Here is a 57,671-nt window from a genome sequence, read left to right on the forward strand (position 1 = left end):
TGGGCCTGCGTCCCGACCGCGGCTATGTGAAGTGCGCCCGCGTCGTCGGCGAGGTGATGGGCAAGCTGCACCCTCACGGCGACGCGTCGATCTACGACGCGCTTGTCCGCATGGCGCAGCCGTTCTCGATGCGCCTGCCGCTGGTCGACGGCCACGGCAACTTCGGCTCGCTGGGCAACGACGACCCGCCGGCCGCCATGCGGTACACCGAGTGCAAGATGGCCGACGCCACCTCGCTGATGACGGAATCGATCGACGAGGACACGGTCGACTTCACATCGAACTACGACGGCCAGGAGCGGGAGCCGGTCTCCCTCCCGGCCGCCTATCCGAACCTGCTGGTCAACGGCTCGTCCGGGATCGCGGTCGGTATGGCGACCAATATGCCGCCGCACAACCTGGGCGAGGTCATCGCCGCCGCCCGCCATCTGATCAGGCACCCGGAGGCGGATCTTGAGGCGCTGATGCGCTTCGTGCCGGGTCCCGACCTGCCGACCGGCGGCCGGATCGTGGGCCTGGGGGGGATCAAGGACGCGTACGGGTCGGGTCGCGGCACGTTCAAGATCCGCGCCACGGTGGCCGTGGAGAACGTGACGGCCCGCCGCAAGGGCCTGGTCGTGACCGAACTGCCCTTCACCGTCGGCCCGGAGAAGGTGATCTCCAAGATCAAGGACCTGGTCGGCTCGAAGAAGCTCCAGGGCATCGCCGATGTGAAGGACCTGACCGACCGTTCGCACGGGCTGCGGCTTGTCATCGAGGTCAAGAACGGCTTCGTGCCCGAGGCGGTCCTGGAGCAGCTCTACAAGCTGACGCCGATGGAGGAGTCCTTCGGCATCAACAATGTGGCGCTTGTGGACGGGCAGCCGCTCACCCTGGGCCTCAAGGAGCTGCTAGAGGTCTACCTCGACCACCGCTTCGACGTCGTACGGCGCCGCAGCGAGTTCCGCCGCACCAAGCGCCGGGACCGGCTGCACCTGGTGGAGGGCCTGCTCGTCGCGCTGGTCGACATCGACGAGGTCATCCGGATCATCCGGTCGAGTGACAACTCGGCGCAGGCGAAGGAGCGGCTCATCGAGCGCTTCTCGCTGAGCGAGATCCAGACGCAGTACATCCTGGACACCCCGCTGCGCCGGCTCACCAAGTTCGACCGGATCGAGCTGGAGAGCGAGCGCGACCGGCTGAACGGCGAGATCGACGAGCTGACCGGGATCCTGGACTCGGACAGCGAGCTGCGCAAGCTGGTCTCGGCCGAACTGGCCGCGGTGGCCAAGAAGTTCAGCACCGACCGGCGCACGGTCCTGCTCGAATCGGCGGGCGCCCCGGTGGCCGCCGTGGCCCTGGAGGTCGCGGACGACCCGTGCCGGGTGCTGCTCTCCTCGACGGGTCTGCTCGCGCGCACGGCGGGCGCCGAGGAGTTCACCGCCGGTGAGGACGACAAGCGCGCCAAGCACGACGTGATCGTCTCGGCCGTGCCCGCGACACAGCGCGGCGACGTGGGCGCCGTGACGTCCAGCGGGCGGCTGCTGCGCCTGGCGGTGATCGACCTGCCGCAGCTTCCGGACACGGCGGCCGCGCCGAACCTGTCGGGCGGGGCCCCGATCTCGGAGTTCCTGTCGTCCCTGGAGCCGGACGAGACGGTGGTCTGCCTGACCACCCTGGACGAGTCGTCGCCGGGTCTGGCGATCGGCACCGAGCAGGGCGTCGTCAAGCGCGTGGTGCCCGACTACCCGGCGAACAAGGACGAGTTGGAGGTCATCACCCTCAAGGACGGTGACCGGATCGTGGGCGCGGCCGAGCTGCGCACCGGCGAGGAGGACCTGGTCTTCATCACCGACGACGCCCAGCTCCTGCGCTACCAGGCGAGCCAGGTGCGCCCCCAGGGGCGGCCCGCGGGCGGTATGGCGGGCATCAAGCTGGCCGAGGGCGCCAAGGTCATCTCGTTCACGGCGGTCGATCCGGCCGGGGACGCGGCGGTGTTCTCGGTGGCCGGGTCGGGAGGCACCCTGCTCGGCGACACCGCGGTCTCCGCGAAGCTGACGCCGTTCGACCAGTACCCGCGCAAGGGCCGGGCCACCGGCGGGGTGCGCTGCCAGCGCTTCCTGAAGGGCGAGGACAAGCTGCTGCTCGCCTGGGCGGGCCCGGCCCCGGCCCGCGCGGCCCAGGCCAACGGCGCCCCGGCCCAGCTCCCCGAGCCCGATCCGCGCCGTGACGGCTCGGGCACCCCGCTCGCCTCGCCGGTCGCGGTGCTCGCGGGCCCGGCCTCGTAGCTACCGGCCGAGCCTCAACTAGCCGACGGTTCCGGGGAGTTCATCGAACTCCCCGGAGCGGTCCGGCTCCTGCGGCTGCTCGGGTACGTAGCGCAGCACGCCCCACATGGCGCGCTCGTCCGGGGTCTCCCCCGGGTCGGCCGCCACGCATGCGGCGAGCCGCTGGTGCAGCGCGTCCGCGTCGATGCCCGAGCCGATGAGGACGAGCTGGGTGAGGCGTTCCTGCTCGCGCGCCCAGGGCTCTGGGTAGAAGCGCAGGAACCGGCCGACGGCATGCACGGTGTATCTGTTGCGGGCGTCGGCGGCGCCGAAGTCGACAAACCCCTTGATGCGGTAGAGGCCTTCGGGCCGGGTGTCGAGGAAGGCCATGAGGCGGCGCGGGTCCATGGGCACGGCCGAGGTGAAGGCGACGGACTCGTACCCGGCGTGCGGATGGGCGGCGGGCCCGTGTCCCGTGCAGCGGCCGTGGTCGTGGCCGTCCTCGGCGCAGCCCCCGTCTTCGGGGAGGTCGTCCAGGAGGTCGTCGAAGGCGAGCTGTCCCACCCGTTCGGTGACGGGCCTGCGTTCGAAGAAGAGCTCCGGGTCGACCCGGCCGTACGCGGCCTCGACCACCGCGGCCGCTCCCCCGAGCGCGGTGCGCAGCCGGGCCAGGTCCGCCGCGCCCACCCGGTCCGTCTTGTTGAGCACCACCAGGTCGGCGACGGTCAGATGCCGTTCGATCTCGGGGTGCTTCTCGCGCGTGGTGTCGTACTCCGCCGCGTCGACCACCTCGACCAGGCCCCCGTACACGATCCGCGGGTTCTCACTGGCGAGCAGCATCTTCACGAGTTCCTGGGGTTCGGCCAGGCCGCTCGCCTCGATGACGATGACGTCGAGGCGGGCGGCGGGCCTGGTGAGCCGCTCCAGGTAGAGGTCGAGTTCGCTGGCGTCGACGGCGCAGCACAGGCAGCCGTTGCCCAGCGAGACGGTCGAGTCGCCGAGCTGGCCCGCCACCGTCATCGCGTCGATCTCGATGGAGCCGAAGTCGTTGACGATGGCCCCGATCCGGGTACCGCGGCCGGCTCGGAGCAGATGGTTGAGCAAGGTGGTCTTGCCCGATCCGAGGAAGCCCGCGAGGACGATGACGGGGATCTGCTGGCTCGGGCTGTTCACCTGGGGCCTTTCTCGGAGTCCGGGTCCGGTCCGGCGGACGGGATGCGGACCAAGGCTCTCAGACGGCGGGTACGGGCTGCGGCGGGGGCGGTCCCACATAGCGGGCCGCCGGGCGAATGATCTTCGAGTCCGCCGACTGCTCCAGGATATTGGCGCTCCAGCCGACCACCCGGGCCGCGCAGAACGTCGGGGTGAACATCTCGCGGGGCAGCCCGCACAGCTCCATGACGACCCCGGCGTAGAACTCCACGTTGGTGTGCAGCTCGCGGCCCGGCTTCAGCTCGGCCAGGATCTCCTCGACCTGGCGCTCCACCTCGACGGCGAATTCCACAAGGGGCCCGCCGAAGCCCTCCGCGATCCCGCGCAGCATGCGCGAGCGGGGGTCCTCGGTGCGGTAGACGGGGTGCCCGAAGCCCATGATCCGGTCGCCGGCCAGCACGCGTTCACGGATCCAGCCGTCGATGCGGTCGGGTGTGCCGATGGCGTCGAGGGTGTCCAGGGCGCGGCTGGGGGCGCCGCCGTGCAGCGGCCCGGAGAGCGCGCCGACCGCCGCGACCAGGCTGGCCGCGACATCGGCCCCGGTGGAGGCGACCACGCGGGCGGTGAAGGTGGAGGCGTTGAAGCCGTGGTCGATGGTGGAGATGAGGTACTGCTCGACGGCCCGTACGCGCTCGGGCTCGGGCTCCGAACCGCTCAGCATGTAGAGGTAGTTGGCGGCGTACGGCAGATCGTCGCGGGGCTCGACCGGTTCCAGTCCCTGGCCGAGCCGGTGCAGCGCGGTCAGCAGGGTGGGCACGGCGGCGCAGGCGGCCAGCGCGTCCTCGGCGCGCCGCTCGGCGTCCAGGTCGTACACCGGCCGGAAGCCCTTGGCCGCGCCGAGCAGGGAGAGGGCGGTACGGAGTCCGGCGAGCGGTCCCGACAGGGCGCCGGTGCGGGCGATGCCGGGCAGTGCCTCGCGTACGCCCCGGGGCAGGTGGCGCAGGGCGGCGGTGCGGGCGGTGAAGGCGGCGCGGGCCGCCGCGTCGGGCAGCTCGCCGTGGAACATCAGATGCCAGACGTCCTCGAAACCGCGGCTCTGCGCGAGCTCGACGGCCGAGTACTGGCGGTAGTGGTAGAAGCCCTCGCGGCCGCGGACGTCCCCGAGTTCGGTGTCCGTCACGACGACGCCCGCGAGCCCGCGGGGTACCGCGGCCGGGGCGGTGGTGGTGCTGGCCATGTTGCTGCCTCCTTCAGTCCTCCATGTTGACTTGACTGTCCATGATTGACTCAATGCTGTCAATGTTGATTTAATCAATATGTGTACGGTGCATACGGTACGCAATATGGATACGGTGACCCCCATGACTGATCAGGCACGGCTCACCACGCGCGAGGCGGCGGAGCGGCTCGGCGTGAAACCCGAAACGGTCTACGCGTACGTCAGCCGCGGGCAGCTGAGCAGTGAGCGGGCGCCCGGCGGGCGGGGCTCCACCTTCGACGCCAAGGAGGTCGAGGCGCTGGCCCGGCGCAGCGGCCGGCGGGAGGCGGTGTCCGCCGCCGCGGGCGGCGAGCTGACGTTCCGCACCGCCCTCACACTGATCGACAAGGACCACTACTACTTCCGCGGGGTCGACGCGGTGGAGCTGGCGTCAGCGTACGGCTTCGAGGAGGTCGCCGAGTGGGTGTGGACCGGGGAGCTGCCGCACGGCCCGCGGTTCACCGCACCCCAGCCGTTCCTCGACGCGGCCCGGCTCGCGGTCGACGCGCTGCCCGTGCACAGCAGCACGATGGACCGGCTGCGGGTCGCGGCGGTCGCGGTCTCGGCGGCCGACCCGCTGCGCTTCGACCTGGACCCCACGGCGGTGCTCGGCTGCGCCCGCATGCTGATCCCCACCCTGGTCGGCGCCCTGCCGACGGCGGGCAAGCGGCACCGGGGCGAAGGCCGGACGGCCTGGCAGCTGTGGCAGCGCCTCACCCCGCAGCGGCCTGACGAGCAGTCGATCGACCTGCTGGACACGGCACTTGCGCTGCTCATCGACCACGATCTGGCCGCCTCCACGCTCGCCGCCCGCGTCGCGGCCTCCGCGCGGGCCCATCCGTACGCCGTGGTCTCGGCGGGCCTCGGCGCGCTTGAGGGGCCGCTGCACGGCGCCGCGAGCGGCCTGGCCCACCGCACCCTGGCCGAGGTGCTCGAACGCGGCAGCGCGGCGCCGGTCGTCGCCGACCATCTGCGCTCCGGCCGGCGCGTGCCCGGTCTCGGCCACCGGCTGTATGCGGGCGAAGACCCGCGCGCCCGCGCCCTGTTCGCGCTGCTCGACGCGATCCCGCAGGCCTCCGACGCGCTCGCCGCGGCGCGCGATGTGGTCGATACGACGGCCCGGCACACCGATCTGCACGCCAATGTCGATCTGGCGCTCGCGGTGATGACCGTCGCCTTCGGCATGCCAGCCGAGGCCGGCGAGACGGTGTTCGCGGTGGCCCGCACGGCCGGCTGGATCGCGCACGCGCTGGAGGAGTACGCGGAACGGCCGCTCCGGATGCGCCCGAGCGGCCACTACATCGGCCCGCGGCCACCGCGCCCACTGCCCGTCTGACGGCTCCGGTCCTGAACTGGGTTGATTCCCGGGCGACTTGGCCGGTCTCTGGGCGATCCGGCGCGCGCACGCCATCGCCGAGGCGACCGCCGCCCAGCCTCGGATCTCCGGCGACCTGGTGGCCTCCCGCCCTTCCGCCGACGGCCTTGTGCAGGTGGCGGCCGAGCTGATCCGGCGGGCAACCGGCACCGAGTACGTGGTGATCACGGACACACGCGGGGTGCGCCGGTGGCACACCCACACCGGGCGGATCGGCCGGGTCGTTTCCACCGACCCGAGCGACGTCCTCGCGCACCGAGAAGTCTCGTCCTGCCCGACGCACTGAGCGAGGCGCTGGACCAGGAGACGGGTGTGAGCGGGGCGCTGGATCCGGAAAGAGGTGGCTACACCGCTCCCGCCCCCGTCAGCGCCCGGACCTCCGCCTCCGCGTGCTTCACGTGGTCCGGAGCTTCGTGTGAGGTCACGGTGCCGAGCCAGCCCGCGAGGAAACCGAGCGGGATGGAGATCAACCCCGGGTTCTGCAGCGGGAAGAACTGGAAGTCCACCCCGGGGAACAGCGATTCGGGGCTGCCGGAGACCACGGGCGAGACCAGCACCAGGAACAGCGCCGGGACCAGCCCCCCGTACACCGACCACACCGCACCCCGTGTCGTGAAGTTCCGCCAGAACAGCGAGTAGAGGAGCACCGGAAGGTTCGCGGAGGCGGCCACCGCGAAGGCCAGGCCGACCAGGAACGCCACGTTGAGGTCGCGCGCCAGCAGCCCCAGGGCGATGGCCACCGCGCCGATCCCCACCGCGGCGACCCTCGCGACCGCCACCTCGCTGCGCTGCTTGGCGTGCCGCCGCCTGAGCGAGGCGTACAGATCGTGGGCCACGGACGCCGAGGACGCGAGGGTGATGCCCGCGACGACCGCGAGGATCGTGGCGAAGGCGATGGCGGCGACCACCGCGAAGAGAACCGTTCCGCCTGTGGAGCCCGCGCCGCCTCCCAGGTTGTAGGCGAGCAGCGCGACGGCCGTGTTCCCGGCGGGATTCGACGCCTTCACCTCGTCCGAGCCGACCACGGCGGCCGCGCCGAAGCCGAGCACGATCGTCATCAGGTAGAAGCCGCCGATGAGACCGATGGACCAGACGACCGAGCGGCGCGCGGCCCGCGCTGTCGGCACGGTGTAGAACCGCGAGAGGATGTGCGGCAGTCCGGCCGTGCCGAGGACCAGGGCAAGCCCCAGGCTGATGAAGTCGAGCCGCGCCGTCCAGTCCCCGCCGTACTTGAGGCCGGGTGCGAGGAACTCCTTTCCGTGGCCGCTGTGTTCGGCCGCAGTGTTGAGCAGCAGGTTGATGTCGCCGTGGAAGCGCAGCAGCACCAGCACGACGAGGGCGATCGTTCCGGCCATGAGCAGGACGGCCTTCACGATCTGGATCCAGGTGGTGGCCCGCATCCCGCCGAGCGACACATAGACCACCATCAGGGCGCCGACCCCGATGACCGTCCAGTTCCGCGCGGCCTCGCTGGTGCCGCCGAGCAGCAGCGCGACCAGGCTGCCCGCGCCGACCATCTGCGCCACCAGATAGAGAACGGACACGGTGACCGAAGAAGTTCCCGCCGCGATCCGCACCGGGCGCTCGCTCATCCGGGCGGCGACCACATCGGCCAGCGTGAACTTCCCGCAATTGCGGACCAGTTCGGCGACGAGCAGCAGCACCACCAGCCAGGCGACGAGGAAGCCGACGGAGTACAGCATTCCGTCGTAGCCGAAGAGCGCGATCAGTCCGGAGATGCCGAGGAAGGAGGCGGCCGACATGTAGTCGCCCGCGATGGCAAAACCATTCTCCAGGGGCGAGAACAGCCGCCCGCCCGCATAGAACTCCTCGGCCGAACCGTGCCGGTCGCGGCTCACCCAGGTGGTGATGGCGAGCGTCGCCGCCACGAACGCGCTGAACAGCAGCAGCGCCAGAGTCTGATGGTCCCCGCCGACGATCACCTGGTGGTCCCCCGTGTCGTTCCCTGCCCGTTGATGCGGGGGCGTCGGCGGCTCTGCCCGGTCTGCCTGCTGTGCTGGCTCCGCCGGCTCTGTTCGTGCCGACTCTGTTGGCTCTGCTCGTGCTGCCGGCTCTGCTGGTTCTGCTCGAACACGACCCAGCGCAGTTCCAGCGCGGCGCGGTCCCGCCGCAGCCGCGCATGGCGCGCGTAGGCCCAGGTCAGCAGGAACGTGGAGAGGAACTGGGCGAGTCCGGCGGCCATCGCCACGTTCACCGCGCCCGCCACCGGGCGGGCCATGAGGCCGGGGGCGGTGACCGCAGTGATCACATAGCAGAGGTACCAGGCGAAGAAGGCGAGAGCGGCCGGGACGACGAAGCGGCGGTAGCGGCGGCGCACCTCCTGGAAGGCGGCACTGCGGTGCACTTCGAGATAGATCTCGGCCGCGCTGAGACGTCTGTCCTCGTCGGCGGAATGCTGGGCGGACACGGTCGCGGACACCGTCTCGCCGTCCAGCTCGCCCCACCCGGAGGCGAGGGCGTCGTACCAGGGGTCGTCGATCCGCGCCGCCGCGGGATCACGCCCTTCCTGCTTCTCCACCGAACAGTTCTCCTTGTCCACGACCCCGTTCGACCGCGTGCCCAAGGATGGGCAGAGGGGACTGGCGGCGGACTCTCCTCTGCCCGCGCTTCACCCCATTAGGTGATGGAGCTGCCCGGTGGCTGAGCCAGTCCGTGGCGATAGGCGTACCGCATGGCCTGGACCCGGTCACGCACCCCGGTTTTGCCGAAGATGTTGTTGATGTGGGTCTTCACGGTGGCGGTGGAAATGTGCAGGGCCCGCGAGATCTCGGGGTTGGACATCCCCTCGGCGACCAGAGCGAGCACTTCGCCCTCGCGCGCGGTGAGCCCGTCCGGGAGCTCGGCCGGTGCGGTGGCGGGCGGCGGCGCGGTGACCCGCTCCAGAAGCCGACGCTGCACCGAGGGTGCGAGACCGGCCTGCCCGGCCAGCACGTCGTGTATCGCCTTCATGATCTCTTCGCCGCCGGCGTCCTTGGTGAGGTAGCCGCGGGCCCCGGCCCTCAACGCCGGGAAGAGCGAGTCGTCGTCCGCGTACGTCGTGAGGATCACCACCTCGGTACCGGGATGCCCGGCCCGGATACGACGGGTGGCTTCGACGCCGTCGCACCGCGGCATCCGCAGGTCCATCAGCACGATGTCCGGAGCCAGTTCGGCCGTGAGGGCGACGGCCTCCTCGCCGTCCCGCGCGGAGCCGACGACCTCGATGCCCGGCAGCAGCCCGAGCAGCATCACGATTCCCTCGCGCACCACGGACTGGTCGTCGGCCACGACCACTGTGACGCTCCCCCGTGCCCCGGGTCCGTCCCCCGTCATGCGGGCACCCTCAGTCTCACCACGAAGCCCTCCTCGTCCGGCCCGGCCTCAAGGGTCCCGCCGAGCAGTTCGGCGCGTTCCCTCATCCCCAGCAAACCGTATCCGGAGCCACTGACAGCGAGCTCCGCCGCGCTGCTCCGGCCGCCCGAGTCCCGTACTTCCAGGGCCACTTCATGGGGCAGGTACTCCAGTCGTACGGCCACGACCGCCCCCGGCGCGTGCTTGCGCACGTTCGTCAGCGCCTCCTGCGCCACCCTTCGCACGGTCTGCGAGGCCTCCGCGGGCAGCGCCCTGGGCTCTCCCTCCACCTGGACCCGGGTACCGGGGGCCGACCCGCCCCCGCCGCCCGGTCCCTCGACGAGGGTGTGCAGGAAGTCCTCGACCGGGGTCAGCTCGCCGCGCAGCGCGGAGAGCGCCTGTCGGGTCTCGGCGAGCCCGTCCCGTGCCATGCCCCGGGCGGCCACCACCCGTTCCAGGACCCGGTCGCGGAACTCCCCGGGCGGCTCCCTCTCGATCAGCAGCCGGGCCGCTTCCAGGTGCACCAACTGCGCCGAGAGGCTGTGCGCCAGTACGTCGTGGATCTCGCGCGCGATCCTGGCCCGTTCGCCCAGCGCGGCCGACTGCGCCTCGGCGGCCCGCGCCGCCCGCTCCTGGGTGAGGAGCCGCACGGCCGTGCCGCGCGCCTCCGCATCGAGCCGCAGCACATATCCGGCGAGTCCGAGCCCGGCCGTGGTCACCCCCGTGGTCAGCCAGTTGTCATTGTTGACCAGGGCGTACGCGCCCAGGGCCGCGACCGTGCACGGAACGGCGACCGCCAGCGGAAGCCGTTCGAGCGCCGTCACCGCGCAACCGCACCACAGGATCAGCGCGAGCACTTCCCACCCCGTCTGCCTGGCCCCGGCCGCCGCGCCCATCACCAGCAGGAGCGAGAGGAGCGACGGCAAGAGCCGGTGGTCGAGGGTGAAGCGGAAGAACGCGCGGGCCAGCAGGGCGCAGGTCACCACGACGGCCACTCCGGCCGCCACGATCCAACTCCCGGCACCCGCCCGGCTGGTGAAGGTGGACCAGAGGAGCGCGCCGAGCACCAGCGCCCTGATGGTCCGGGCGAGATTGCGTTTGGCACGGGTCTGGTCCGCTCGCGAGAGTGCTTCCCGCGAGGGCCAGCTGAGCCAGGTCTCCAGGGTCACACGCGGTCCTTCCACACCTGCCGGGGGGAGCCTTCCGCAGCAACACCGTACGACGTGAGGGCCGGACGGGCCCGCCACATCAGGACGCCGCCGCGGACGAGGAGGGACGCGGCCAGGGCGAGCAGGACGGCGCCGGTGCCCATGTGGATGCCGGCCACGGCACCGAGGCCCGCGAGCCCCACGCGAAGGACGATGCCCGCGACCCAGACCCCGGCGGTGGCCTTGGTCCCCCGGCTCCACACCGTGCCGTCGGACTCGGTCCATATCTTCGTGGTCCAGGCCCAGCCGACACCCATGAGCACGCCGATCACCAGCTCCGCGCCGAGCAGCGTGACGGACGCGGCGTGGTGGTGCGGATCGATCAGCCCGCCGTCCTTCACCGCCAGGAACCCCAGCACGGCGGGGACGACCCACCAGCGGGAGCCGCTCAGCTGCTGCGGCTTGAACTGGCGGACCAGGATCAGCGCCACCACCGCGATGGCGATCAACACGTTGAAAAGCGCGGACATCGGTGCCTCCGGACGACGGGATCGAGGTGTCTGTACGTCTTCGAAGGTACGGAAACGACCTGGTCAGAGGCATCGGAGCAGGGGTGGACCGCAGGTGGAGGTTTGGGCTCCACCCGTGGGTGGAGATGACGAACGCCGGTCCGCGGGAGTCCGCGAACCGGCGTTCGTCAATCCGGGGTCAGGCGTCGATGCGCGACCGGTCCAGTGTTGCCGCGGAGCTCGTGATGAACTCCTTGCGCGGCGCCACCTCGTTGCCCATCAGCAGGTCGAAGACCTGCTCGGAGGCCTCCAGATCGCCGATGTTGATCCGGCGCAGGGTGCGGTGGCGCGGGTCCATGGTGGTCTCCGCCAGCTGGTCGGCGTCCATCTCGCCGAGGCCCTTGTAGCGCTGGATGGCGTCCTTGTAGCGGACGCCCTTGCGCTGGAACTCCAGCAGCGTCTGGCGCAGTTCGCTGTCCGAGTACGTGTAGACGTACTTGTCCTGGCCCTTCTTGGGCTGGACCAGCTCGATCCGGTGCAGCGGCGGGACGGCCGCGAAGACCCGGCCCGCCTCGACCATCGGGCGCATGTAGCGCTGGAAGAGGGTCAGCAGCAGGATGCGGATGTGCGCGCCGTCGACATCGGCGTCGACGAGCAGCACGATCTTGCCGTACCGCGCCGCGTCGATGTCGAAGGTGCGCCCGGAGCCCGCCCCTATGACCTGGATGATCGCGCCGCACTCGGCGTTCTTCAGCATGTCGGAGACCGACGCCTTCTGAACGTTGAGGATCTTGCCGCGGATCGGCAGGAGTGCCTGGAACTCGGAGTTCCGAGCCAGTTTCGCGGTGCCGAGCGCGGAGTCCCCCTCAACGATGAAGAGCTCGCTGCGCTCCACGTCGTCGCTGCGGCAGTCGGCCAGCTTGGCCGGCAGCGAGGAGGACTCCAGGGCCGTCTTGCGGCGCTGCGCCTCCTTGTGCTGGCGGGCCGCGATGCGCGTGCGGGCGGCCGCGACGATCTTGTCGAGGACGGACCTGGCCTGCGCCTTGGCATCGCGCTTGGTGGAGGTCAGGAACTCCTTGAGCTCCTTGGCGACCACATTGGCGACGATCCGGTTGGCCGCGGAGGTGCCGAGGACCTCCTTGGTCTGGCCCTCGAACTGCGGCTCGGCGAGCCGGACGGTGACGACCGCGGTCAGCCCCTCCAGGGCGTCGTCCTTGACGACATCGTCCTCGGCGACCCGCAGCAGCTTGGCGGAGCGGAGCACCTCGTTGACGGTCTTGGTGACCGAGCGCTCGAAGCCGGTGACGTGGGTGCCGCCCTTGGGGGTGGCGATGATGTTCACGAACGACTTGAGGTTGGTGTCGTAGCCGGTGCCCCAGCGCAGCGCGATGTCCACGCCCAGTTCCCGGGTGACCTCGGTGGGCGTCATGTGGCCGCGGTCGTCGAGGACCGGGACGGTCTCCTTGAACATGCCCTGGCCGGTGAGGCGCAGCACGTCGCTGACGCCCTTGTCCTGCGCCAGGTACTCGCAGAACTCGCTGATCCCGCCGTCGAAGCGGAACGTCTCCTCGGTCTTGCCCTCGCCGTCCAGACCGCGCTCGTCGCGCACGACGATGGTCAGCCCCGGCACCAGGAAGGCCGTCTGACGGGCGCGCTGGTAGAGCGTCTCCAGGGAGAGCTTGGCGTCCTTCAGGAAGATCTGGCGATCGGCCCAGTAGCGCACCCGCGTACCCGTGCGGTTCTTGGGCACGCGCTTGCCCTTGAGCAGCCCGTTGCCCGGGTCGAACGGCGAGTCGGGGCCCTGCTCGGTGAAGATGCCGGGCACACCGCGGCGGAAGCTGATCGAGTGCGTCGCGCTGTTGCGGTCGACCTCGACGTCGAGGCGGGCCGAGAGCGCGTTCACCACGGAGGCGCCCACGCCGTGCAGGCCGCCGGACGCGGCGTAGGAGCCGCCGCCGAACTTTCCGCCGGCGTGCAGTTTGGTCATGACGACCTCGACGCCCGAGAGGCCGGTCTTGGGCTCGACGTCGACCGGGATGCCCCGTCCGTTGTCACGGACCTCGACGGAGGCATCGTCGTGCAGGATCACTTCGATGTGGTCGCAGTAGCCGCCCAGGGCCTCGTCGACGGAGTTGTCGATGATTTCCCAGAGGCAGTGCAGCAGGCCGCGGCTGTCCGTGGACCCGATGTACATGCCGGGTCGCTTGCGGACCGCTTCGAGGCCTTCGAGTACGAGCAGATGCCGAGCGGTGTAGTTGGAGCCGTCGCGGTCTGCCCCGCTCAGCAGCGCAGTGGACGGAACGGACGTCTCGGCGGTCACGCAGTTCGCTCCTCGCTGAATTTCAATTGCGCCCCTGATGGGTAAGGGGTCGGCGTCGGTCGCCGGTCAGAGGGTACCGAGGCCTGGTAGAGCCGTTGTAACGCCACCCTCGCGAATCCTCATGCTAGTCCAGCATCGCAAACATGTTCGATCCCTCGTTGGGGTGATGCGGATATCACGTTCCCATCCGGGCATGAACCATTTAGGCTCCGGGCACGTCCTCATGAACAACCGGCAACCCCGCCGGGAGGGCCAACCAAGACAAGCAACGCGAAACCCGTAAAGCGAAGCAATACGGCTCATTCGCCGCCAACCGGCAGCAGACAGCCACCTTGACCAAGAAGTTTCGAGGAAAAGCCACGAGCGGGAACGTTTTCGGCCTGGTTGGATGTTGACCCTGGTACGACAGCTCGTCGAGCTAGAGAAGAGGCGACGTGACTACTGTTCTGACCCCCGCGAGCCCCCTGACGGCCGCCGACCGTTGCGACCGTTGCGGCGCACAGGCCTACCTTCGCGTAGTCCTGACCAGCGGCGGCGAGTTGCTCTTCTGTGCTCACCACGGACGTAAGTTCGAGCCGGAGCTGAAGAAGATCGCCGCCGACATACAGGACGAGACGGACCGCCTCACGGCGGTGCCCGAGTCCGCAGGCGACGAGGATCGCTGACACCTCGCATCACGACGAGCCAGGGCCGGTCCAGGACCGGCGACGGGCGGCCACTCCCCGTGCAGGGGGAGTGGCCGCCCGTTCTCATGCCCTGGCAACCCCCCGGTCAGCCGGTCCCGCCCGTCGGCCAGGGCACGGCGGACACCCGGGTGTAGACCCCGGGGCTGTCGGCCAGGCCACAGCCGTTCCCCCAGGACACCAGGCCGATGAGCCGGCCACCGGCCACCAGCGGTCCGCCGCTGTCGCCCTGACAGGCGTCGTGGCCGCCCGCAGGATCGCCCGCGCACACCATGGTGGACCGGAGGTACGTTCCGTCCGAGTTCGGCGGGTAGGCGCGCTCACAGGCCCCGTCCTCCAGTACGGAGACGTGGGCCGCGCGCAGCGCCGTCGGGTAGCTGCCGCGGCCCGACGTGTCGCCCCAGCCGTAGACCATGGCCCGGGTACCCGCCTGGTACCCGGGGTCGGCCGCTCCCGCCGTCGCGATCACGGAGGAGGCGGGCAGCGGACTGGCCAGCGTCAGCACCGCCAAGTCGCCCGCGTTGCTGCCCGGGTCGTAGCCCGGATTGATCCAGGCGGAGCTCACCACGATCTCCTGGCCCGCCGCCGAACGCAGATCCGTGCGGCCCGCGATCACCTTGAGATCCCGTACCTGTGACACGTCCCCCCCCAGCACGTCGCGGCGCAGACAGTGCGCGGCCGTCAGCACCTTGGTGGGCGAGACCACCGCTCCCCCGCAGAACTGGCCCCCGCGCGTACCTCCGAACCGGTCACGGCTGGAGATCGCCACGACCCAGGGGCTGTCGGCAATCTTCACTGGTTGCCCGCCGATGACGACGCTGTCAGCGGTCGCGGGCAGGGGTGTCCCCAGGGCTGCGGCCGCAAGGACGGCCGCTCCGGTGACGGCTCGGGCGATGGGGCGGCGCATACGGTCTCCTGACTCTCGGTGACACAGGCACACCCAGCGTCAGCCAGCCCGCCACGCACCGCACCCGCGCGCCCACGCACGAGGGCCCGGCCTCCCTGCGGAGACCGGGCCCTCGACGACGTACGACCGCGACCTAGTCGAGGTAGTCGCGCAGCACCTGCGAACGCGACGGGTGGCGCAGCTTCGACATGGTCTTCGACTCGATCTGGCGGATCCGCTCGCGGGTCACGCCGTAGACCTTGCCGATCTCGTCCAGGGTCTTCGGCTGGCCGTCGGTGAGGCCGAAGCGCATGGAGACCACGCCCGCCTCGCGCTCGGACAGGGTGTCGAGCACCGAGTGCAGCTGCTCCTGGAGGAGCGTGAAGCTCACCGCGTCGGCCGGCACGACCGCCTCGGAGTCCTCGATGAGGTCACCGAACTCGCTGTCGCCGTCCTCGCCCAGAGGGGTGTGCAGCGAGATCGGCTCACGGCCGTACTTCTGGACCTCGATGACCTTCTCAGGGGTCATGTCGAGCTCCTTGGCCAGCTCCTCCGGGGTGGGCTCGCGGCCCAGGTCCTGGAGCATCTGGCGCTGGACGCGCGCGAGCTTGTTGATGACCTCGACCATGTGCACCGGGATACGGATGGTGCGGGCCTGGTCGGCCATGGCGCGGGTGATCGCCTGACGGATCCACCAGGTGGCGTACGTGGAGAACTTGTAGCCCTTGGTGTAGTCGAACTTCTCGACCGCGCGGATCAGACCGAGGTTGCCCTCCTGGATGAGGTCCAGGAAGAGCATGCCGCGGCCGGTGTAACGCTTGGCCAGCGAGACCACCAGACGGAGGTTGGCCTCCAGGAGGTGGTTCTTGGCGCGGCGGCCGTCCTCGGCGATGATCTCCAGCTCGCGCTTGAGCTTCGGCGCCAGCTTGTCGGCGTTCGCCAGCTTGTCCTCGGCGAACAGGCCGGCCTCGATGCGCTTGGCGAGCTCGACCTCCTGCTCGGCGTTGAGGAGCGGGACCTTGCCGATCTGCTTCAGGTAGTCCTTGACCGGGTCGGCGGTGGCACCGGCGACGGCGACCTGCTGGGCCGGAGCGTCGTCCTCGTCCTCGTCGGACAGGACGAAGCCCTTGCTCTCGCCCTCGGGCTCCTCGTCGTCACCCTTGCCGGGCGCGGCGTCCTCGAGGAGCTCGTCGCCCTCGACGACTTCCTCGTCGTCGCCCTTCTTGGCGGCGGTCTTCTTCGCCGCGGTCTTCTTGGCCACCGTCTTCTTGGCGACGGCCTTCTTGGCCACCGTCTTCTTGGCGACGGCCTTCTTGGGGGCGTCCCCGGCCTCGTCGGCCGGCACGTCCACGGTCTCGGCCGGGGCCGCGGAGGCGGCGACGGTCCTGGTGGTGGTCACGGCCGTCTTGGCCGCGACCGTCTTGGTGGCGGTGCGCTTCGCCGGGCTCTTCGCTGCGACGCTCTTGCGTGTGCGCTTCGGTGATTCCGCGGCACTGACCATCAGCGTCACACCCTCTTCCTCGAGGATCTGGTTGAGGCTGCGCAGAACATTCTTCCACTGGGTCGGCGGAATCTGGTCGGCTTCGAAGGCCCGACGCACGTCATCGCCGGCGATCTGTCCATCAGCCTTTCCCCGCTCGATGAGCGCCATCACAGACTCGGACTCGGCGATCTCCGGCGGGAGCGTACGGGATGTGCTGGCCGACACGAACAACCTCTCGAAACGATGGAAAACGGCTTCCGGCCCCGCCCATGATCGGGCCGGAGCCGACGACCACCGGCTGGGGATGTGCCGGGGGCGCGGGCTGAACCTCGGAGCTGCACAGCGCCACGCATGGCCGCTGTATTCCCTCCTCGGCTGTTACCTCTTAAGTCATCGCATGGTTCCGAGGAGTGTTACGCGCAATCTTCGTGGCCCGAGTCACACCCCAAAGGAGACTTAGCGGCCACAAGGGGCAGATACCCCGCAATCGAGTGCGCCGGACCCCCTCGGGGGATCCGGCGGCTCAGCCTGTCCGGCGGGCTGCGGTCAGTGCTCGCGCGGCGCGGGAACGACCCGGTCCACCTCCGGGTGGACGGTGAGCAGTTGACGCATGGCCGCCTCGGCCGCCATGGCGTCGCCGGTGGCGAGGGCGTCCACGATGCGTCCGTGGTGGGCGAGGGAGCCATCGGTGGGGCGGTCACAACCGGTGACCGGGCTGCCGGAGACCTGGAGCGCCGAGGAGACGATGCCCGAGAGGTGCTCCAGCATCCGGTTCCCGGCGAGCTGGATCAGCAGGGAGTGGAACTCGGCATCGGCCCGCGAGAAGGTGATCGAGTCCGCCTGGGTGAGCGCATGGCCCATGATCTCCACCATGTCGCCGAGGCGCTGCTGGACGTCCTCGCGGCCGTGGCCCGCGGCCAGCCGGGCGGCGAGCGGCTCGATGGTCCAGCGCAGCTCGGCCAGCTCGCGGCGCTGGTCGTCGCGCTGCGGACCGAAGGCCCGCCACTCGATGATGTCCGGGTCCAGCAGGTTCCAGTCGCTGACCGGACGGACCCGGGTGCCGACGTTGGGCCGGGCACTGACCAGGCCCTTGGCCTCCAGCACGCGCAGGGACTCGCGGACGACCGTACGGGAGACCTCGAACCGCTGGCCGATCTCCTCGGGGACGAGCGGGCGGTCCGCGCCGAGGTCGCCGGAAACGATCATCTGGCCGAGTTGCTGGACGAGTTGGCCGTGCAGGCCCCGGCCACGGCTGCCCGCCGCGCGTCGGCCCATCCGGCCGAGATCTGCGTCACCGCCGTCCCAGGAGGGGGCGCCGACCCGGTCGGACGGGCGCGTCTCCGCGTAGGGGTAGCGGTCGAGTTCGCCCGGGGCCGCGAGGCCGGCGTCGACGGTGCGGGCGGTCATCATGGTGTGCGCAAGGGTGCTCATGCACCCTTTGTCGGCGGGACTCCCGTGGCCCTTGAGGTCTTTGGTGAAAAGCACACGAAAGGGTGATCACCGCCGTCCCCGCAATTGACGCTTTATCGGAAAGAAGCGGGCATCCCCAAGGGAGTTGTGGGCAGATCCTCGCTCTCAGGTCCGAGGAGATCACCAACGGGCCCTGGCACGGAGGCCGGTGAGCAGATAGGCGCAGACCAGGACGGACAGCGACAGCGCGAGTGCGGCGCCGACCGGTTCGGCGACCAGATGCAGAACGCCGATGAGCCAGTGGTCCAGGCCGTGCGGCCACCGCACCCAGGCCAGGTCGCGCAGCCGGTCGGGGAGCCCGGCGACGGACCGCGCCGACGGCCCGTCCAGGGCCTTCTTCAGGAGCGGTACGACGAGGACGGGCACGGCCAGCACCGCGGCGAGGCCCGCGGTGGTGGCTCGGAAGATCCCCGCCGCGAGCAGCCCGGCCCAGGCACAGCCGACGGCGAGACCGGCCCAACTGGCGCTCAGTGCGGGCCATCCCCGCGGCAGCCCCGCCAGGTCTCCTCCGTACACGAGGCGCAGCATCTGCTGGTCCACGGCGACCGCGAGGGCGGCCAGCAGGAGCGCCGCCGCGGCGGTCACCACGAGCTTGGCGCAGAGCAGGCCGAGCCGGCGCGGGACGGTTCCCCGGTCGGCGGCGAGCGCCGGGTAACGGTATTCGTCGCCGAAGGCGAGTGCGCCGAACAGTCCGGCGCCGAGCGCGGCGGGCGGCAGCGGAAGCAGGCCCGGCCAAGCGGCGAGGAGCCTGGGCAGCGGCTCGTGCCCCCCTCTGGCGAGCACGACGGCCAGGACCGCCGACAGAGCCAGAACGCCCGCCGCCAGCACGAAGGTTGTCCGTACGCCGAGGAGCCTGCGCAGTTCGTAGCGCAGGGGGCGCAGCGGGGTGCGGGCCGGTCGCGGGGCGATGGGCAGCGGATGGGAACTCCTGGGCGGGGCGGGCCGTTCCTGGAGTGGGACGGAGACGCTTGGGCCGGTGTCGCCGATCTCGTCGGCAAGTCGATGAAGCAGCACGCCGTTGCGGAAGGCCGTCTCCCCGACCTCCGCGCAGCTGCTGCCGTACACGGACAGGTGCCTTCCGTCCTCGGCGACCACCTCGACGGAGCGCTGGGCGGCGCGCGCCTCGCGGCTGACCAGGTCGCCGAGGCGGGCGGCGTGCGGGGTGGCGACGGCGACCCGGGGGCGCAGCCGGGTTCGGGCGAACTCGGTGGCGTCCTGGTCGGCGACGAGCCGACCGCCGTCGATGGTGACGACCCGGTCGGCGACCCGGGCCGCTTCCTTCGGGTCGGCGAAGGTGCACAGGACGGTGCCGCCGTGGTCGGCGTGGCCGCGCAGCAGTCCGTACAGCCAGGCGTTCTCGCGGGGCGACAGTCCCTCCGCGGGCTCGTCGAGGAGAAGGGTGTGCGGGTCGGCGAGCAGGGCGGCGGCCAGGCCGAGCCGACGGTCCATGCCGAGCGAGAGGGCGCCGAGGCGGTGCTCGGCGAGGCCGGAGAGACCGACGACCTCAAGCATCTCGTCGGCGCGCGAGACCGGGACTCCGGCGACGGTGCACATCAGCTTGAGCTGGCCTCTGGTCGTGCGGGCCGGGTGGCCGGGCACATCGCCGAGGAGGGTGCCGACTTCACGGGCGGGGTGGGCGAGTTCGTGCAAGGGGCGGCCGCGGAAGTAGGTGACGCCCCGGCCGGGTTCGAGTTCGAGCATCAGGCGCAGGGCCGTTGTCCGGCCCGAGCCGGGCGCGCCGAGAAGGGCGGTGAGCTGCCCGGGTCTCGCCTCGAAGGTGAGGTCGTCCACGACGGACGGGAGGTCTCGGCGGGGGGCGCTGGTAAGTCCGATTGCCTGGAGCATCGCTTCTCTCGCGGTAGGTGAGACGGCTCGGGGGCAGGCCGGGGTACCGCAGCAAGATAACGCGACATTTTGGACTTTTGGCGCAAGATTGAGGCAGTACGGCTCCGGGTGTCAGGCCTTTGGGCGCGTCCCGGGCAGGGCTGCCCCCAGCGCGAGGCCTCGCTGTCAGACCTCGGGCCGCAGCATCGGGGGGTTGAGCAGCGTGGCACCGCCGGCCCGGAACAGCTGGGCAGGGCGGCCGCCCTGCCGCGTCGTGGTGCCGCCGGCCGGGACCAGGAAGCCGGGCGTACCGGTCACCTTGCGGTGGAAGTTGCGCGGATCCAGAGCGACGCCCCACACCGCCTCATAGACCCGCCGCAGCTCGCCGACGGTGAACTCGGCCGGGCAGAAGGCGGTGGCCAGCGAGGAGTACTCGATCTTCGACCGGGCGCGTTCCACCCCGTCCGCCAGGATCTGGGCGTGATCGAAGGCGAGCGGCGCCGGCTGTTCGCCGTCGCGGCCGAATCCGCCGTCCTGGCTGAGCAGGTCCTCGACGGGGGCCCAGCGGGCGCTGTGCGCGTCACCGCCCGCGCGCGGCGCCGGCAGATCGGGGGCGAGGGCGAGGTGGGCCACACTGACGACGCGCATCCGGGGGTCGCGCTTGGGATCGCCGTAGGTGGCGAGCTGCTCCAGATGCGCGCCGTTGGCAGGAGCCGGGGCCGACGGGTCCGAGGCGCACAGCCCCGTCTCCTCACCGAGCTCCCTGGCCGCCGCCGCGGAGAGGTCCTCGTCGCCGCGGACGAATCCGCCGGGCAGCGCCCAGCGCCCCTGGAACGGTGGCTCCCCGCGGCGCACCACGAGCGCGCAGAGCGCATGGCGGCGCACGGTCAGCACGACCAGGTCGACGGTCACGGCGAAGGGCGGGAAGGCCGACGGGTCGTAGGGCGACATGCGGCGATCATAGTCGTCTGCCTGACGATAAACACTCCCCTCGACACCCCCTGCCGCGTCTTCTCCCGCCTCCGCTCCCATGGCGCTCACACCTCTCAGCCTCCCAACTGGAGCCATGCGGCGGCCTGCTCGACCATGCCCACGCCGAGTCTGCTGATCCGTACGGTGAACGGCTCGCCCGCGACGCTCAGCCCCGCGAGCCGGATCGCGCCGAGCGGGGCCGACCGTACCGGCGCGAGCGCGACCGATCCGGCCAGGGCGTCCGGGCGGATCCCGGCGAGGGTGGCGAGCAGGTGGATGCCCGCGGCCGCGGCCACCGCGGCGGGCCGGCAGGCGGCCGGATGCGGCACAGGCACGCTGTCCCCGGTGCGCTGCTCCCCCGAGTACATCTCGGGCAGCCGGTGACCGAACATCTCCGCGGCGTCCAGGACCCCCCGCAGCAGGGCGCCGGCCTCCTTCTCGAATCCCGCCGCCGCGAGCCCCGCGACGGCGACGGCGCTCTCGTGGACCCGCACCGCGCCGGCCCGGTGGCCGAACGGGTTGTACCCCGGCTCCTTGACGGCGAGGCCGCGCAGCCCCCACCCCGAGTCCATCGCGGGGCTGCCGAGCAGCCGGGCCAGCTGTTCGGTCTGCACCTTGTCGAGCAGCCCGGGTGCCGGCCGGCCGCCGCCGAGCAGCCCCGTGTCCAGCAGGTGGGCGGCGCCCGCGCCGAGCAGCGGAACCGGACGACCGTCGGCGGCGCGGGCGGCCGCGGGGCGGCCACCGCCGAGATCGTCGACCCAGAACTCCGCCCGGAACCGGCCCCGCAGAACCCCGGCACGTTCAAGCCACGCATCGGCACCCGGACGCCCGCACTCGCGGAGCAGCTCCGCGCCGAGCAGCGCGGCCCGGTGAAGGTGCGCCTGGGTCTCGGCGCGGACGAACCCGCCTGACCCGGGACCGGTGTCTGCGAGGTAGCCGTCGTCCCCGACGGCGGCGGCCAGCCAGTGCAGACAGCGCTCCGCCGCGGGCAGCAGCTCGGTCACCTCCGGCTCGGGCAGGCCCCAGCGGCGCGCCTCCGCGAGCACCACCGGAAAAGCGAGAGTCGCCTCCACTCCCGTACAGCCGGGCGGCAGATACGGTCCCGCATCCCTGAACGGACCCGGAATACGCCCCAACTCCGGCCCAGGACCCGTCAGTTGGGTCCTGGCCAGCGCGCGCAGGGTGGCCGCCGCGAGCCGGGTGGAGAGCGGTAGCGCCATGCGGGCCGCCCAGAGCGCCTCGGCAGGTGCCGACCCGCACCGCCAGGGGACACCGGCCGCGGCATACAGATCGGCCGGGCGCGCCGGATCGCGAATCAGCAGGGCCCCGAGATCGTCGACACTGCGGTGCAGCAGCGCTCCGACGCGCGGATCGTCCCCCTCGGCCCTCGTGTCCTGGGCCGAGGGCAGCGGGCTCGCGATCCGTCCGGGCGGCCGCACGGGCCGGTCGGTCCTGATGGTCAGCTGGATCGTGTACGAGCCGCCCGGCGGCAGTTCCACGGTCCAGCGCAGCACCCCCGCGGAGGCGAGCGCGTCGGTCGGCGGCGGCTGGGCGCTCACCGTGGAGCGGGCGGCGTCCGAGGTCCAGCGCATCCCCGAGTCGTAGACGCTGGCGGGCAGTTCGGGCCCGGGGCGGCCCGCGGCGACCGCGCCCAGGTCCGCCAGGTCGGTCCCGAGGGCGACTTCCACCGGGAGCCGCAATGGCCGGGCCGAGGAACTGCGCAGGGTGATCCGTTCGGTGCCGTCCGCCCGGCGGAGCCGCTCGACGGTGATCTCGGGGTCGGGGCCGGTGTCCGCCGCCGTGCGGACCACGGCGAGGAACCTCGCGCGATCGGCCGATATCGCTCTGCCCTGAACGGCGATCGGCTCCCGGTCCGCCACCCTCAACTGGCAGCGGGAGAGCAGCCGTCGGCCGTGCTGGTAGAAGCCTTCGAGCCCGCGTCCGGTCAGCTGGCCGTGCTCCGGCGACACCGCGAGGCCGGGCAGGGCCACGCAGATGACGGCGGCGTGCACCGCCGGAAGCTCACCGAGCGGCCCGGCGACCTTCGACGGAACCGGGCCGGGCGGGCTCGCGATGGCGGGGCCGGTGCCGGGGCCTGTACCGGTGCCGGGGCCTGTACCGGTGCTGGGGCCAGGAACTGTGGCGACGCCGGGGCTGGTGCCGGTGCCAGGACCGGTGCCGGTTCGGGGAGGGTAGGTGGATGCCATGCGTACCCTTCTGCGCGTTGCGGACCGCGAAGGCGGACCGGGCGGATCCGCTCGCCCGTGCGGCGCGCGACCCGGTGCCGCACTGCCACCACGGTGAACGCCGCGAGAACCCACCGGGTCACGGACAGGCAGCCCCGGGCCCCGCCCTCCAGGACCGCACGAGCCACCCGCCCTCGGCCACTCCCCGCGCCGCCACCCCGGTGACATTGCAAGACACAACCGAGTCCGGACAGACCGCCCCCGGCCCCGCCCTCCAAGACCCCACTGTCTACGCACCCTCTGTCACACCTCCCTCCTCCATTCGCTCCCCGCCGCCCCGACGCCGCGTGCGCTCGCGGACCTTCATCGGCTTGGGGCGCCCTGGTTCAGGACGCATCGAACTCCCCTTCTGCGGACGGCTGTTGGGGCGCGCCCCGGACGACGGACCAAACGTGCGGCCCGGCCTGGCGCGAGGCACCCTGCGCACGCTCGGCTCGGTCGGCTCAGGCGACGCGGCGGGCTCCAGCGGCTCGGTCGTATCCAGCAGCTCGATGGGCTCACGCTGGTCGGTCGGCTCAAGCACCTCGATCGGCTCGGGCAGGGCCGTCGGCTCTGAAGACTCCGCCGCGCTCTCGGGCGCAGGAGCGATCGCCTCGTTCGCCTCAGGAGGGCCGGCCAGCCGCGCCGCGCGCTCCTCCCGTAGGCAGATGCGGAGCTCCTCGGGGTCGAGGCCCTGGTTGCAGGCCCGGTGGAGCAGACCGGCGAAGCGGTAGTCGGGGTCCGCGCGCATCGCCATACCGAGAGCGACCCTGGCGTTCGGATCGTCACCGGTCGACCAGGAGACCCAACCCGCCAGGGTGAGCGGCGCGGCGGCATGGTCGCCGTACGGCCCGACGCAGCGGCGGGCCAGCGCCCGCCACAGGCGCAGCGCGGGCTGAGCGTCGGGCCCCTCCATCCACTCGGCGGCCCAGTCGCGGGTCGTGCGGTCCTGGAGGCCGAGGATCACGGCCGCGGCCTCGTCGTGGGCGATGAGGCCGTCGTCCAGGTCGTCCGTCGCGTTCCTGCCGAGGAGCAGGGTGTCACCGCCCCGGTCGACCGCCGGGAAGGCACCCGTGCAGTGGGCAGGCTGCGACGGCGCTTCGGCGATCCGTCGCATGAGCCGCGCCGCCAGGTCGAGCGTCTCGTCGGCCACACCGCGCCGTCCGCCCTCGCTCAGGATGCGGGGGAACAACTCAGCGGCCGCCGCGTCCAGTGCCCGTTCCTGATCTGCCGCCGCCTCGGTGCGCCACGGCGTGAGATGTTCCTCCATCTCCCGCAGAGAACCGCGTACTTGGATACCGGCATAGGTCGCCGCGGCCGCCATGACGGAGGTGCCGGGCAGGGCCAGCACGTTTCCCTCCGGTGGACAGCAGCGGGTGTCCGGGCAGCAGTACGACCAGTAACGGCCGTCGGAAATGCAGAGCGCTTCGAGAACAGGAACGTCCAGGCCTCCGCAGGCAGTTCGCAGCCGCTGGGCCAACGGCCGTAGCCGTTCCATGACTTCATGTCCGGTGCCGTCCACCGAAGGGTCCTGACAGAGGAAGACGACGATTCCGTCGGGCCGGGGTCCGCGCCGCTCGCTGCCCGTGACCAGACAGTCGGCGAGTTGGTCGGCGATGTCGGGCCACTCCTGCGGCGAGGTGGGCAGCCCCACCCTGACCCGGCCGCCGAACCGACCGCTCTCGCCGTGCAGCGCGACCAGCACGGCCGAGTCGGTCGGGTGGAAGCCGAGCAAGTACGGCAGGGCGTCGGCGAGTTCGGCCGGGCCGCGCAGGGTGATGCGGGGCTCGCCCGACGGGTCGTGGGATTCGGATTCGTGGTGTTCGCTCGTGTCTCGCATGCCTCGACGGTCCCGCGATCACGGCTCTCCCACCACCCCTGTGGATAACCTTGTCCACAGGGCATCGGCCCTGGTCATACAAGTCGCGACGGCCGAGCGACGCAGGCCGCGAGCAGGGCGCCCATCGCGAGGGCCGCCGCGGCCACCGAGAGGGCGGCCTTGGTTCCGCTGTCGCCGGGCGATGCCTGGAGGACGGAACCGAGTACGGCGACGCCCACGACGGCGCCGGTCTGGCGGGCCGAGTTGAGCGCGCCGGACGCGATGCCCGCCTGCTCCTTGGGCACCGCCGACACCAGCGTGGTGACCAGGGACGGGACGGCGAAGGAGACGCCGAAACCGAACACCAGCAGGCCGACGGCGGTCAGCGCGTACTGCCCGGCTCCCTGGCCACCCACGAAGAGCAGTTGGACGAGCGCGCCCAGCGTCATCAGTGAGAAGCCGAGGATCGAAGGGACGCGCGGGCCCTTCCTGGCCACCAGGCGCCCGGTGTAGATCGGGTTGAAGGCGGTGGGCAGGGTCAGCGGAAGGAAGGCGAGGCCGGCGGCCATGGCGGTGTAGCCGAGCCCCTGCTGGAGGTGGAGCGACATGACGAACAGGACGCCGGAGAGACCGAAGTTGACGAGCAGACCGTTGAGCAGGCCGACCGAGAAGACGGTGTTGCGGAACAGGTGGAGCGGCAGCATCGGGCCGTGTACCCCGGGCTCGCGGCGCTCCACGGCGATGAAGCCGATCGCGGCGGCCACGGCGACAGCCAGCGCGATCAGCACCGGCGCCGAGGCCCAGCCCTCCGGCTCGCTCTGGATGACGCCGAACGTCAGGCCCGCCAGGGCGAGTACGGCGAGCAGCTGACCCGGCAGGTCGATGGCACGGTCCGGGTTGCGGGGCACCTGCGGCGCGAAGGCACGGGTGATGAACACACTGAGCAGGGCGACCGGCACATTGATGACGAAGATGAAGCGCCAGCCGAGGGTGTCGGTGAGGACACCGCCGACGACCGGGCCCGCGGCGAGCGCGACACCGGTGACGGCCGCCCAGGAGCCGAGCGCGCGGGCGCGCTGGGCGGCGTCGGTGTAGGCGGTGGCGATGACGGCCATCGAGGCCGGCAGCAGGGCGGCGCCCGCGACGCCGAGGACACCGCGCATGCCGATCAGCACGCCCAAGTCCGGTGCGGCGGCGGTGAGTCCGGAAGCGATCAGGAAGGCCCAGCTGCCGATGAGGAAGACCCGGCGGGCGCCGAAGCGGTCGGCCAGCGCGCCCATCGTGAGCAGCAGCGCGGCGAAGGTGAGGGTGTATCCGTTGACCACCCACTGGAGCCCGGACAGGCCGCCGCCGATATCATCGCGGATGGCGGGCAGTGCCACGTTCACCACGCTGGTGTCGAGCAGCACCATGAAGTAGCCGAGCGAAAGACCCAGCAGCAGAAGCCCTTTGCGCCGGATCCCGGCCTCGGGCTTGACACCCGCCGCAATGCTCCCTTCTTGTGCGGTCGTCACCGCCGATGACTGCGCGGACATAGTTGTTCCCTTCTCCCTTACCGATGCGGAAAGACGGACTTACTGATTCGGAAAAGCGGATTCGAGGCGGCCGGGTCGTGAACCTGCGGCCTGTTACAGCCTGGTGGGAGCCCGGGCGAAGGGGAAACGGGAAGTTCCGATGGCACGATCGGAAACGCCGATGGTTCGGGGGAAGCCGATGCAGCTCCGTCAGTTGAATACGTTCCGTACCGTTGCCGAAACACTCAACATCACACGGGCGGCCGAGCGGCTGAACTATGCCCAGTCGAGTGTCACCGAGCAGATCCAGTCACTCGAAGCGGATCTGGGGGTGGCCGTGTTCGACCGTTCCGGGCGTCGGCTGCGGCTCACCGCGGCGGGAAATCGCCTGGTCGAATACGCCGAGCGGATGCTCCAGCTCGCCGAGGAGGCGAGGGCGGCGGTGGCGGGCGTGGCGGACCCGGCCGGCGAACTCACCATCGGTGCACCGGAAACGCTCTGTGTGTACCGGCTGCCTTCCCTGCTGACCCGGTTCCGCGAGACCCATCCCAACGTCCGGGTCGTGCTGCGGCCGGGCAACCGGTCGCAGTCCCGCGGCGGCGTGCGCGAGGGAACCCTGGACCTCTGCTTCACGTTCGGACCGCCGCCCGCGGAGCCGGAGTTCGAGAGCATGGCGCTGGCTCCCGAGCCCGTCGTCGTGGTGGCGCCCCCCGGGCATCCGCTGACCAGGATGAAGGAAGTGAGCACGGCCGAACTGGCGGGCGCGGACTTCCTGGTGACCGAGCCCGGATGCAGCTACCGCCGGATGTACGACGAGACACTCGGCAGCGTCCAGGGACCGCGGCCGACCCTGGTGGCCGAGCTCACCAGCATCGGGGCGCTGCGCAGTTGCGTCGCCGAGGGGATGGGCTGCGCGCTGCTGCCGCGGATCGCGGTGGCGGCGGATCTGGCACGGGGCGCGCTGGAGACAGTCCCGTGGACCAACGCTCGCAGCGAGACACCGTTGCATGTCTCCTGGCGCGCCCAGGGCACCCCTTCGCCGGGTCTCCGCCCCTTCCTGGACACCGCGCGCGAACTGCTCTGCAGCCCGGCGCTGTAGGAGTACCGGCCGTTCCCCGGCCAACCGGCTGCCCGTGCGCAGACACCCCTGACCAGCGGAGATGGCTGATCAGGAGCGGTTCGTTCCGCGATTGTCGGACCCGTCCTGTTGTATGGGGGCATGGAGCACACGAGCAACGCGGATCTGCGCACCGAGGCCGACACGGTCCTCGCCCGCCTCGTCGGGGACCCCACCGGCACCGCGCGGCTGCGCGAGGACCAGTGGCGGGCCATCGAGGCGCTGGTCGCCGACAAGCGGCGGGCGCTCGTCGTGCAGCGCACCGGCTGGGGCAAGTCCGCGGTGTACTTCGTGGCGACCGCCCTGCTGCGAGCCGCCGGAGCGGGCCCTACCGTGATCGTCTCCCCGCTGCTCGCGCTGATGCGCAACCAGGTCGAGGCGGCGGCCCGGGCGGGCATCAGCGCCCGGACGATCAACTCCGCCAATCCGGAGGAATGGGACACCATCCAGGCCGAGGTCGCGGCGGGCGCCGTGGACGTGCTGCTCGTATCGCCGGAGCGCCTCAACAACCCGGACTTCCGGGACAACGTGCTGCCCAAGCTGTCCGCCGCCACGGGTCTGCTCGTGGTGGACGAGGCGCACTGCATCTCCGACTGGGGCCACGACTTCCGCCCCGACTACCGCCGGCTGCGCACCATGCTGGTCGAACTTCCGCCGGGCGTACCGGTGTTGGCCACCACCGCCACCGCGAACGCGCGGGTGACGGCGGACGTGGCCGAGCAGCTGGGCACCGGCAGCGGCTCGGACGCGCTGGTGCTGCGCGGCCCCCTCGACCGCGAGAGCCTGAGCCTGAATGTGCTCTCGCTGCCGGACGCCGCCCACCGGCTCGCCTGGCTCGCCGACCACCTCGCCGACCTGCCGGGCTCCGGGATCATCTACACGCTGACGGTCGCCGCGGCCGAGGAGATCACCGCGTATCTGCGCCAGCGCGGGCACACCGTCGCCTCGTACACCGGCAAGACGGAGAACGCGGACCGCCAGCAGGCGGAGGACGATCTGCTCGCCAACCGGGTCAAGGCCCTGGTCGCGACGTCCGCGCTCGGCATGGGCTTCGACAAGCCGGACCTGGGCTTCGTCGTGCACCTGGGCTCGCCCTCCTCCCCGATCGCCTACTACCAGCAGGTGGGCCGCGCGGGCCGAGGCGTGGCCCATGCGGAGGTGCTGCTGCTGCCGGGCCGCGAGGACGAGGCGATCTGGAAGTACTTCGCTTCGGTGGCCTTCCCGCCCGAGGAGCAGGTGCGGCGCACCCTGGACGTGCTGGCGCAGACGGACCGGCCGCTGTCGCTGCCCGCTCTGGAACCGCTGGTGGAGCTGCGGCGCACCCGCCTGGAGACGATGCTGAAGGTGCTCGACGTGGACGGCGCGGTGCGCCGCGTCAAGGGCGGCTGGACCACCACGGGCCGGCCCTGGGTGTACGACACCGAGCGGTACGCCTGGGTTGCCCGGCAGCGCTCGGCCGAGCAGCAGGCCATGCGCGACTACGCCTCGGCCACGGGCTGCCGGATGGAGTTCCTGCGACGCCAGCTGGACGACGAGCAGGCCGCGCCGTGCGGGCGCTGCGACAACTGCGCGGGCGCGCGGTTCACGGCGGACGTGTCCGGTACGGCCCTGGACGCCGCGCGCGGCGAACTGACCAGGCCCGGTGTGGAGGTGGAGCCCCGCAAGATGTGGCCCACGGGTCTCGCCGCGATCGGCATCGACCTCAAGGGACGCATTCCGGCGGGCGAACTGGCCTTCTCCGGAAGGGCTTTGGGTCGGCTTTCGGACATCGGCTGGGGCAACCGGCTGCGCCCGATGCTCGCGCCGGGCGCCCCGGACGGGCCGGTGCCGGACGATGTGGTGCAGGCGGTGGTGAGCGTGCTGGCCGACTGGGCCAAGAGCCCGGGCGGCTGGGCCTCGGGCGAGGCGGGCGCACCGGCCCGGCCCGCCGGGGTGGTGACCGTGCCCTCGCGCACCCGGCCCGCCCTGGTCGAGTCCCTGGGTGCGCGGATCGCCGAGATCGGCCGGATGCCGCTGCTCGGCCGGCTCGCCTATGCGGAGGGCCCGGCGGGTGAGCGGGTCCCGCAGTCCAACAGCGCCCAGCGGGTGCGAGCGCTGCACCACGCGTTCACGGTCCCGGACGCGCTCGCGGCCGCGCTGGCCGAAACGGGGGGTCCGGTGCTCCTGGTCGACGACGCCTGCGACACGGGCTGGACGCTGGCGGTGGCGGCCAGGCTGCTGCGCCGCTCTGGAGCCGAGGGGGTGTTCCCGCTGGTCCTGGCTGCCCAGTCGTAAGGCAGGGGTGATCCCGCTCGAGGCTGGGCAGGGATATGAGTGCCATACCCGTCGATTCAGGTCAGCGGCGTCAATTGCTCGTTGCCGCCCGACCGTACGGCAGCGAGAATTGGACCGCCCCCGCACGGTCCCCCTGTGGTCCGAAAGGGCTGTGCCGTGGTGCGCCCTCACCCGACCCTGCCCGCACCGTGGGCGCGTATCCGGAAGGGAGGACCATGACTTTCGGATTCGCTCCGTCCGCAGCCTCGGCAGCAGTGTCCACCCCCATAGCGGCCGACTCCGCGAACCGTTTCGGCAGGATCCTGGAGCCCGCCGAATGGGCCGCGGCCGGGATCCCGCTGCTCCGCAATCCGCGCGAGGTCGTCAGCGGACTGCACGCCCGGCACCTGCCGACACCGACGACCGCCGTCATCGCGGTGCTCGACCACGAGGAACGGCTCGCCGCCAGCGCGTCGTTCCGCCGCCGCGCCGCACCGGCCGACGGCTGGGAGTTCCGCAACGCCCTGCTCGCGCATCTGCGCCGGGTGATCCCGCACGACCTGCGCCGCCGGACCCCGGTACGCACCGCGGTGCTGCTCTACTGCCGGGACGGCGACGAGCGCTGGACGGAGGAGGACGGCGCCTGGATGTGGGGCCTGCGGGACGCCTGCACCCTGCACGGGCTGCGCTGCGGTGCGTACATCACGCTCACGCGGGCCGGCTGGCAGGTGCTCGGCGAGGGCCGGGGCGGCCGCCGCCCCAGCTCCACGGCCGGGCCCGGCTCCCTGGCGGACGCCGAGAGCGAACTCGCCGAGCCGCTGCCGCTGCGCTCGGGAACGGGCACCGTGGAAATGCTGCGGCGGACCGCGGCGCGCTGAACCGTTCCGGCAAGGCCTGGCGACATGTCGGCCGGGCGCCGTGTCGGGCGGACCCCACGCCAACCGGCCGCAGGCCCGGCCGGACAGCACTGGTGGCTGCTCCGGGGCATGCGCGCGCTGAGCCATATCCGCTCGCCCTGTGCCGAACCCCCCGCCGGACGGCGGTAGGGCACGGCGCAGGGCGCGGCGGCACGACCTTTCGCGCACACCGGGTTCCGGAACGCTCGCTCCGGATTCCGTCCTGACCCGCGAGGACCCGCAGGCGCGGGCAATTCCGCGCTCGGGGCCCGGAGTTCAGACTCCGGCGCCGAGCGCCGCGTTGATGCGCTGCGGGTCGCCGCAGACGATGAGCAGCGCCTCGGCGCGGCCCAGTGCGAGCGGCAGCGCGGCAGCGGCCGAGTCGTCGTCGGAGTTGACGGCGACGACCACGACCGGCCGGGCCGAGGCCCGTCCCGCGGCGGTGGCACCGGCGTAGAAGACGTCGTCACGGGCATCGTGCTGGGCCCAGTACGCATCCTCTCCGAAGGACAGCTCGTGCGCCGCCCACGGGTGGAGCTCACCGGTGGTGAGGACCAGGATGTCGCCCGGCACGCGGCCGGAGTCGAGCAGCAGGTCCACCGCCTCGCCCGCGGCGTCGAGCGCGCCGTCGGACGGGGCCGGGATCAGCTGGATCTGCGGCCCGGTGGACTGGTCCGGCCGGGTCGCCGGGGTCGGCGCGGCGGGGCTGTGCGTCCGCTGCGCGGGGGGCGCGGGCCGGGCCGGGCCGGGGCCCGGACGTCCGGGACGCGGTGCGGCCGCGGGACGCGGACCGGGTACGGGGCGAGGGGTCTGCGCGGTGCGGCCGGCGGCCGGGGTGACGCGGGGACCCTGGGCACTCTCGTGAATCTGAGGCTCCTCGGGGATGAGAGGCATGAGTGGATGTCTATCAAATGCCGGTGAAGGCGTCACCGGCGGGTGGGCACAAAGGTGCGATCGGGGCGGAGTCTCCCCGCAACTGGGCGGGAAAGTCCAGGGATTTCGGGCCGTGGCACCGGACTTCCGGACGTCCGCGAAGCGGATCGGAAGGCTCCGGGAACCGGGCCCCACGGCGGGGGAAACGGACCGAAAACCTCCGGACTCGTCCGGAATCCGGGTCAGAAGTCGAAGCCGAGCTGTCCCCCGCTTTCGAGTGCGGCCGCCTCCGCGGAGAGCCGCGTCTTCTTCAGGTGCCGCCACTGGGGCAGCGCGTCCAGATACGACCACGACAGCCGGTGGTAGGGGGTGGGGCCCCATTCCTCCAGCGCCACCTTGTGCACGGGCGAGGGGTAACCGGCGTTCTCGGCGAAGCCGAATCCCGCGTACTCCCCCTGCGCGTCCCCCAGTTCGGCCATCATCGCGTCCCTGCGCACCTTGGCGATCACCGAGGCGGCCGCCACCGCGATGCAGGACTGGTCGCCCTTGATCACCGTGCGGACCCGCCAGGGCAGTCCGAGGTAGTCGTGCTTTCCGTCGAGGATCACCGCGTCGGGCCGCACCGGCAGCGCCTCCAGGGCGCGCACGGCGGCCAGTCGCAGGGCCGCGGTCATGCCCAGCTCGTCGATCTCCTCCGGCGAGGAGTCGCCGAGCGCGTACGCGGTGACCCAGCCTTCCAGTACCGCGGCGAGCTCGGTGCGGCGTTTGGGGCTGATCAGCTTGGAGTCGGTGAGCCCGGCCGGCGGGCGTCGCAGTCCGGTGACGGCGGCACACACCGTGACGGGACCGGCCCACGCCCCGCGTCCGACTTCGTCGACACCGGCGACGATCTTGGCTCCGGTGATGGCGCGAATCGAGCGCTCGACGGTGTGGGTGGGTGGTTCGTAAGGCATGGCGCCTGCAAGGTTACGCCGCCAAGGGCCGCCCGCGACACCCAGGTCGCCGAGGAACGCGCCCGGGCCCGCGCGGAGGCGGCACCGCAGCCGCTCGCAGGGCGCCGGGGTCGCATTCAGCCGGTGTGAGGACGCAGCAGTGGCACCATCACCTGGTCGATCATCGCGGCGATGTCATCGTCGCTCCATTCGCTTCCGCACACCTTCGAGCGGAACATCATCAGCCCCGGGATCACATCGAAGACCAAGTCACCGGTGGCGTCCGGGCGCACGTCACCGCGCTCGATCCCCCGCCGCACCACCTCGCGGAACAGCCGGTTGGCGGGCTCGATCACTCGGCGCAGGATCAGCGAGTGGAAGCGGTCAGCCGCCGTGTGGTCGCATTCGTAAAGTACTGAACGCAGCGCGTAGCCGGATCGCGAGAACATCGTCCCGCGAATCCGCCGGCACAGCTGGTAGAGGTCCTCCCGTACGGAACCGTGGTCCGCCGCCTCGTCGAGGCTGGGGAATCCGGACTGCAGCGCGTCCGCGACCAGGTCCTCCTTGGAAGGCCAGCGGCGGTAGACCGCGGCCTTCCCGGTCTGCGCGCCGGCAGCCACGCCCTCCATGGTGAGGCCGCTCCAGCCGACCGTGCTCAGCTGCTCCAGCGCGGCGTCGAGGATCGCCCGTTCCAGAACGGGGCCCCGGCGGCGCAGCGAGACGGGCTGCGCTCCGGTGGCGGCAGCGCGCGAAGTAGCCATCTTCTTCTCTCCGTTGGGGACTCTCCGCGGGGACGGATACCCCCTGTTGGGGACGGGTGCCCCCAACCATCGGGGACGGGGGCGGCAACCGTTGGGGACGGGGGGTGCAGCGTACGTGCGCGGTGGCACTCCGTGTTCCATGGTGGCCCCGCGTCACCCCGATGTTCCAGATGTCGCCCGGCCCCAATGACGCCCAACTCACAAGGAAAAGCCTTGTGTTCATTCCCGACGACTCACTATGGTCACCCATTAGTGAACGGAAGCGTTCACTACGGCTTTCATGGGGGACCCAGTGACGCCCAATCAGATCGGCACGGACCAGCCAACCGACGCCCGCCCCGGCCCCAAGGACCGGTCGGCCCGACCCGGCATAGCCCTGACCGTCATCGCGGCATGCCAGCTGATGGTGGTGCTCGACGCGACAATCGTGAACATCGCTCTGCCCCACATCCAGACCGCCCTCGGCTTCTCCACCAACGACCTCACCTGGGTCATCAACGCCTACGCGCTCACCTTCGGCGGGCTGCTGCTGCTCGGTGGCCGGGCCGGTGACCTGCTCGGCCGGCGCCGGATGTTCATCACCGGCATCCTGGTCTTCACGCTCGCCTCGCTACTCGGCGGATTCGCCCAGGAGCCATGGCAGTTGCTCGCGGCCCGGGCCCTGCAGGGCATCGGCGGAGCGATCGCCTCACCGACCTCGCTGGCCCTGATCGCGACGACGTTCCCCGAGGGCCCGGAACGAAACCGCGCATTCGGAGTGTTCGCCGCCGTCTCGGCCGGTGGCGGCGCCATCGGTCTGCTCGCGGGCGGCATGCTCACCGACTGGCTGAACTGGCGCTGGGTACTGTTCGTCAACGTGCCCATCGGTGTGTTCATCGCCTTCCTCGCACCCCGCTTCATCAAGGAGTCGGAACGCCATCCGGGCCGCTTCGACCTCACCGGCGCGCTGGCCTCCACGCTGGGCATGGCGGCATTGGTCTACGGATTCATCCGGGCCTCGTCGGACGGCTGGAGCGACTCGCTCACGCTCGCCTCGTTCGGCGCCGCCGTGGTACTGCTGCTCGCGTTCATCGCCGTGGAGCGCCGATCGGCCCAACCCATCACGCCCTTGCGGATGTTCGCCGACCGCAACCGTTCCGGTACGTACGTGATGATGCTCAGCCTGGCCGCGGCGATGTTCGGCATGTTCTTCTTCATCGTGCTGTTCGTGCAGAACGTCCTGCACTACAGCCCGATCAAGGCGGGCCTGGCCTTCCTTCCGGTGACCGTCGCGATCGTCACGGGCGCCGGGCTCTCCTCCAACCTTCTGCCGAAGCTCGGCCCCAAACCCTTCATGGTGACCGGAACCGCCCTCACGGGCCTCGGCATGGCCTGGCTGACCCAGATCGACCCCGGCAGCTCGTACGCCGGGGGGATCCTCGGCCCGATGCTGTTGTTCGGCTTCGGCATGGGCCTCAACTTCGTCACCCTCACCCTGACTGCCGTCTCCGGCGTCGCCGACCGGGAATCCGGAGCTGCCTCCGGCCTGTTGAACGCCACCCAGCAGGTAGGCGGCGCGCTCGGCCTGTCCATCCTGACCACCGTGTTCGGTACCGCGAGCCGCCACGAGGCCACCACCCAGGCCAAGGACTTCCTGGCGAACGGCTCGGCCGAGCAGAAGGCGGCCTTCGTCAAGTCCCGCCAGCTGCCCGCCCCTTGGAGCGACGCGGTCCTCGCCCACGGCATCGGCACCGCGTTCATCGCCGCCGTCGCCCTGGTCGCCCTGGCAATCCTCACCGCGGTCTTCGTCATCCAGGTCCGCAAGAGCGACCTGGAGGCCCTGAGCGGCACGCCCGGGAGCGCCGCTCTCTAGACACGTGCCCTGGGGGTACGTTTTTGGGCCCGCCCGGTCCGCACCGAGCGGGCGGGGCGGGCCAGGTCGTCGTGGCAGGCAGGCCGAGGGGTCAGCCGGCCGGGGCGGCCGGGACCCAGTCCGGCAGGTTCTCCGTGCGGTCCAGCCAGGCGGCGGGGGGCGCCCCGGTCCGGTCGGCCGCGACCACCCCGCCCACGATCGCGCAGGTCGTGTCGACGTCGCCGCCCACCTGCGCGGTCGCCCAGAACGCCCGCTCGTACGCCCCGAGCCCGCGCGCCGCCGACCACAGCGCGAACGGAACCGTGTCGTGTGCACTGGTGCGCCGGCCGGAGCCGAGCACCGCGGCCACCGTCCCCGCATCGTCGTAGTCGAGCATGTCCCGCGCGCGCCGCAGCCCGGCACCGACGGCGCTGCGCGGCACCAGCGCGATCACTCCGTCGAGCAGCTCGCCCGGGCCCGGCGGTCCCGCCGGGGCGGCGACGAGTGCCGCGGCCGCCGCGACGGCCATAGCCCCCACCACCGCCTCCCGGTGCTGGTGCGTCGTGTACGACGAGATCTCCGCCTGGTGCGTGGCCTGTTCCGGATCGTCCGCGTACCAGGCGCCGAGCGGCGCGATCCGCATGGCGGAGCCATTGCCCCAGGAGCCCTGCCCCTTGAACAGCGCGGAGGCCAGCTCCCGCCAGTCCGCGCCCTCCCTGATCAGCCGGAGCATCCGGTTGACGGCGGGGCCGTAGCCCCGGTCGAAGTCGTGGTGCTCGGCGAAGGACCGCGCGAGCGCGTCCTGATCGATCCGGCCGTACGAGGCCAGCACGCCGAGCACCGAACACGCCATCTCGGTGTCGTCGGTCCACTGCCACAGCCCGTCGGGCAGTTCCCGGTTCTTCAGGCGGGGATAGTTGGCGGGCACGAAGAACTGGGAACCCAGCGCGTCGCCAACAGACAGCCCGCGCAGGCTGCCCAGCGCGCGCTCGAAGCGCGGGTCGAGTGATTCGGTCGAGGAGTCAGCGGTCATCGCACAGCCACTCTATCCGGTGATTCCGTACGGTTCCGGGGCGCGCCACCGCTCGAACGGCCGGTCCAGCGAGTACCGACCGTCGGCCCCGAGCAGCAGCGTCCTGGTCTCGGCGTTGCCCGGATTGGACAGCGACTCGAAGTCCGCCACGCTCCAGTGGAACCACCGCATGCAGAACAGCCTCATGGTCAGCCCGTGCGTGACCAGCAGCACGTTGGGCGGGTGGTCCGGCGCCTCGAAACTGCGGTAGAGGCTCTCCAGGAACGCCCCCACCCGGTCGTACACATCGGCCCCCGACTCACCCTGCGCGAACCGGTAGAAGAAGTGCCCGTACGCGTCCCGGTACGCCTTCTGCAATTTCACGTCGTCCCGGTCCTGCCAGTTCCCCCAGTCCTGCTCGCGGAGCCGCGGCTCCTCCCTGATCCGCACCTGCTCGGGGTCGAGGCCGAACGCCCGGAAGGTCTCATGGGTCCGCCGGTAGGGCGAGACATAGACGCTGACCCGTTCGTCCCCGAACATCGAGCGCAGCCTCTCCCCGGTCGCCTCGGCCTGTCGCCGACCGGACTCGGTGAGCTTCAGCGCATGGTCGGGCTCGCGTTCGTACACGGTGTCGTCGGCATTGCCCTCCGACTCGCCATGCCGGACGAGGACGATGCGCCGCGGTCTTGCCATGCCCAAACCCTAGATCGCCCGCGCGTCGGTCGAGCACTTGTCCGGCATCCATCCGGCGTATCCACCCGTCGAAGCGCTGCCGCAGTCTCCGGTCGTGGGACACGACCGCGACCGCTCCGTCCCATCCCGCCAAAGCGTCCTCCAATTCTTCGGCCGGCCGAGCACCGGGTGATTGGCGGGCTCGTCCAGCGTCAGCAGATCCGCCGGCCGGGCCAGCAGCCGTGCGAGCGCGAGCCGGGAGTTGCGGGGTCTGGGCCAGCAGCCCCGCACCTCCGTCGGCGACCGTCACAGCCTCGCCCTCGTCGGGCTGTTCGAGCTCAGCGAGCAAATGGAGCAGGGTGGACTTCCCTGCGCCGTTCTCCCCGACGATCCTTATCCGTTCACCGGGGCGAACCGTCAGCGAATCCTCTTCGAGCAGCGCCCTGTCTCCGCGAGCCTTGGTCACGTCGCGCAGAGAGATCTGAGTGGGCAAGGGCACCTCCCCGGCGTTCGGCAGCGGGACACAGTTAGACGTCGTAACGCTACAACCGTCGCGTTACGATGAGTGTGACATACGCGGACCATCTAATGCAACAGGAGTAGCAATTGAATATTCCACCCACCCCTCAGCCCCTCAGCGCCGCCTCCCCCGAAGAACCGACCGACGCCGCTACCCCGGCCACTCCGCCGGCTACGCCCACACCCCCGGCCCCTGGCAGCCGACGTCCGGGCGGCCGTACCGCGCGCACTCGCGCCGCCGTGCGGAACGCCGTGCTCACCGGGCTGTGTGAGCACGGCTACCCAGGACTCACTGTCGAGTACGTGGCCGAGCATTCGGGCGTGCACAAGACGACCCTGTACCGGCGCTGGGGCGGGCTCGAAGGTCTGGTCGCCGACGCGCTGGACCTGGCGGGCGAGGATGCCTGGACCCCGCCGGACACCGGCAGCCTGGAGGGTGATCTGCGCGCCCTGGCCCGCGAGGTGACGGGCTCGTTCACCGATGCGGCCGCTGCCGCCGCCCCCACCGCGTTCATCGCCGCAGCCTTCCAGGCACCGCGCGCGGCGGACGCGCTGCGCACCTTCTACACCGAGCGGTTCGGGCGGTGCGAAGCGGTCGTCCGGCGCGCGGTCGAGCGGGGCGAGGTGCCCGCTGACACGGAGCCCGGCGCCCTGGTGCGGGCGGTCTCGGCGCCCCTCTTCCTGCGCCTGTTCATCACTCGCGAGCCGATCGACACGCGTCTCGCGGACCAGTCGGCTGCGGCCGCGTTCGCCGCGGCCCAGGCAGGAGCCTTCATCAACTCACCTACTGATGATGGGAGTTGATTCAGACCGTCCAGTCCCTGTCGAGTTGGACGACATCACCCGTCAGCGCCGCCACATCGGTCTCGGTCTGCGCCCGCAGCGAGAGCCGTTCGACCCGCTCGGCCCGGTACTTGCCGTGCTCAGCCGCCGACTGCCACATCGACAGCACCAGGAATTCATGGCCGGGCGCCTCGGCGAACACCCCACGCAGCATGCCCGGTGACCCGGCCATCGCGGGGTTCCAGACCTTCTCCTGCATCAGCGCGAAGTGTTCGACCCGTTCCTCGTGCACTCTGCAGTGTGCAACACGGACGACGTCCGCGTCGGTGAAGCGCGGTTCGAAGCCGGTCTTCACGTCGAAGCGGTGGTCGAAGAGCTTCACTTCGATGTCTTTGTACGTGCCGGACTGCGCGGCAGCGAGCCGGTCGTGCGCCCGCGCCATGAAGGAGTCGTAGAACGCCCGGCTCTCCCAGAAACCGAAGACATGGGCCACATCCGGCCGCCTCCGACTCCAGCCGCCGCCCTGCCCCCGGAATCCGGGCTCGCCCAGCAACCCCGCCCATTTCCGCTGCCCCCGCTCAAAACCGCGGCGGTCCACCACGGTGCAGCGAATCCACTTGACCAGCACCGCGCCATCGTACGGCGGGAATCGATGCCCCGGTCATGCTCCGGCGGACTACTTCCGCAGCAATATGCGACGCCGCCCGAAATCCAGTTCAATGCCGAACACGGGGTCGAGAATCCCGCTCATCCAACCCACCCACCAATGCGCCCAGTTGTACGAGGTCCTGCTGCTCCACGACGATAGCGAAGACCTCTGACAACACCCGCCCGAGCCCGTCCGCGGGCACCCTGCGAAACGGGACTGGGGGTGCGAGGAGCTGTAGTGGTTCATCACTGTGAAGTCGGCGGGCCCCCACCCCGCACAGTGATCACCGCGTCCGGCGGCGCACACCAACCCCATTCCTCGAACAGCTTCAGAGCTGCGGGCGCGTACCCCCGACCGCTCCAACACCGTCGACGGCTCCCTCAAGTAAGCCGCGTGACAGAGGAGTTGCACGAGGCGTTACGCCATCGGCCGGCCGCCGGATTGCTCCTTGAGCGTGACAGCATGGGAAGCACGCGGGAGCGGCAGGGCGGAATCTGGGAGGGGTTTGGATGAGCGGCATCAGCAAAGGGCTCGGAATGGTCGAGGTGGCACTCCGATGGGATCCCAGCCCGCTCGGCTCGCCCGCCCACGACCTCGATGTGGTCGCCGGGGTCTATCCGACCCTCGCCCCGTACGGACCGCCCGACTACGTGGTGTCCTTCGGCAGCCGCTCTCCCGACGGCACCATCGACCTCAATCGGGACAGCCAGACCGGTCAGGGCCTCGGCTACGACGAGGTCATGACCCTGGACCTCGCCCGCGTACCGGCGGAGCACACGCGTGTGGTGGTCGGCGTGGTCATCCAACAGCGGGCGGGGCGCCGCGTCTTCGGCGATGTGGCCAACCCGGGGGTCCGTATCCGCGACGGATACCTCGAACTGTCGAACCACGACTTCCGCGAGGTCGCCGGCGCCAGGGCCGCAACGGTGGCGGAGTTCATCCGCGGCGAGTCCGGCGCGTGGGATTTCCGGGAGAGCATCCACGGATTCGACCTTGACCCGGATGCCTTCATCGCCACTATGGGGTCCGCGATCGCTTGACGTCACGGGCGGCCCTGCTCATGGCGTCTTGGCGCGTCACGGGCACGACCTAAAGGGATCGGCGGTTGCCGATCCCCTTGGTGCACTGCTGCTCAGCCAAACACGCGAGTTGCGCCGGACTATCCGGCCCACAGCGATTCCGTCAGGCGCGGCAGCGCAGCATCTCCAGCGGGGGGTTGGCGTGGAAGTCCGTCCAGAAGTCCTCACCGAACTTGCGCGCGCCGGCGTCGGACACCTCCAGCGAAACCCAGGTCACTTCGCTGAATCCGGCCGCCCGCAGACACTTTTCGTAGACCTCGCGGCGCGGGCGGTTGGCGACGAACGAGACCGGCTGCTGGTCGAGCAGCGCCGTGATCCGGACTTGCGGTCCTGTCTCGGCCTCCTCGCCGGTCAGCTCGCAGCGGAAGCCGTACTTGTCCAGGGGCGGCCCGTCGAAGCGGTAGTCGGGTGACTGGTTGAGCACGAAGAACTCGCCGCCGGGCTTCAGGCTCTGGTGCACGTTACGGCACATCCGCTCCATGACGGCGGCGTCCTCCGCGTAGTTGAGCAGCTGGACTGCCGCGGCGACGTCGAAGTACTGCTCGAGGGGCCGCAGTTCGGACACATCACCCACCTCGTAGCGCACCCCCAGCGGACTGCGCTCCTCCAACTCCTGGGCCACGGCGACCATGACACCGGAGATGTCGATGCCGAGCACCTCCGCGGCGCCGCGCCGCTTGAACTCCCTGCTGTAGAAGCCGGTGCCGGAAGCCAGATCAAGGACCGACTTGCCGCGCACGTCCCCGACCATGGCCAGGAAGCCGGGCACCACCGCGTACTGCTCCAGCGGCAGCGCCTTGAAGCCCTCGAACGCCTCACCGATCTCGTCATACTGCTGCGTGCTCACCGTGCTGTCCTCCCCTGTGGTTCGTCACGTCCTCGGCCTCGGCCCCCCGCCACCGGGGCACGCCGCAGCCTCTGACGGGCAGTCTTCCCGCCCCCGGCAGACCGTCGTACTGGCAGAAGCCACGAAGATGCGGACATCGTCCCGGTCTCCTGCACAGACGGGCGTACGGCCGATTGGCCGGCGGGTGCGCACGCGGGAGGGTCCGCCCGCAGCGGCAGCACTCCCGGGTCAGCCCGGGCAGGCACGACGAAGGGGACCGGCGCTCGGCCGGTCCCCTTCGTGAACTGCTGGTCAGCTACCTGTGCGGGCTACGCCGGAAAGTGCATCCGGCGCGATACCACCCAGTTTCAGCTGCAACCGCTGGTGGAGCCGCAGCCCTCGCAGATGTAGCAGGAGCCGGCCCGCTGCATCTTCGTACCGCAGGAGAAGCAGAGCGGCGCGTCGGCGCTGATGCCGAGCTGCATCTCCACGAGCTCCGCCGAGGTGTGCGCGACCTTGGGGGCCTCGACCGGGACCGGCTTCGGGGCGGCGACGGCCTTCAGGGGCTCCGTCTGGCGCGGCGCGGACTGGGCCAGGCCCTCGACGTCCATCTCGTCGTCCTCAAGGGTCGGCTCGTACGAACCGGTCTCCAGGTGACGCTGACGCTCCTCGGCGGAGTGGATGCCGAGTGCCGAGCGGGTCTCGAACGGCAGGAAGTCCAGCGCCAGGCGGCGGAAGATGTAGTCGACGATCGACTGCGCCATCCGCACGTCAGGGTCGTCCGTCATGCCGGCCGGCTCGAAGCGCATGTTGGTGAACTTCGAGACGTACGTCTCCAGCGGCACGCCGTACTGGAGGCCGACGGAGACGGCGATGGAGAAGGCGTCCATCATGCCCGCGAGGGTCGAGCCCTGCTTGGACATCTTCAGGAAGACCTCGCCCAGACCGTCGTCCGGGTAGGAGTTGGCGGTCATGTAGCCCTCGGCGCCACCGACCGTGAAGGAGGTGGTGATCCCCGGGCGGCCCTTCGGGAGGCGCTTGCGGACCGGGCGGTACTCGACGACCTTCTCGACCGCGGTGCGGATGGTGTCCTCGGCCTTGGCCGTGACCGCCGCCTTCTCCTTCTCCTTGGTCTTGGCGGAGAGGGGCTGGCCGACCTTGCAGTTGTCGCGGTAGATGGCGAGCGCCTTGACGCCCATCTTCCACGCCTCGAAGTAGACCTCTTCGACGTCCTCGACCGTGGCGGTCTCGGGCAGGTTGACCGTCTTGGAGAGCGCGCCCGAGATCCACGGCTGGATGGCCGCCATCATGCGGACGTGGCCCATCGCGGAGATGGAACGCTCACCCATGGCGCAGTCGAAAACCTCGTAGTGCTCGGTCTTCAGGCCGGGGGCGTCGATGACGTTCCCGTGCTCGGCGATGTGGGCGACGATCGCCTCGATCGCCTCCTCCTGGTAGCCGAGGCGGCGCAGCGCCTGCGGCACCGTGCCGTTGACGATCTGCATCGAGCCGCCGCCGACCAGCTTCTTGAACTTGACCAGGGCGAGGTCGGGCTCCAGGCCGGTGGTGTCGCAGGACATCGCGAGACCGATGGTGCCGGTCGGCGCGATGACCGAGGCCTGCGCGTTGCGGAAACCGTTCTTCGCACCGAGGTGGATGACGTCCTGCCAGGCCTCCGTGGCGGCGGCCCAGATCGGATTGTCCAGGTCGTCCACGTGGACGGCCACGGCGTTGGCGTCGGCGTGCTGCTTCATGACGCGCTGGTGCGGCTCGGCGTTGCGGGCGTAACCGTCGTACGGGCCGACGACCGCGGCGAGCTCGGCGGAGCGCTTGTACGAGGTGCCCGTCATCAGGGAGGTGATGGCGCCGGCGAGCGCGCGGCCGCCGTCCGAATCGTACGCGTGGCCCGTGGCCATCAGCAGGGCGCCGAGGTTGGCGTAGCCGATGCCCAGCTGGCGGTAGGCGCGGGTGTTCTCGCCGATCTTCTGGGTCGGGAAGTCCGCGAAGCAGATGGAGATGTCCATCGCGGTGATGACGAGCTCGACGACCTTGGCGAACCGCTCGACCTCGAAGGACTGGCGGCCCTTGCCGTCGTCCTTGAGGAACTTCATCAGGTTCAGCGAAGCGAGGTTGCAGGACGTGTTGTCCAGGTGCATGTACTCGCTGCACGGGTTCGAGCCGTTGATGCGGCCGGACTCGGGGCAGGTGTGCCAGTGGTTGATGGTGTCGTCGTACTGGATGCCGGGGTCCGCGCAGGCCCACGCGGCCTCGGCCATCTTGCGGAAGAGGGACTTGGCGTCGACCTCTTCGATGACGTCACCGGTCATGCGGGCGCGCAGACCGAACTTGCCGCCGGTCTCGACGGCCTGCATGAACTCGTCGTTCACCCGGACCGAGTTGTTGGCGTTCTGGTACTGGACGGACGTGATGTCGTCGCCGCCCAGGTCCATGTCGAAGCCCGCGTCGCGCAGCGCGCGGATCTTCTCCTCTTCCTTCACCTTGGTCTCGATGAAGTTCTCGATGTCGGGGTGGTCGACGTCGAGGATGACCATCTTGGCCGCGCGGCGCGTGGCGCCACCGGACTTGATGGTTCCGGCGGAGGCGTCGGCACCGCGCATGAAGGAGACCGGGCCGGAGGCGTTGCCGCCGGAGGACAGGAGCTCCTTGGAGGAGCGGATGCGGGAGAGGTTCAGGCCGGCGCCGGAGCCGCCCTTGAAGATCATGCCCTCTTCCTTGTACCAGTCGAGGATCGACTCCATGGAGTCGTCGACGGCAAGGATGAAGCAGGCCGAGACCTGCTGCGGCTGGGGCGTGCCGACGTTGAACCACACCGGCGAGTTGAAGCTGAACACCTGGTGCAGGAGTGCGTACGCCAGCTCGTGCTCGAAGATCTCGGCGTCGGCGGGCGAGGCGAAGTAGCTGTAGTCCTCACCGGCCTTGCGGTACGTCTTGACGATCCGGTCGATGAGCTGCTTGAGGCCGGTCTCGCGCTGCGGGGTGCCGACGGCCCCGCGGAAGTACTTGCTGGTGACGATGTTGACCGCGTTCACCGACCAGAAGTCGGGGAACTCGACGCCACGCTGCTCGAAGTTGATCGAGCCGTCGCGCCAATTGGTCATGACGACGTCACGGCGCTCCCAGGCCACCTCGTCGTACGGATGCACGCCGGGGGTGGTGTGGATGCGCTCGATGCGCAGACCCTTGGTGGCCTTGGTTCCCTTGGCTCGGGAACCACGTGCCGGGCCGCTCGCCGTCTCTGTCATTGCCGCCTCCCATATGCGGGCAAAAACGCCCAAAAGTGCCTGAATGTTCCCAAGGCACGGTGTTTGTCTGGTGCCACGGGCGCAGCAGAAGCACCCCTGACAGGTCCTGGATTTGCCGCCGATCGGCGACCGCGGGCCGGGCCGGCCCCTCGGTCAGTCGGCAGCGGTGGCGGGCACGGGGACCTCGGGGGTCACGCCGGCCACGCACTCGTCTGATTGGCCTGCTGGAGGCCGCCGCTCGCGGAGTTCCACGATGGCGGCCTCGAAGTCTTCGAGCGTGTCGAAAGCTCGGTAAACGGACGCGAAGCGCAGGTACGCGACGAGGTCGAGCTCCTGCAACGGGCCGAGTATGGCGAGACCCACGTCGTGGGTGGTCAGCTCGGCGCTGCCGGTGGCGCGCACCGCCTCTTCGACCCGCTGGCCGAGCTTGGCGAGGGCGTCCTCGGTGACGGGCCGCCCCTGGCATGCCTTACGGACGCCGGAGATGACCTTGGTGCGGCTGAAGGGCTCGGTCACGCCCGATCGCTTGATCACCATCAGCGAGGCCGTCTCCACCGTCGTGAAGCGACGGGAGCAGTCGGGGCACTGTCGGCGCCGGCGGATCGACGTGCCGTCGTCGGTCGTACGGCTGTCGACGACCCGGCTGTCGGGGTGCCTGCAGAAGGGGCAGTGCATGGTTCCCAACCCTCCTTCACAGCACGACTGAATAGCCTCGCCGGGCCCGAAAACCACCCGCGAAGCGACCACAAGCATAGGCGATGACCAGGGTCTTGATGGACCATGGACCACAACTTCTGGGCGGCTGCACCAATCCAACCACTAGATCTAGGGTTTCGCCGCCTGCCACGCCCTACTGCGTGTCGCTGGATCCCGACTGCGGCCCGGCACGTTCCGGCCGCCCACGAGATTACGGGAAGCGCGTGGCAGCCATGGATCGAGGGGGTGCCGGATGACAGACTGTGCGTCGCCGCACCGACGCCGCAAGCGACGCGCGGCACCCACCGGAAAGGTCCCCTGGGGGAGGTCGCCAGGCGTCCGCCCCGGCGGTGAAGGTTACCGTAATGGCCCGAATTGCCGTTCGGTGGGCCCCTAGTCGGGACTCGCACATACACCCACCCGCACGACCACGTAATGCGTTCTGTATTTTTTCACTCGAACGTGTGTTTGGCGCAACCTTTCGAAAGCAACTACCGTTGTCCAGCTAGGGAGACCATTTCGAGAGGGGCCGACGTGACCACCACCGCAGACAGTGCCACCATCACTGCCCAGGACCGCTCCCAGACCCGACTTGAGCCGGTGCATGCCATGAATGACGCAGTCACGAACCAGGGGGCGGACGCCGCGCGGCCGGCCCGTTCCCTGCCCGGCCGGCCTCCAGGGATCCGGGCGGACAGCTCCGGGCTCACCGACCGGCAGCGGCGGGTCATCGAAGTCATCCGGGACTCCGTGCAGCGGCGCGGCTACCCGCCGTCGATGCGGGAGATCGGTCAGGCCGTCGGTCTCTCCAGCACCTCGTCGGTCGCTCACCAGCTGATGGCCCTGGAGCGCAAGGGCTTCCTGCGCCGCGACCCGCACCGGCCGCGCGCGTACGAGGTCCGCGGCTCCGACCAGCCGAGCAGCCAGCCCACCGACACCACTGGCAAGCCCGCCGCCTCGTACGTGCCGCTGGTCGGCCGGATCGCGGCCGGTGGCCCGATCCTCGCCGAGGAATCGGTAGAGGACGTCTTCCCGCTCCCCCGCCAGCTGGTCGGTGACGGTGAACTGTTCGTCCTGAAGGTCGTCGGCGACTCGATGATCGAAGCCGCGATCTGCGACGGGGACTGGGTCACGGTACGTCGCCAGCCGGTGGCCGAGAACGGTGACATCGTCGCCGCGATGCTGGACGGCGAGGCCACGGTCAAGCGTTTCAAGCGCGAGGACAACCACATCTGGCTGCTTCCGCACAACGCCGCCTACCAGCCGATCCCCGGCGACGAAGCGACCATTCTGGGCAAGGTCGTGGCGGTGCTCCGGCGGGTCTGACCACCGCCGCCCTGACCGGGGCCCCGGGACCTCCTGCGCCGGTCCCGGGGCCCTGCTGTGTCGGCAGGCAAACCTACCGTCGGCCCGGTGCCAGCCCGCGCGCCAGCGGTACGCCACGGGCGGGTCCAGCCCTACTTGCCGTCGGCCTTGGCCGCCGCGTCGATCGCCGCGAGCGAGCGACGCGCCTGGTTACGGTCCGTGGTGTACCAGAAGTCGGGCAGTGAGGCCCGCAGATAGCTGCCGTAGCGGGCATTGGCCAGCCGCGGATCGAGTACCGCGACCACGCCCCGGTCCCCGGTCGCCCGTACGAGACGGCCCGCGCCCTGAGCCATGAGCAGCGCGGCGTGGGTGGCCGCCACAGCCATGAAGCCGTTGCCGCCGCCCTGCTCCACCGCCTTCTGGCGGGCGCTCATCAGCGGGTCGTCGGGGCGCGGGAACGGAATCCGGTCCATGATCACCAGCTGGCAGCTCGGCCCGGGGACATCGACGCCCTGCCACAGAGACAGTGTGCCGAACAAGCAGGTCTTCGGGTCGGCGGCGAACGTCTTGATCAGCTCACCCAGCGTCTCCTCGCCCTGGAGCAGGATCGGATGATCCAGCCGACCGCGCAGTTCCTCGGCGGCCGCCTGGGCGGCCCGCATCGACGAGAACAGGCCGAGGGTGCGGCCGCCGGCCGCCTCGACCAGTTCGGCCAGCTCGTCCATCATGTCGCCGCGCGAGCCCTCGCGACCCGGCGTGGCCAGGTGCTTCGCGACGTAGAGGATGCCCTGCTTGGGGTAGTCGAAGGGCGAGCCGACATCGAGGCCCTTCCACTGCGGCGCGTCCTCGCCGCCAGTGCCCTCCGGGGCGAGACCGAGCGAGGCGCCCACCCCGTTGAAATCGCCGCCCAGCTTGAGGGTGGCAGAGGTCAGGACGACTGAGCGGTCCGCGAAGAGCTTCTCCCTGAGCAGCCCGGACACGGAGAGCGGGGCGACCCGCAACGAGGCGCCGAAGCGGTCGTGGCGCTCGTACCAGACGACGTCGTACTCGGAGCCGTTGGTGATGCGCTCCGCCACGTTGTGCACGCTCTCGACCATGGCGAGGGCCTGCTTGCGCACGGCGTCCTCGTCCTGGACGGACTTGTCGCGGGTGGATCCGATCGCCGAGATCACCGTACGGGCGGCGTCACGCAGCGCCATCAGCGCATAGCCGAGATCCTCCGGGATCTCCTCCAGGCGGCCGGGCAGGGCCAGCTCCATGAGCCGCTCGAAGCCTTCGGCGGCGGTCTGGAGCTGATCGGCCGCCTTCTCGTTGACCAGCTTGGCGCTGCGCCGCACGGCCCGGTTGACCTGGCCGGGGGTGAGCTCGCCGGTGGCGACACCGGTGACCCGTGAGACCAGCTCATGGGCCTCGTCCACGATCAGTACCTCGTGTTGCGGGAGCACCGGGGCACCCTCGATCGCGTCGATGGCGAGCAGCGCGTGGTTGGTGACGACGACGTCGGAGAGCTTCGCGCGCTCGCGGGCCATCTCGGCGAAGCACTCGGCCCCGTACGCGCACTTCGTCGCGCCCAGACACTCGCGCGAGGACACCGAGACCTGGCCCCATGCCTTGTCCGAGACGCCCGGCGTGAGGTCGTCGCGGTCGCCGGTCTCCGTCTCGTCCGCCCAGTCCCGCATCCTGAGCAGGTCCTGGCCGAGCCTGCTGGTGGGCGCGGCCGATTCGAACTGGTCGAAGAGGCCCTCGTCCTCGTCCTGCGGCGCACCCTCGTGGAGGCGGTGCAGACACAAATAGTTGGAGCGGCCCTTCAGCATGGCGAACTGCGGGCGGCGCCGTAGCAGCGGATGCAGCGCGTCCACCGTGCGCGGCAGGTCGCGCTCCACGAGCTGCCGCTGGAGCGCCAGTGTCGCCGTGGCGATCACGACACGCTCCCCGTGCGCCAGGGCCGGCACCAGATAGCCGAGGGACTTTCCGGTGCCCGTCCCGGCCTGGACCAGCAGGTGGGAGCTGTCGTCGACGGCGTCGGCGACAGCCGTGGCCATGGTGACCTGGCCAGACCGCTCCACACCGCCGACGGCGGTGACGGCGGCGTGCAGGAGCTCGGGGAGTGAAGGCTTTGTCATAGCCAGACCACCCTAAGGCTCGCCACTGACAATCCGATCACTCCGCCGGAGCGAGAGGGTTCACGACCGTGCCGTGGACCGTGGCGTGCGGCCGCTCGGGGCGGTCCCGGTAGCCATCGGTATACAGACGGTTCCGGTTGAGACAGAGCCGCTCGATCCGGGGAGCGAGCAGGTCGAAGGTTTCGTAGCGGTCCTTGTCGTGGGGGAAACGCGCCTGGTGCCGCAGGATCTCGTCGCGTACGAGTGCCCAGAAGTCGGCCTCGGGGACGCCCAGTTGGTCCTCGCACAAAGGAGCCAGAAACCGGAAGACACCCACGAAGAGCCCCGAATGAATGAATTGAGTGAGGAAGGAGGGCGCCTCGGTGAGCAAGATCTTCCGAACGTCTTCCGGCATCGAATCGTGTTCGGGCAGATGCTCGGCGCTCACGTTGATGTCGTCCACGAAGTCCTTGATCGCGAGGCGCACGGGAACGTCCTGGTCGTCGAAGACGACGATGGCGTTCTCGCCGTGCGGCGAGAAGACGGTTCCGTAGCGATAGAGGAAATGAAGCAGCGGCGGCAGCATGGCTCCGAACAGGCGGCGCAGCCATACCCGGGGCGCCAGGCCTGAGCGGGCGACGAGTTCGGCCGTGAAGGCGCGTCCCTCCGGGTCGGTGTGAAGCAGCGCGGCAAGCGTCCGGGCCCGTTCGCCCGGGGCGAGTCTCGGCTGCAGCGGCTCACGCCAGATCGCCCCGAGCAACTCCTTGTACTGGTACGGGACTTCATCGATGTGGTCGTACAGCGGATGCTCGACGGCGACCGAGGCCACCTCGCCGAGCAGGATCACCCGGCAGCCGTTCCGCAGGAAGGCGTCCGCCTCGCACAGGCCCTGCACCCAGGCCGTGACGGCGGGGGCGGCGACGGTTCGCTCCGTGGGGAGCCCGCGCCAGACCAAGGTGTTGAGGATGGACAGCGGCAGTTTCACGGTGTGGCGATCGGGCCGCGCGAGGTTGAGGAAGGTGCGGATGGACTGCTGCGGCAGCCGCATGTCGCCGTCGGTGGCGAGCGGCACGATGGCGTTGTCGGCAACGGCGGGGGCGAAGAGCGGAAGGATCATCTCCGTCCACTGCCAGGGGTGTACCGGCAGGTAGAGGTAGGAGGCCGGGTCGAGGCCTCTGGCCCGGAGCGCCGCGGCGAACGACTCGCGGACGGGCGCGTCGAGTTCGCGGTCGTAGAGGCGGTCCGGCGTTGCGAGCGCCTCGACGCCGCGGTAGGTCGCGATGTCCCTGCGGACCGCGATCCAGGGCAGCCGGGCCGGAGTGCGGGCTTCCGGGCTCCAGCGTGCGGCGTCGTCCGCGGAGAAGCCCAGCCGGCCCTTGTTGAGCACGAGCCAGGGGTGACCGGTCTGGTGGCCTTCCAGCTCCGCGTAGCCGAGTTCGGCGAGCTGGGCGGCGGGCAGTGCCCCGGCGTGCAGCCGGCTGTCGGCGGACAGCGTGGCGGTGAGTTCCCGTACGACGTGGCCGAAGGTGGCACCGTCGATGCCCAGGGTTCGGCGGGCCAGGGCGAGGAAGCGGATCGGGTCGCCGAAGGGTTGGCCTTCGGGGGCCGTGCGGGAGTGGCCGGTCGCGCCTTGGCTGCCAGGCCCTTCGACGCCGGTGGCGGTCTGGTCAGCGAGATCGCCGACGGCTGCGGCAGGCCCGTGACCGGACCCCCCGCCGCTTCCGGCAGGTTGGCCGATGAGCCGGACGGAATCGGGCTCCACCAGCCAGCCGCCGTACGCGCCGCGCTTGGCCCGAAAGGCCAACGTGCCGCCGTCGTCCAGCATTAACCGGTACTGACCTGCGGTTTTCCCGGCCGGACCGGCATTGTCAGTGGCGGGTCCTACCGTTGGCTTCACGATCTCCTCGTATGCGAAGGCACCGATCATCTTCGCGAGGAGGAGGCGTCCCGCGCGGTCCCAGGCCTCGCGGTTCAGCCCGGGCGGGGCCAGCAGCCCGGGCGGGGCTTCGGGGTCGAGGGCGCCGTAGGAGTCATGGGGAGAAGGAGGTTTCGGCACGGAGACTCCTCGGGGTGGAACCGATGCGGGGCGGGTGGTGGGTGCGGAGCGGCGAGGCGTTCACAGCAGGTTCCTGAGCGCGCGGTCGCGGACCATCAGGGCCGCTCGCTTGTCGGGGAGGTCGACTTCCGCGTGGAAGCGGAAGCCGGCGCTGAGGAACGCGGAGACGGAGGGGGTGTTGCGCAGATCGGGTTCGGCGATCACGCGGGGGCAGTGCGGGCGGTTGTCCATGATCAGGTCGGCGACGGCCCGGAGCAGGGTGGTTCCGACGCCTCGGCCGCGGTCGGTGACTCCGCCGATGAGCAGATGCACGCCAGTGTCATGGGGACGGGCCGGATAGTGACGGGCCAGCGGGTCCAGGTCCGCGCGGTAGATCTCCCAGTAGCTCATGGGGGTTCCGCCGAGGACGCCGAGGCAGGGCACGCTACGGCCGTCGCCGTCCAGTTGGCCGCGCAGATGGGCAGCCGTGACGGACGCGGGCCCGGCCAGGTCCCAGAAGGCGGCCACGGCAGGGTCGTTCATCCACTTGGTGAGGAGAGGGAGGTCTCGTTCGAGACGTACGGGTACGAGGTGGAACACGCCGACCGGTGTGGTGGCCGGTGCCCAGTCGCCGGGGGAATCGAGCAGATCGTGCGCGACGGGGTGGGCGGTGACCCGCCGAGGAGCACCGCCTGACAGCAGCCGCGGGGCAGTGCCGGGTCCAGGGCGGGTGCTGTCAGCGTGGAGAGGTCCCTGTGCGGCGGCATCGGCCGTGGGCGCGCAGGCGGCTCCCGGCCGGTCGGCGAGACCGGCCCCGAGGGGTTCGCCCGACGCGTCCGGGGCCGAACCGTCCGATCCGGCAGCCCCGTCAGCGAACAGGGCGATGAGCTCGTCGGGCAACTGCAGGTCCAGGGTGTCCTCGGCCTCCTCCCCCGGTTGGGGGGTCGGGCCAGCGCCGGCGTCGGTGCTCGCATCGGTGGGAGGCACGGCGACGTTCCTCTCTCAGCAATTCGTACGGGTCATGTTCCGGGGGTGTGAAGGGGGTTGGTGATGGTGACGTAGACCGACTGGGTGTCGACCGGGCCGACGAGTTCGTCCAGGCCGTGCAGCCGGGTCAGCAGGTTGGCCTTGCAGCGCAGGCTCGGGCTGTCCAGGAGTTGGGCGGACAGGGGCGAGCCGAGGCCAGTGGCCCGGGTGAGGAACTGGCGCAGCGCTGCGAGGAGTACGCGTTCGTCCGCGAGGTGCTGGGCGCCGAAAGCGCCGATGAGACCGAGGATGTTGTTGATGCCGAGGTAGTAGGCGAAGCGCTCGTCGGTGACGGCGTCGGGGACGAAGGTGTCGCTGACGGCGCCGATGCCGGGCAGGCGACGGTCAAGGGCGGCTCGGTGGGACTCGCGGAAGTAGTAGCCCTGGTTGTCTCGGTAACGGCCGCCTACGGGCCAGCCGTTGGGGTCGAGCAGGACGAGGGTGTTCTGCTGGTGCGCTTCGAGGGCGATGCCGGCGGTGCCGTCCAGCCAGAGCACGGGGCGTACGACCTGGTCGAGGTAGCGCAGGAACCACTCGGCAGAGACCGCCGTGGTGGGCCGGCCGGTCCGGGCGGCGAGCCGGCGCACGATGTCGGCGAGGCGCGAGTGCGTTCCGGTACGGCCCGGCATGGGGCGCGGCGCGGTCAGTCCTGCGATGCAGACGGCGTCGTCGCCGGGTCCGAAGGGGTTGTGGCGGAACAGGACGTCGAGCCCCGGCACGGGTTCGCCGTCCGGGGTGTCGACGGCGAGCCAGGCCGGGTCGCGGACGATGTCGAAGCGGGGGTGGGCGGACTGCCACTCCTCGGCGAGACCGGCCCGCAGCAGACGGTGGACCTCCACGCCCCGGTGGAGTTCCTTACGGAGGTTCTCGCGACGGGAGTTGGTGATGCGTACGCCGAGGGACAGCTTGAGCATGGCGTCGGCGCCGGGGCGGTGGACGGTGCGCACGGAGGAGGTGGGATACCAGTCGCCGCCGTGCGGACCCAGGTCGTGCAGGAGCCCGGCGTCGAGCAGTGCCGCGACGGCGGGGCGCTGCACGAGGTCGCGGGCCTGCCAGGGGTGCAGGGGCAACGGGGCGGTATCCGGCGGGAGTTGGAGCCTGTCGGCGAAGCGCTGGGCCAGCTGTGCGGCGGCGATGGTGCGGCCGTCCTCCGCCCAGGCCGAATCGGTGGCCAGTACGGAAGGGGCGACGGCCATCCAGTGCAGCGGGAAGGACCCGTACAACTCGGGCGAATACCGGCGCACTTCGGCCTCGGAGAGGCCCTCGCGGCTCTTCGGGGTGGGGTGCAGCGGGTGGCCGAGGAGGAGGGACTGTTCGGCGGTGAGGAAGAGATCGGCTGCTGCGCAGGGGCCGGGGCGGGTGCGCCGCTCGGCGATGAAGTCGGCGGTGCGCCGGACGGAATCGGCGACCCGGCCCACCAGGTCGGCGCCCTCGCGCTGGCCTGCCTCGCGCCCCAGAAGGGCGGCGACCGTGACGGCGTCGGCGGGCGGGGCGCCCTGCCGGCCGCCCTCCAGGGACGGCCTGCCGAACCGGTGCCAGCCGGTGCCCGACCAGTACGGCACGGGCACCAGCAGAGCCGTGCCGCTGGCGGCGAGGGGGATGCGCAGCACCGGTCCGTCGGGCGCGGCGAGATCGTTCTCCCGTACCCAGCAGCGCAGCAGGTTCTCCACGGCGGCCGCTTCGGCGGCGGCCTGCGGATCGGGATCGTCCAGCGGGTCGGCGGAGCCGAGACCGGGATCGTCGGGGGTGGTCAGTCGTTCGTCGTGGATCCCTGTCTTCTGGTGCGGAACCGTCATCGGCTCGGCCACCAGCGGGCCGCAGGGGGCGGTGGGGTGGCCCTCGGCCTCGTGCGCATCGGGTGCGGGAGTGGGATTCACGGCGGTCTTCCTCGGTAGCTCGTGTGGTGATCCAGGGTCAGTGGGACGGTCCGGCCTCGGTCCGTCGGCGCGCGATGTGCCTCGACTGCGGGGAGCCCGCAGCGGCGGCCAGGGCGTCGGCGAGCCGCTCCAGGACGGCCATGGCTTGTTCATCGGTGAGGGTGAGCGGCGGCAGCAGCCGTACGACACTGGAGTGGCGGCCGCCGAGTTCGACGATGAGCCCGCGCCGCAGGCACTCCTGCTGCACCGCGGCGGCCAGCGCGGGCGCGGGGGGCGGCGGGTTGCCCGAGCTGAGGTCCTCGCGCTCCGGGTCGACGAGTTCGACGCCGATCATCAGGCCGCGCCCCCGTACCTCGCCGATGTGCGGGTGGTCGGCGGCGAGCCCTTCCAGGTGGCCGAGCATCCGGGCCCCGAGGACGGCCGCCCGGTCGGCGAGCCGGTTCTCCCGGACGTACGCGAGGGTGGCCGTCCCGGCCGCCATGGCCAGCTGGTTGCCGCGGAACGTGCCGGCGTGCGCGCCCGGTACCCACGCGTCGAGGCCGTCCCGGTACACGATCACGGCCAGTGGCAGCGAGCCGCCGATGGCCTTGGAGAGCACCATCACATCGGGCACCACCCCGCTGTGCTCGACGGCCCAGAAGGTGCCGGTGCGCCCGACTCCGGTTTGCACCTCGTCGGCGATCAACGGGATGGACCGGCTCTCGGTGATCTCGCGCATGCGGCGCATCCAGGCGTCGGGCGCCGGGATCACCCCGCCCTCCCCCTGCACCGGTTCGAGGATCATGCCGGCCGGTGCGGGGACTCCGCCCTTGGGGTCGTCGAGCACGTTCTCGGTCCAACGGGCGGCGAGTTCGGCCCCGCGCTCGCCGCCGATTCCGTACGGGCAGCGGTAGTTCTGCGGATAGGGCAGCCGGGTCACCCGTACGTCCGGGGCGCCGCCGGAGACGGCGAGGGCGCCGGCCGTCATGCCGTGGTAGGCACCCGTGAAGGCGAGCATTCCGGTGCGGCCGGTGGCGGTGCGGACCAGTTTCAGGGCGGCTTCCACCGCGTCCGTGCCGGCCGGTCCGCAGAACTGGATGCGCCCGTTCTCGGCGAGTTGGCGCGGCAGGGTGGCGAACAGCTCCGTGGTGAAGGCGTCCTTGACGGGCGTCGCGAGATCGAGGATGTGCAGCGGCGCCCCCGAGTCGAGGACCTTGCGGATCGCTTCGAGCACCACGGGATGGTTGTGCCCGAGCGCCAACGTCCCTGCCCCGGAGAGGCAGTCGAGATAGCGCCGCCCGTCCGCGCCCTCGATCGTCAGTCCGCGGGCCCGCACCGGCACGATGGGCAGCGAGCGGGCATACGTCCGGGCAGCCGACTCCCGGAGGGACTGCCGTCGCAGGATTCCCTCATGGGTGGCGGGCAGCGCCGTCGGAGCTGGTTCGGTCACGGCCACGACTACTGGTCCTCCCGCTGTGACGGTTCCGTATCGCGTCCGTTGCGCGGTGCGTACGCCCACGCTGAACGCTGTCCTGATGTCCCCCGTACGTACCAACGACGCCGGGATCGGAGGATCACGGCCTGTCCGGAAGTTCCTTGCCTCCGGGCAAGGTTGGCCTTACCGGAGCGGCCGGACGGGACTGCGGGTCGGAACCGCGGCCCTGCCGGGTACCGTCCCCTCCGGCACCGGCATAGTGGGGGCCGCACTGAGGCACCGTCCAGCGGTGCCGCTGTTCACGAGTTCAGAAGACGAAGACGCTGTGATGACGAAGTTCCAGGGGGAATACGACATGCGACCGACACGCCCGACTCGCGCCGAGCGCACGGGGAGGAGAGCGCGTCGCGGGGCCCTCCCCGTGGTGGCCGCGCTCGGCCTCACGGCCGTGCTCGCACTGACCGCCACGGCGTGCGGTCCGGGCAGCTCCAACGCCGACAGCAAGCCGTCGGCCTCGGCGACCGCGGGCGGCGCCGACAAGCTGCAGATCCCGGACGACGTGAAGGACCAGCTCAAGAAGCACGGGATCGACCTGGACAAGTGGAAGAACGGCGACTGGAAGAACTGGGACAAGGACAAGTGGCTTCGTGAGGCGAAGGACTATGTCAACCCGATCATCCAGGACCTGTGGGACCCGGAGCGGATGCGCAAGGCGGACAAGCCCCCGGAGAAGGCCGTCCCCAACGACATCTCCGGCGACAAGGGCGTGACGGATCCGACGCCGGCGCCCGTCAAGGCCGCGGCCGTGAAGGCTCCGTACCACCAGAGCCTTCCTGAGCTCGGCAAGCTGTTCTTCGACAGCCCCGAGGGCTCGATGGTCTGCTCCGCGACCGTCGTGAAGGACCCGGCGCACCCCGGCAAGTCCAACATGGTGTGGACCGCGGGCCATTGTGTGCACGCGGGCGCCAGGGGCGGCTGGTACCGCAACATCGCCTTCGTCCCCTCCTACAACAGCTCCAACCTGCCGATGGCGCAGTTGCAGAAGGCGACCAAGCAGCAGATCGCTCCGTACGGCGTCTTCTGGGCCGACTGGGCGCAGACCTCGCAGCAGTGGATCGAGCAGGGCGGCCCGACGGGCGGCACCGGCGCCCCGTACGACTTCGCCGTGCTGCACGTGACGCCGGAGAAGAACTCCAACGGCAAGTCGCTCGAGGAGACCGTCGGCGCCGCGCTTCCCGTGGACTTCAACGCCCCGGCCGTGCCGAAGATCAGCGCCATGACGGCGAACGGCTACCCGGCCGCGCCTCCTTACGACGGCCAGAAGCTGTACCAGTGCCAGGACAAGCCGGGTCGGCTCTCCCTGGATGCGAGCACCCCGACGATGTACCGCATCGGCTGCACCATGACCGGCGGCTCCTCCGGCGGCGGCTGGATCGCCACGGGCTCGGACGGCAAGCAGTCGCTCGTCTCGAACACCTCCATCGGCCCGGTCACGGCGGGCTGGCTGGCCGGTCCACGCCTCGGCAAGGAGGCCAAGGGTGTTTACGACTCGGTGAGCACTAAGTACGCGAGCCAGTAGACGCATTGCGGGGGTCCTGTGAACGCCCGGGGCCCCCGTTCGTACCCCCTGCGCCGAGCAGGCATAGTAGGGGGCTGCGCGGTGGGCGACCGTGCACACGTCCGCCCACCGTACTGACAAGTTCATGGCAAAACCTGCCCGTGTGGGGCAGGCTCATCAGGGGGAATCGTTCTCATGCGTTCCATACGTCCGTTGCTGGCCGCTTCCGGCCTCGCCGCGGCTCTCGCGCTCACCGCCACCGCGTGCGGTCCGGGCGGCGACAACGCGGACAGCAAGCCGTCCGCATCGAGCTCCGCCCAGGGCAAGGGCGACTCCGCCTCTCCCGCCGACCTGGCCGAGACCCTCAAGAAGCACGGGGTCGACCTGGACAAGTGGAAGAACGGCGACTGGAAGAACTGGGACAAGGACAAGTGGCTTCGTGAGGCCAAGGACTTCGTCAACCCGGTGATCTCCGGCTTGTGGAAGCCTGACCGGATGAAGTCCGCCAAGGACCCGCAGAAGACCATGGCGGCCGGTGACGTCAACGGCGGTACGGGCATCTCCGACCCCGAGCCCGCGCCCGTCAAGGCCGTCCAGGAGAAGCTGCCGTACCACGACTTCGCGGCCCCGGTCGGCAAGGTCTTCTTCGACTCCCCCGAGGGCTCCATGGTGTGCTCGGGCACCGTCGTGAAGGACCCGGCCCACCCGGGCAAGTCCAACATGGTGTGGACCGCGGGCCACTGCGTCCACCAGGGCGGCTCCGGCGGCTGGTACCGCAACATCGCCTTCGTCCCGTCGTACAACGACCAGGGCAAGTCGGCGGCGGCGCTGAACAACGCGAAGCCGCAGGAGATCGCCCCCTACGGCGTGTACTGGGCCGACTGGGCCTCGACGTCCAATGAGTGGATCAGCGACGGCGGCCCGACGGGCGGCACGGGTGCCCCGTACGACTACGCGGTCCTCCACGTGAAGCCGGAGAACGGCTCCAAGTCTCTCGAAGAGACCGTCGGCAACGCGCTGACCGTCAACTTCTCCGCGCCGCAGGCCAAGTCCGTGGCGGCGATGGGCGCTTGGGGCTACCCGGCGGCGCCCCCGTACGACGGTCTCCAGATGTTCAAGTGCGTCGACCGTCCCGGCCAGCTCTCCATCAGCCCGGGCACGCCCGCGATGTACCGCATCGGCTGCACCATGACGGGCGGATCCTCCGGCGGCGGCTGGTTCATGAACGGCCCCGACGGCAAGTCGCAGCTGGTCTCCAACACGTCGATCGGCCCGGTCACTTCGGGCTGGCTGGCCGGCCCGCAGCTGGGTGCCGGCGCCAAGGCGCTCTTCGACTCGATGAGCGCGAAGTTCGGCGGCCAGTAACACCCGGATACGACCTGAGGCCCGCTCCCTCCTACGAGGGGGCGGGCCTCACGTCATACCGGTCTTGCGTCATGCGGGCCAGCGAACCACCCGCTCAGCGGCGGGCGGTACGTACGCTCAGTGCGCGGCCGGCACATAGGGGGCCAGCTCGGCGGCGAGCACCTCGTGCACCCGCGCCTTGAGCACGGTGCCCTCCGCGATGTGCTCCTCGGAGATCACCTCGCCCTCGGCATGCGCCCGGGCGACCAGCTGCCCGTGGGTGTAGGGCACCAGGGCCTCGATCTCGATCTCGGGGCGCGGCAGTTCGGTGTCGATGAGCCCGAGCAGCTCCTCGATGCCTTCGCCGGTGCGGGCCGAGACCGCGATGGAGTGCCGCTCGATCCGCAGCAGCCGCTGCAGCACGACCGGGTCCGCCGCGTCTGCCTTGTTGATCACCACGATCTCGGGCACATTGACGGCGCCCACATCGCGGATCACCTCGCGCACGGCGGCGAGCTGCTCCTCCGGCGCGGGGTGCGAGCCGTCCACCACGTGCAGGATCAGATCGGAATCCCCGACCTCCTCCATGGTGGATCGGAACGCCTCTACGAGG

44 protein-coding genes and 1 pseudogene (2 of these 45 running past the window's edge) are annotated in these 57,671 nt (G+C 70.8%); 13 read left to right on the top strand and 32 right to left on the bottom strand.

The genetic code is table 11. The features are described from left to right. Positions 1-2,267, top strand: the 3' portion of a protein-coding gene (locus tag ACIBK6_RS20440) for a DNA topoisomerase (ATP-hydrolyzing) subunit A (RefSeq protein WP_399052687.1). It extends 196 nt beyond the left edge of the window; the window shows 2,267 of its 2,463 coding nt (coding positions 197-2,463); the start codon falls outside the window, past its left edge; its stop codon occupies positions 2,265-2,267. Positions 2,268-2,285: 18 nt separating this feature from the next. On the opposite strand, the gene ACIBK6_RS20445 is transcribed toward ACIBK6_RS20440, so the two are convergent. Further along, positions 2,286-3,419 (bottom strand): CobW family GTP-binding protein, encoded by a 1,134-nt coding sequence (locus tag ACIBK6_RS20445; RefSeq protein ID WP_399052688.1) that lies wholly within the window; start codon positions 3,417-3,419, stop codon positions 2,286-2,288. Positions 3,420-3,477: 58 nt separating this feature from the next. Then, complete coding sequence (locus tag ACIBK6_RS20450) at positions 3,478-4,635, bottom strand: citrate synthase/methylcitrate synthase (RefSeq protein WP_399052689.1); 1,158 nt, start codon at positions 4,633-4,635, stop codon at positions 3,478-3,480. A gap of 124 nt (positions 4,636-4,759) precedes the next feature. Here ACIBK6_RS20450 and ACIBK6_RS20455 point away from each other — a divergent pair, with 124 nt between their 5' ends. Then, positions 4,760-5,992: a citrate/2-methylcitrate synthase gene (locus tag ACIBK6_RS20455; RefSeq protein WP_399052690.1), complete on the top strand. Its 1,233-nt coding sequence runs from the start codon at positions 4,760-4,762 to the stop codon at positions 5,990-5,992. A 37-nt stretch (positions 5,993-6,029) separates the two neighbouring features. Beyond that, positions 6,030-6,317 (top strand): hypothetical protein, encoded by a 288-nt coding sequence (locus ACIBK6_RS20460; protein WP_399052691.1) that lies wholly within the window; start codon positions 6,030-6,032, stop codon positions 6,315-6,317. Between the two features lie 58 nt (positions 6,318-6,375). On the opposite strand, the gene ACIBK6_RS20465 is transcribed toward ACIBK6_RS20460, so the two are convergent. The 6 genes from ACIBK6_RS20465 to ACIBK6_RS20490 all read right to left on the bottom strand — a co-directional run bounded on the left by ACIBK6_RS20465 (position 6,376) and on the right by ACIBK6_RS20490 (position 13,359). Next, positions 6,376-7,971: a cation acetate symporter gene (locus ACIBK6_RS20465; protein ID WP_399052773.1), complete on the bottom strand. Its 1,596-nt coding sequence runs from the start codon at positions 7,969-7,971 to the stop codon at positions 6,376-6,378. After that, positions 7,971-8,570: a DUF485 domain-containing protein gene (locus tag ACIBK6_RS20470; protein WP_399052692.1), complete on the bottom strand. Its 600-nt coding sequence runs from the start codon at positions 8,568-8,570 to the stop codon at positions 7,971-7,973. Before ACIBK6_RS20470 ends, ACIBK6_RS20465 begins: the two co-directional genes overlap by 1 nt. Positions 8,571-8,668: 98 nt before the next feature. Beyond that, on the bottom strand, positions 8,669-9,364 hold the full coding sequence (locus ACIBK6_RS20475) for a response regulator (RefSeq protein ID WP_399052693.1): 696 nt from the start codon (positions 9,362-9,364) through the stop codon (positions 8,669-8,671). Then, positions 9,361-10,551, bottom strand: a complete 1,191-nt coding sequence (locus tag ACIBK6_RS20480) for a sensor histidine kinase (RefSeq protein WP_399052694.1) — start codon at positions 10,549-10,551, stop codon at positions 9,361-9,363. The genes ACIBK6_RS20475 and ACIBK6_RS20480 overlap by 4 nt, the downstream gene beginning before the upstream one ends. After that, entirely contained in the window at positions 10,548-11,060 is a 513-nt protein-coding gene (locus ACIBK6_RS20485; protein ID WP_399052695.1) for a DUF1453 domain-containing protein, read from the bottom strand. Before ACIBK6_RS20485 ends, ACIBK6_RS20480 begins: the two co-directional genes overlap by 4 nt. A 178-nt stretch (positions 11,061-11,238) precedes the next feature. Beyond that, positions 11,239-13,359: a type IIA DNA topoisomerase subunit B gene (locus tag ACIBK6_RS20490; RefSeq protein WP_399052696.1), complete on the bottom strand. Its 2,121-nt coding sequence runs from the start codon at positions 13,357-13,359 to the stop codon at positions 11,239-11,241. 434 nt (positions 13,360-13,793) lie between these two features. Between ACIBK6_RS20490 and ACIBK6_RS20495 the strand changes: the two genes are divergently transcribed. After that, the gene (locus tag ACIBK6_RS20495; protein ID WP_053725523.1) at positions 13,794-14,024 is read left to right on the top strand and encodes a hypothetical protein; all 231 of its coding nucleotides are present in this window, start codon (positions 13,794-13,796) and stop codon (positions 14,022-14,024) included. A 106-nt stretch (positions 14,025-14,130) separates the two neighbouring features. Here the strand turns inward: ACIBK6_RS20495 and ACIBK6_RS20500 are convergent, their stop codons facing one another. The 8 genes from ACIBK6_RS20500 to ACIBK6_RS20535 all read right to left on the bottom strand — a co-directional run bounded on the left by ACIBK6_RS20500 (position 14,131) and on the right by ACIBK6_RS20535 (position 26,256). Next, positions 14,131-14,949 carry a serine protease gene (locus ACIBK6_RS20500; RefSeq protein ID WP_399052697.1) on the bottom strand — a complete coding sequence of 273 codons (819 nt, stop codon included), beginning with the start codon at positions 14,947-14,949 and terminating at the stop codon, positions 14,131-14,133. A gap of 133 nt (positions 14,950-15,082) precedes the next feature. Further along, complete coding sequence (locus ACIBK6_RS20505; RefSeq protein WP_399052698.1) at positions 15,083-16,636, bottom strand: RNA polymerase sigma factor; 1,554 nt, start codon at positions 16,634-16,636, stop codon at positions 15,083-15,085. 321 nt (positions 16,637-16,957) lie between these two features. Next, positions 16,958-17,842: a FadR/GntR family transcriptional regulator gene (locus ACIBK6_RS20510; RefSeq protein ID WP_399052699.1), complete on the bottom strand. Its 885-nt coding sequence runs from the start codon at positions 17,840-17,842 to the stop codon at positions 16,958-16,960. Positions 17,843-18,001: 159 nt separating this feature from the next. After that, on the bottom strand, positions 18,002-19,726 hold the full coding sequence (locus tag ACIBK6_RS20515) for an ATP-binding cassette domain-containing protein (RefSeq protein WP_399052700.1): 1,725 nt from the start codon (positions 19,724-19,726) through the stop codon (positions 18,002-18,004). A gap of 165 nt (positions 19,727-19,891) precedes the next feature. After that, complete coding sequence (locus ACIBK6_RS20520; protein WP_399052701.1) at positions 19,892-20,656, bottom strand: NUDIX domain-containing protein; 765 nt, start codon at positions 20,654-20,656, stop codon at positions 19,892-19,894. Positions 20,657-20,751: 95 nt separating this feature from the next. Beyond that, a complete protein-coding gene (locus ACIBK6_RS20525; protein ID WP_399052702.1) occupies positions 20,752-22,884 on the bottom strand; it encodes a glycogen debranching N-terminal domain-containing protein in 2,133 nt (710 codons plus the stop codon). Between the two features lie 268 nt (positions 22,885-23,152). Beyond that, positions 23,153-24,742: a DUF4192 family protein gene (locus ACIBK6_RS20530; protein ID WP_399052703.1), complete on the bottom strand. Its 1,590-nt coding sequence runs from the start codon at positions 24,740-24,742 to the stop codon at positions 23,153-23,155. 74 nt (positions 24,743-24,816) lie between these two features. Beyond that, complete coding sequence (locus ACIBK6_RS20535; RefSeq protein WP_399052704.1) at positions 24,817-26,256, bottom strand: MFS transporter; 1,440 nt, start codon at positions 26,254-26,256, stop codon at positions 24,817-24,819. 178 nt (positions 26,257-26,434) lie between these two features. Here ACIBK6_RS20535 and ACIBK6_RS20540 point away from each other — a divergent pair, with 178 nt between their 5' ends. The 3 genes from ACIBK6_RS20540 to ACIBK6_RS20550 all read left to right on the top strand — a co-directional run bounded on the left by ACIBK6_RS20540 (position 26,435) and on the right by ACIBK6_RS20550 (position 30,483). After that, a complete protein-coding gene (locus ACIBK6_RS20540; protein WP_399052705.1) occupies positions 26,435-27,334 on the top strand; it encodes a LysR family transcriptional regulator in 900 nt (299 codons plus the stop codon). Between the two features lie 120 nt (positions 27,335-27,454). Continuing rightward, on the top strand, positions 27,455-29,626 hold the full coding sequence (locus ACIBK6_RS20545) for a RecQ family ATP-dependent DNA helicase (RefSeq protein ID WP_399052706.1): 2,172 nt from the start codon (positions 27,455-27,457) through the stop codon (positions 29,624-29,626). 215 nt (positions 29,627-29,841) lie between these two features. Continuing rightward, complete coding sequence (locus ACIBK6_RS20550; RefSeq protein WP_399052707.1) at positions 29,842-30,483, top strand: hypothetical protein; 642 nt, start codon at positions 29,842-29,844, stop codon at positions 30,481-30,483. Positions 30,484-30,777: 294 nt separating this feature from the next. Here the strand turns inward: ACIBK6_RS20550 and ACIBK6_RS20555 are convergent, their stop codons facing one another. The 3 genes from ACIBK6_RS20555 to ACIBK6_RS20565 form a co-directional block, all read right to left on the bottom strand. Continuing rightward, positions 30,778-31,395 (bottom strand): hypothetical protein, encoded by a 618-nt coding sequence (locus ACIBK6_RS20555; protein WP_399052708.1) that lies wholly within the window; start codon positions 31,393-31,395, stop codon positions 30,778-30,780. 221 nt (positions 31,396-31,616) lie between these two features. After that, positions 31,617-32,327, bottom strand: coding sequence for a ribonuclease HII (locus ACIBK6_RS20560; RefSeq protein WP_399052709.1), 711 nt, complete (start codon positions 32,325-32,327; stop codon positions 31,617-31,619). Between the two features lie 116 nt (positions 32,328-32,443). Continuing rightward, positions 32,444-33,067 carry a TetR/AcrR family transcriptional regulator gene (locus ACIBK6_RS20565; RefSeq protein ID WP_399052710.1) on the bottom strand — a complete coding sequence of 208 codons (624 nt, stop codon included), beginning with the start codon at positions 33,065-33,067 and terminating at the stop codon, positions 32,444-32,446. Between the two features lie 292 nt (positions 33,068-33,359). Between ACIBK6_RS20565 and ACIBK6_RS20570 the strand changes: the two genes are divergently transcribed. Continuing rightward, the gene (locus ACIBK6_RS20570; protein ID WP_399052711.1) at positions 33,360-34,919 is read left to right on the top strand and encodes an MFS transporter; all 1,560 of its coding nucleotides are present in this window, start codon (positions 33,360-33,362) and stop codon (positions 34,917-34,919) included. 91 nt (positions 34,920-35,010) lie between these two features. Here ACIBK6_RS20570 and ACIBK6_RS20575 read toward each other — a convergent pair whose 3' ends face one another. From ACIBK6_RS20575 to ACIBK6_RS20585, 3 genes and pseudogenes are all read right to left on the bottom strand, one after another. Continuing rightward, positions 35,011-35,931: an ADP-ribosylglycohydrolase family protein gene (locus ACIBK6_RS20575; protein ID WP_399052712.1), complete on the bottom strand. Its 921-nt coding sequence runs from the start codon at positions 35,929-35,931 to the stop codon at positions 35,011-35,013. A 12-nt stretch (positions 35,932-35,943) separates the two neighbouring features. Continuing rightward, positions 35,944-36,603, bottom strand: a complete 660-nt coding sequence (locus tag ACIBK6_RS20580; protein ID WP_399052713.1) for a histidine phosphatase family protein — start codon at positions 36,601-36,603, stop codon at positions 35,944-35,946. A gap of 346 nt (positions 36,604-36,949) precedes the next feature. Further along, positions 36,950-37,081 (bottom strand): annotated as a pseudogene (locus ACIBK6_RS20585) (hypothetical protein); the annotation flags it as partial. A 113-nt stretch (positions 37,082-37,194) separates the two neighbouring features. Between ACIBK6_RS20585 and ACIBK6_RS20590 the strand changes: the two are divergent. After that, positions 37,195-37,905, top strand: a complete 711-nt coding sequence (locus ACIBK6_RS20590; protein WP_399052775.1) for a TetR/AcrR family transcriptional regulator — start codon at positions 37,195-37,197, stop codon at positions 37,903-37,905. Position 37,906: 1 nt separating this feature from the next. On the opposite strand, the gene ACIBK6_RS20595 is transcribed toward ACIBK6_RS20590, so the two are convergent. Continuing rightward, on the bottom strand, positions 37,907-38,512 hold the full coding sequence (locus ACIBK6_RS20595; RefSeq protein WP_399052714.1) for a YdbC family protein: 606 nt from the start codon (positions 38,510-38,512) through the stop codon (positions 37,907-37,909). A gap of 530 nt (positions 38,513-39,042) precedes the next feature. Between ACIBK6_RS20595 and ACIBK6_RS20600 the strand changes: the two genes are divergently transcribed. Continuing rightward, a complete protein-coding gene (locus tag ACIBK6_RS20600; RefSeq protein WP_399052715.1) occupies positions 39,043-39,573 on the top strand; it encodes a TerD family protein in 531 nt (176 codons plus the stop codon). A 142-nt stretch (positions 39,574-39,715) separates the two neighbouring features. Here ACIBK6_RS20600 and ACIBK6_RS20605 read toward each other — a convergent pair whose 3' ends face one another. From ACIBK6_RS20605 to nrdR, 3 genes are all read right to left on the bottom strand, one after another. Then, on the bottom strand, positions 39,716-40,459 hold the full coding sequence (locus ACIBK6_RS20605) for a class I SAM-dependent methyltransferase (protein ID WP_399052716.1): 744 nt from the start codon (positions 40,457-40,459) through the stop codon (positions 39,716-39,718). A gap of 347 nt (positions 40,460-40,806) precedes the next feature. Then, entirely contained in the window at positions 40,807-43,701 is a 2,895-nt protein-coding gene (locus ACIBK6_RS20610) for a vitamin B12-dependent ribonucleotide reductase (RefSeq protein ID WP_399052717.1), read from the bottom strand. A gap of 153 nt (positions 43,702-43,854) precedes the next feature. Beyond that, entirely contained in the window at positions 43,855-44,376 is a 522-nt protein-coding gene (nrdR, locus tag ACIBK6_RS20615; RefSeq protein WP_399052718.1) for a transcriptional regulator NrdR, read from the bottom strand. Positions 44,377-44,931: 555 nt separating this feature from the next. Here nrdR and lexA point away from each other — a divergent pair. After that, the gene (lexA, locus tag ACIBK6_RS20620; RefSeq protein ID WP_399052719.1) at positions 44,932-45,723 is read left to right on the top strand and encodes a transcriptional repressor LexA; all 792 of its coding nucleotides are present in this window, start codon (positions 44,932-44,934) and stop codon (positions 45,721-45,723) included. 131 nt (positions 45,724-45,854) lie between these two features. On the opposite strand, the gene ACIBK6_RS20625 is transcribed toward lexA, so the two are convergent. The 5 genes from ACIBK6_RS20625 to ACIBK6_RS20645 are packed head-to-tail and all read right to left on the bottom strand — an operon-like array spanning position 45,855 to position 54,177. Further along, a complete protein-coding gene (locus ACIBK6_RS20625; RefSeq protein WP_399052720.1) occupies positions 45,855-47,825 on the bottom strand; it encodes an ATP-dependent DNA helicase in 1,971 nt (656 codons plus the stop codon). Positions 47,826-47,862: 37 nt separating this feature from the next. After that, positions 47,863-49,860: an IucA/IucC family protein gene (locus tag ACIBK6_RS20630; protein ID WP_399052721.1), complete on the bottom strand. Its 1,998-nt coding sequence runs from the start codon at positions 49,858-49,860 to the stop codon at positions 47,863-47,865. Positions 49,861-49,920: 60 nt separating this feature from the next. After that, positions 49,921-50,826, bottom strand: a complete 906-nt coding sequence (locus ACIBK6_RS20635; RefSeq protein ID WP_399052722.1) for a GNAT family N-acetyltransferase — start codon at positions 50,824-50,826, stop codon at positions 49,921-49,923. A gap of 32 nt (positions 50,827-50,858) precedes the next feature. Beyond that, a complete protein-coding gene (locus ACIBK6_RS20640; protein ID WP_399052724.1) occupies positions 50,859-52,742 on the bottom strand; it encodes an IucA/IucC family protein in 1,884 nt (627 codons plus the stop codon). 37 nt (positions 52,743-52,779) lie between these two features. Further along, positions 52,780-54,177 (bottom strand): diaminobutyrate--2-oxoglutarate transaminase family protein, encoded by a 1,398-nt coding sequence (locus ACIBK6_RS20645; protein WP_399052725.1) that lies wholly within the window; start codon positions 54,175-54,177, stop codon positions 52,780-52,782. Between the two features lie 334 nt (positions 54,178-54,511). Here ACIBK6_RS20645 and ACIBK6_RS20650 point away from each other — a divergent pair, with 334 nt between their 5' ends. Beyond that, complete coding sequence (locus ACIBK6_RS20650) at positions 54,512-55,735, top strand: hypothetical protein (RefSeq protein WP_399052726.1); 1,224 nt, start codon at positions 54,512-54,514, stop codon at positions 55,733-55,735. Between the two features lie 174 nt (positions 55,736-55,909). Continuing rightward, entirely contained in the window at positions 55,910-57,079 is a 1,170-nt protein-coding gene (locus tag ACIBK6_RS20655) for a trypsin-like serine peptidase (RefSeq protein WP_399052727.1), read from the top strand. 117 nt (positions 57,080-57,196) lie between these two features. Here the strand turns inward: ACIBK6_RS20655 and hflX are convergent, their stop codons facing one another. Then, a protein-coding gene (gene hflX / locus ACIBK6_RS20660) for a GTPase HflX (RefSeq protein ID WP_399052728.1) crosses the window boundary here: on the bottom strand, positions 57,197-57,671 show its 3' portion. Its footprint extends 1,028 nt past the window's final position; the window shows 475 of its 1,503 coding nt (coding positions 1,029-1,503); the start codon falls outside the window, past its right edge — the gene reads right to left on this strand; the stop codon is at positions 57,197-57,199.

The sequence above is a fragment of the Streptomyces sp. NPDC050485 genome, assembly GCF_044458185.1.
GTDB lineage: Bacteria > Actinomycetota > Actinomycetes > Streptomycetales > Streptomycetaceae > Streptomyces.

Coding starts and splice junctions, on each gene's coding strand:
- ACIBK6_RS20450 (WP_399052689.1), bottom strand. CDS start 4,635: ATGGCCAGCACCACCACCGCCCCGGCCGCGGTACCCCGCGGGCTCGCG.
- ACIBK6_RS20455 (WP_399052690.1), top strand. CDS start 4,760: ATGACTGATCAGGCACGGCTCACCACGCGCGAGGCGGCGGAGCGGCTC.
- ACIBK6_RS20475 (WP_399052693.1), bottom strand. CDS start 9,364: ATGACGGGGGACGGACCCGGGGCACGGGGGAGCGTCACAGTGGTCGTG.
- ACIBK6_RS20485 (WP_399052695.1), bottom strand. CDS start 11,060: ATGTCCGCGCTTTTCAACGTGTTGATCGCCATCGCGGTGGTGGCGCTG.
- ACIBK6_RS20500 (WP_399052697.1), bottom strand. CDS start 14,949: ATGCGCCGCCCCATCGCCCGAGCCGTCACCGGAGCGGCCGTCCTTGCG.
- ACIBK6_RS20510 (WP_399052699.1), bottom strand. CDS start 17,842: ATGAGCACCCTTGCGCACACCATGATGACCGCCCGCACCGTCGACGCC.
- ACIBK6_RS20515 (WP_399052700.1), bottom strand. CDS start 19,726: ATGCTCCAGGCAATCGGACTTACCAGCGCCCCCCGCCGAGACCTCCCG.
- ACIBK6_RS20520 (WP_399052701.1), bottom strand. CDS start 20,656: ATGTCGCCCTACGACCCGTCGGCCTTCCCGCCCTTCGCCGTGACCGTC.
- ACIBK6_RS20525 (WP_399052702.1), bottom strand. CDS start 22,884: ATGGCATCCACCTACCCTCCCCGAACCGGCACCGGTCCTGGCACCGGC.
- ACIBK6_RS20530 (WP_399052703.1), bottom strand. CDS start 24,742: ATGCGAGACACGAGCGAACACCACGAATCCGAATCCCACGACCCGTCG.
- ACIBK6_RS20535 (WP_399052704.1), bottom strand. CDS start 26,256: ATGTCCGCGCAGTCATCGGCGGTGACGACCGCACAAGAAGGGAGCATT.
- ACIBK6_RS20540 (WP_399052705.1), top strand. CDS start 26,435: ATGCAGCTCCGTCAGTTGAATACGTTCCGTACCGTTGCCGAAACACTC.
- ACIBK6_RS20545 (WP_399052706.1), top strand. CDS start 27,455: ATGGAGCACACGAGCAACGCGGATCTGCGCACCGAGGCCGACACGGTC.
- ACIBK6_RS20550 (WP_399052707.1), top strand. CDS start 29,842: ATGACTTTCGGATTCGCTCCGTCCGCAGCCTCGGCAGCAGTGTCCACC.
- ACIBK6_RS20555 (WP_399052708.1), bottom strand. CDS start 31,395: ATGCCTCTCATCCCCGAGGAGCCTCAGATTCACGAGAGTGCCCAGGGT.
- ACIBK6_RS20560 (WP_399052709.1), bottom strand. CDS start 32,327: ATGCCTTACGAACCACCCACCCACACCGTCGAGCGCTCGATTCGCGCC.
- ACIBK6_RS20565 (WP_399052710.1), bottom strand. CDS start 33,067: ATGGCTACTTCGCGCGCTGCCGCCACCGGAGCGCAGCCCGTCTCGCTG.
- ACIBK6_RS20575 (WP_399052712.1), bottom strand. CDS start 35,931: ATGACCGCTGACTCCTCGACCGAATCACTCGACCCGCGCTTCGAGCGC.
- ACIBK6_RS20580 (WP_399052713.1), bottom strand. CDS start 36,603: ATGGCAAGACCGCGGCGCATCGTCCTCGTCCGGCATGGCGAGTCGGAG.
- ACIBK6_RS20600 (WP_399052715.1), top strand. CDS start 39,043: ATGAGCGGCATCAGCAAAGGGCTCGGAATGGTCGAGGTGGCACTCCGA.
- ACIBK6_RS20610 (WP_399052717.1), bottom strand. CDS start 43,701: ATGACAGAGACGGCGAGCGGCCCGGCACGTGGTTCCCGAGCCAAGGGA.
- nrdR (WP_399052718.1), bottom strand. CDS start 44,376: ATGCACTGCCCCTTCTGCAGGCACCCCGACAGCCGGGTCGTCGACAGC.
- ACIBK6_RS20625 (WP_399052720.1), bottom strand. CDS start 47,825: ATGACAAAGCCTTCACTCCCCGAGCTCCTGCACGCCGCCGTCACCGCC.
- ACIBK6_RS20650 (WP_399052726.1), top strand. CDS start 54,512: ATGCGACCGACACGCCCGACTCGCGCCGAGCGCACGGGGAGGAGAGCG.
- ACIBK6_RS20655 (WP_399052727.1), top strand. CDS start 55,910: ATGCGTTCCATACGTCCGTTGCTGGCCGCTTCCGGCCTCGCCGCGGCT.